Origin of the sequence: Streptomyces sp. NBC_00207 (genome assembly GCF_045160965.1) — a bacterium.
Taxonomy (GTDB): domain Bacteria; phylum Actinomycetota; class Actinomycetes; order Streptomycetales; family Streptomycetaceae; genus Streptomyces.
The window spans coordinates 3846342-3901623 of the sequence record NZ_CP130715.1; the positions used below are offsets into that span (position 1 = coordinate 3846342).

The 55282-nt window shown below is 70.7% G+C and carries 57 protein-coding genes, 2 tRNA genes and 1 riboswitch (1 of these 60 running past the window's edge); of the genes, 20 read left to right on the plus strand and 39 right to left on the minus strand.

Features of this window, described 5'->3' with window-relative positions; genetic code table 11:
- Both OG472_RS18355 and OG472_RS18360 read left to right on the plus strand, forming a co-directional pair.
- Positions 1–2797, plus strand: partial view of a DUF3427 domain-containing protein gene (locus tag OG472_RS18355; protein ID WP_405941754.1) — the 3' portion only. Its footprint begins 344 nt before the window's first position; the window shows 2797 of its 3141 coding nt (coding positions 345–3141); its start codon lies beyond the left edge, outside the window; the stop codon is at positions 2795–2797.
- 279 nt (positions 2798–3076) lie between these two features.
- A complete protein-coding gene (locus tag OG472_RS18360; protein WP_405941755.1) occupies positions 3077–3484 on the plus strand; it encodes an SRPBCC domain-containing protein in 408 nt (135 codons plus the stop codon).
- A 65-nt stretch (positions 3485–3549) separates the two neighbouring features.
- Here the strand turns inward: OG472_RS18360 and OG472_RS18365 are convergent, their stop codons facing one another.
- Entirely contained in the window at positions 3550–3846 is a 297-nt protein-coding gene (locus tag OG472_RS18365; protein WP_383568007.1) for a hypothetical protein, read from the minus strand.
- A gap of 39 nt (positions 3847–3885) precedes the next feature.
- Entirely contained in the window at positions 3886–4077 is a 192-nt protein-coding gene (locus OG472_RS18370) for a hypothetical protein (protein WP_401602292.1), read from the minus strand.
- Between the two features lie 310 nt (positions 4078–4387).
- Between OG472_RS18370 and OG472_RS18375 the strand changes: the two genes are divergently transcribed.
- Both OG472_RS18375 and OG472_RS18380 read left to right on the plus strand, forming a co-directional pair.
- On the plus strand, positions 4388–4924 hold the full coding sequence (locus tag OG472_RS18375; RefSeq protein ID WP_405830312.1) for a GNAT family N-acetyltransferase: 537 nt from the start codon (positions 4388–4390) through the stop codon (positions 4922–4924).
- 34 nt (positions 4925–4958) lie between these two features.
- A complete protein-coding gene (locus OG472_RS18380; protein ID WP_405941756.1) occupies positions 4959–5951 on the plus strand; it encodes a hypothetical protein in 993 nt (330 codons plus the stop codon).
- A gap of 76 nt (positions 5952–6027) precedes the next feature.
- Here the strand turns inward: OG472_RS18380 and OG472_RS18385 are convergent, their stop codons facing one another.
- The 5 genes from OG472_RS18385 to OG472_RS18405 form a co-directional block, all read right to left on the minus strand.
- Complete coding sequence (locus OG472_RS18385) at positions 6028–7242, minus strand: DUF445 domain-containing protein (protein WP_401602508.1); 1215 nt, start codon at positions 7240–7242, stop codon at positions 6028–6030.
- Positions 7243–8282: 1040 nt separating this feature from the next.
- The gene (locus OG472_RS18390) at positions 8283–8942 is read right to left on the minus strand and encodes a DUF1707 domain-containing protein (protein WP_405941757.1); all 660 of its coding nucleotides are present in this window, start codon (positions 8940–8942) and stop codon (positions 8283–8285) included.
- Positions 8943–9040: 98 nt separating this feature from the next.
- Positions 9041–10024, minus strand: a complete 984-nt coding sequence (locus tag OG472_RS18395) for an ATP-binding cassette domain-containing protein (protein ID WP_405830316.1) — start codon at positions 10022–10024, stop codon at positions 9041–9043.
- Between the two features lie 2 nt (positions 10025–10026).
- Positions 10027–10791, minus strand: coding sequence for an ABC transporter permease (locus tag OG472_RS18400; RefSeq protein ID WP_401602510.1), 765 nt, complete (start codon positions 10789–10791; stop codon positions 10027–10029).
- Between the two features lie 157 nt (positions 10792–10948).
- Positions 10949–11752: an ABC transporter permease gene (locus OG472_RS18405; RefSeq protein ID WP_401602299.1), complete on the minus strand. Its 804-nt coding sequence runs from the start codon at positions 11750–11752 to the stop codon at positions 10949–10951.
- A 186-nt stretch (positions 11753–11938) separates the two neighbouring features.
- Between OG472_RS18405 and OG472_RS18410 the strand changes: the two genes are divergently transcribed.
- Entirely contained in the window at positions 11939–14407 is a 2469-nt protein-coding gene (locus OG472_RS18410) for a transglycosylase domain-containing protein (protein WP_405830318.1), read from the plus strand.
- Between the two features lie 16 nt (positions 14408–14423).
- Here the strand turns inward: OG472_RS18410 and OG472_RS18415 are convergent, their stop codons facing one another.
- From OG472_RS18415 to OG472_RS18425, 3 genes are all read right to left on the minus strand, one after another.
- Positions 14424–14744 (minus strand): DMT family transporter, encoded by a 321-nt coding sequence (locus OG472_RS18415; RefSeq protein WP_405830320.1) that lies wholly within the window; start codon positions 14742–14744, stop codon positions 14424–14426.
- Between the two features lie 31 nt (positions 14745–14775).
- A riboswitch (guanidine-III (ykkC-III) riboswitch) is annotated at positions 14776–14842 on the minus strand.
- 66 nt (positions 14843–14908) lie between these two features.
- Entirely contained in the window at positions 14909–15250 is a 342-nt protein-coding gene (locus OG472_RS18420; protein ID WP_030009035.1) for a co-chaperone GroES, read from the minus strand.
- 43 nt (positions 15251–15293) lie between these two features.
- Positions 15294–15614 carry a DUF3618 domain-containing protein gene (locus OG472_RS18425; RefSeq protein ID WP_405830322.1) on the minus strand — a complete coding sequence of 107 codons (321 nt, stop codon included), beginning with the start codon at positions 15612–15614 and terminating at the stop codon, positions 15294–15296.
- A gap of 104 nt (positions 15615–15718) precedes the next feature.
- On the opposite strand from OG472_RS18425, the gene bcp reads away from it, so the two are divergent.
- Together bcp and OG472_RS18435 are read left to right on the plus strand one after the other, a co-directional pair.
- Positions 15719–16186, plus strand: a complete 468-nt coding sequence (gene bcp, locus OG472_RS18430; protein ID WP_401602306.1) for a thioredoxin-dependent thiol peroxidase — start codon at positions 15719–15721, stop codon at positions 16184–16186.
- 191 nt (positions 16187–16377) lie between these two features.
- A tRNA-Leu gene (locus OG472_RS18435) sits at positions 16378–16461 on the plus strand.
- A 56-nt stretch (positions 16462–16517) separates the two neighbouring features.
- On the opposite strand, the gene rdgB is transcribed toward OG472_RS18435, so the two are convergent.
- The 4 genes from rdgB to OG472_RS18455 all read right to left on the minus strand — a co-directional run bounded on the left by rdgB (position 16518) and on the right by OG472_RS18455 (position 18743).
- Complete coding sequence (rdgB, locus tag OG472_RS18440; protein WP_401602308.1) at positions 16518–17132, minus strand: RdgB/HAM1 family non-canonical purine NTP pyrophosphatase; 615 nt, start codon at positions 17130–17132, stop codon at positions 16518–16520.
- A gap of 7 nt (positions 17133–17139) precedes the next feature.
- Positions 17140–17520 carry a hypothetical protein gene (locus tag OG472_RS18445; RefSeq protein ID WP_401602310.1) on the minus strand — a complete coding sequence of 127 codons (381 nt, stop codon included), beginning with the start codon at positions 17518–17520 and terminating at the stop codon, positions 17140–17142.
- Between the two features lie 105 nt (positions 17521–17625).
- Positions 17626–18351, minus strand: coding sequence for a ribonuclease PH (rph, locus tag OG472_RS18450; RefSeq protein WP_030717976.1), 726 nt, complete (start codon positions 18349–18351; stop codon positions 17626–17628).
- Between the two features lie 107 nt (positions 18352–18458).
- The gene (locus OG472_RS18455) at positions 18459–18743 is read right to left on the minus strand and encodes a glucose PTS transporter subunit EIIB (RefSeq protein WP_078893174.1); all 285 of its coding nucleotides are present in this window, start codon (positions 18741–18743) and stop codon (positions 18459–18461) included.
- 179 nt (positions 18744–18922) lie between these two features.
- On the opposite strand from OG472_RS18455, the gene OG472_RS18460 reads away from it, so the two are divergent.
- Together OG472_RS18460 and OG472_RS18465 are read left to right on the plus strand one after the other, a co-directional pair.
- Positions 18923–20218: a PTS transporter subunit EIIC gene (locus tag OG472_RS18460; RefSeq protein ID WP_401602313.1), complete on the plus strand. Its 1296-nt coding sequence runs from the start codon at positions 18923–18925 to the stop codon at positions 20216–20218.
- A gap of 312 nt (positions 20219–20530) precedes the next feature.
- Entirely contained in the window at positions 20531–21757 is a 1227-nt protein-coding gene (locus OG472_RS18465) for a PTS transporter subunit EIIC (RefSeq protein WP_401602512.1), read from the plus strand.
- A gap of 76 nt (positions 21758–21833) precedes the next feature.
- On the opposite strand, the gene OG472_RS18470 is transcribed toward OG472_RS18465, so the two are convergent.
- Entirely contained in the window at positions 21834–22586 is a 753-nt protein-coding gene (locus tag OG472_RS18470) for an MBL fold metallo-hydrolase (RefSeq protein ID WP_383567828.1), read from the minus strand.
- A gap of 239 nt (positions 22587–22825) precedes the next feature.
- Between OG472_RS18470 and OG472_RS18475 the strand changes: the two genes are divergently transcribed.
- Together OG472_RS18475 and OG472_RS18480 are read left to right on the plus strand one after the other, a co-directional pair.
- Positions 22826–23245 carry a hypothetical protein gene (locus tag OG472_RS18475; protein ID WP_401602315.1) on the plus strand — a complete coding sequence of 140 codons (420 nt, stop codon included), beginning with the start codon at positions 22826–22828 and terminating at the stop codon, positions 23243–23245.
- A gap of 5 nt (positions 23246–23250) precedes the next feature.
- The gene (locus tag OG472_RS18480; protein WP_401602514.1) at positions 23251–23598 is read left to right on the plus strand and encodes a DUF488 domain-containing protein; all 348 of its coding nucleotides are present in this window, start codon (positions 23251–23253) and stop codon (positions 23596–23598) included.
- Between the two features lie 118 nt (positions 23599–23716).
- On the opposite strand, the gene OG472_RS18485 is transcribed toward OG472_RS18480, so the two are convergent.
- The 7 genes from OG472_RS18485 to clpS all read right to left on the minus strand — a co-directional run bounded on the left by OG472_RS18485 (position 23717) and on the right by clpS (position 28521).
- Positions 23717–24667, minus strand: coding sequence for a cysteine synthase (locus tag OG472_RS18485; protein ID WP_361770606.1), 951 nt, complete (start codon positions 24665–24667; stop codon positions 23717–23719).
- The gene (locus OG472_RS18490; protein ID WP_319728248.1) at positions 24667–24954 is read right to left on the minus strand and encodes a MoaD/ThiS family protein; all 288 of its coding nucleotides are present in this window, start codon (positions 24952–24954) and stop codon (positions 24667–24669) included. Before OG472_RS18490 ends, OG472_RS18485 begins: the two co-directional genes overlap by 1 nt.
- A gap of 89 nt (positions 24955–25043) precedes the next feature.
- Positions 25044–25151 carry a putative leader peptide gene (locus tag OG472_RS18495; RefSeq protein ID WP_312847437.1) on the minus strand — a complete coding sequence of 36 codons (108 nt, stop codon included), beginning with the start codon at positions 25149–25151 and terminating at the stop codon, positions 25044–25046.
- Between the two features lie 77 nt (positions 25152–25228).
- On the minus strand, positions 25229–25651 hold the full coding sequence (locus tag OG472_RS18500; RefSeq protein WP_405830325.1) for a Mov34/MPN/PAD-1 family protein: 423 nt from the start codon (positions 25649–25651) through the stop codon (positions 25229–25231).
- A gap of 144 nt (positions 25652–25795) precedes the next feature.
- On the minus strand, positions 25796–27235 hold the full coding sequence (locus OG472_RS18505; protein WP_401602318.1) for an amino acid permease: 1440 nt from the start codon (positions 27233–27235) through the stop codon (positions 25796–25798).
- A gap of 369 nt (positions 27236–27604) precedes the next feature.
- A complete protein-coding gene (locus OG472_RS18510) occupies positions 27605–28207 on the minus strand; it encodes a DUF2017 domain-containing protein (protein ID WP_327414240.1) in 603 nt (200 codons plus the stop codon).
- Entirely contained in the window at positions 28207–28521 is a 315-nt protein-coding gene (clpS, locus tag OG472_RS18515; RefSeq protein WP_030717942.1) for an ATP-dependent Clp protease adapter ClpS, read from the minus strand. The genes OG472_RS18510 and clpS overlap by 1 nt, the downstream gene beginning before the upstream one ends.
- Positions 28522–28601: 80 nt before the next feature.
- Between clpS and OG472_RS18520 the strand changes: the two genes are divergently transcribed.
- Both OG472_RS18520 and OG472_RS18525 read left to right on the plus strand, forming a co-directional pair.
- Positions 28602–29930, plus strand: coding sequence for a nicotinate phosphoribosyltransferase (locus tag OG472_RS18520; RefSeq protein ID WP_401602320.1), 1329 nt, complete (start codon positions 28602–28604; stop codon positions 29928–29930).
- A 270-nt stretch (positions 29931–30200) separates the two neighbouring features.
- Positions 30201–30857 carry an isochorismatase family protein gene (locus OG472_RS18525; protein WP_405830327.1) on the plus strand — a complete coding sequence of 219 codons (657 nt, stop codon included), beginning with the start codon at positions 30201–30203 and terminating at the stop codon, positions 30855–30857.
- Here OG472_RS18525 and OG472_RS18530 read toward each other — a convergent pair.
- Both OG472_RS18530 and OG472_RS18535 read right to left on the minus strand, forming a co-directional pair.
- The gene (locus OG472_RS18530; protein ID WP_383567848.1) at positions 30854–31156 is read right to left on the minus strand and encodes a hypothetical protein; all 303 of its coding nucleotides are present in this window, start codon (positions 31154–31156) and stop codon (positions 30854–30856) included. The genes OG472_RS18525 and OG472_RS18530 overlap by 4 nt on opposite strands.
- Before the next feature lie 112 nt (positions 31157–31268).
- The gene (locus OG472_RS18535; RefSeq protein WP_401602324.1) at positions 31269–33629 is read right to left on the minus strand and encodes an immune inhibitor A domain-containing protein; all 2361 of its coding nucleotides are present in this window, start codon (positions 33627–33629) and stop codon (positions 31269–31271) included.
- A 472-nt stretch (positions 33630–34101) separates the two neighbouring features.
- Here OG472_RS18535 and OG472_RS18540 point away from each other — a divergent pair, with 472 nt between their 5' ends.
- Positions 34102–34416 carry a hypothetical protein gene (locus tag OG472_RS18540; RefSeq protein WP_383567854.1) on the plus strand — a complete coding sequence of 105 codons (315 nt, stop codon included), beginning with the start codon at positions 34102–34104 and terminating at the stop codon, positions 34414–34416.
- A gap of 112 nt (positions 34417–34528) precedes the next feature.
- Here the strand turns inward: OG472_RS18540 and OG472_RS18545 are convergent, their stop codons facing one another.
- Both OG472_RS18545 and OG472_RS18550 read right to left on the minus strand, forming a co-directional pair.
- On the minus strand, positions 34529–35251 hold the full coding sequence (locus OG472_RS18545; protein WP_401602326.1) for an RDD family protein: 723 nt from the start codon (positions 35249–35251) through the stop codon (positions 34529–34531).
- A 162-nt stretch (positions 35252–35413) separates the two neighbouring features.
- On the minus strand, positions 35414–36895 hold the full coding sequence (locus tag OG472_RS18550) for an RDD family protein (protein ID WP_405830329.1): 1482 nt from the start codon (positions 36893–36895) through the stop codon (positions 35414–35416).
- A 255-nt stretch (positions 36896–37150) separates the two neighbouring features.
- Between OG472_RS18550 and OG472_RS18555 the strand changes: the two genes are divergently transcribed.
- Positions 37151–37630: an SsgA family sporulation/cell division regulator gene (locus tag OG472_RS18555; RefSeq protein ID WP_319733793.1), complete on the plus strand. Its 480-nt coding sequence runs from the start codon at positions 37151–37153 to the stop codon at positions 37628–37630.
- A gap of 50 nt (positions 37631–37680) precedes the next feature.
- Here OG472_RS18555 and OG472_RS18560 read toward each other — a convergent pair whose 3' ends face one another.
- Positions 37681–39063: an FAD-binding oxidoreductase gene (locus OG472_RS18560; protein WP_401602330.1), complete on the minus strand. Its 1383-nt coding sequence runs from the start codon at positions 39061–39063 to the stop codon at positions 37681–37683.
- Positions 39064–39209: 146 nt separating this feature from the next.
- On the opposite strand from OG472_RS18560, the gene OG472_RS18565 reads away from it, so the two are divergent.
- Positions 39210–40736 (plus strand): tetratricopeptide repeat protein, encoded by a 1527-nt coding sequence (locus OG472_RS18565; protein WP_405941758.1) that lies wholly within the window; start codon positions 39210–39212, stop codon positions 40734–40736.
- Between the two features lie 107 nt (positions 40737–40843).
- Here OG472_RS18565 and hppD read toward each other — a convergent pair whose 3' ends face one another.
- A complete protein-coding gene (hppD, locus tag OG472_RS18570) occupies positions 40844–41989 on the minus strand; it encodes a 4-hydroxyphenylpyruvate dioxygenase (RefSeq protein ID WP_376620537.1) in 1146 nt (381 codons plus the stop codon).
- A gap of 141 nt (positions 41990–42130) precedes the next feature.
- On the opposite strand from hppD, the gene OG472_RS18575 reads away from it, so the two are divergent.
- The 3 genes from OG472_RS18575 (at position 42131) to OG472_RS18585 (ending at position 44754) form a co-directional block, all read left to right on the plus strand.
- Positions 42131–42610: an Lrp/AsnC family transcriptional regulator gene (locus OG472_RS18575; protein ID WP_351297364.1), complete on the plus strand. Its 480-nt coding sequence runs from the start codon at positions 42131–42133 to the stop codon at positions 42608–42610.
- Between the two features lie 118 nt (positions 42611–42728).
- Complete coding sequence (locus OG472_RS18580; RefSeq protein ID WP_405941759.1) at positions 42729–43367, plus strand: ArsR/SmtB family transcription factor; 639 nt, start codon at positions 42729–42731, stop codon at positions 43365–43367.
- Between the two features lie 76 nt (positions 43368–43443).
- Complete coding sequence (locus tag OG472_RS18585; protein ID WP_405830334.1) at positions 43444–44754, plus strand: MFS transporter; 1311 nt, start codon at positions 43444–43446, stop codon at positions 44752–44754.
- On the opposite strand, the gene OG472_RS18590 is transcribed toward OG472_RS18585, so the two are convergent.
- The 6 genes from OG472_RS18590 to OG472_RS18615 form a co-directional block, all read right to left on the minus strand.
- Positions 44684–45481 carry a PDZ domain-containing protein gene (locus OG472_RS18590; RefSeq protein WP_401602338.1) on the minus strand — a complete coding sequence of 266 codons (798 nt, stop codon included), beginning with the start codon at positions 45479–45481 and terminating at the stop codon, positions 44684–44686. The two genes, OG472_RS18585 and OG472_RS18590, sit on opposite strands and share 71 nt — an antisense overlap.
- 212 nt (positions 45482–45693) lie before the next feature.
- A complete protein-coding gene (locus tag OG472_RS18595) occupies positions 45694–46335 on the minus strand; it encodes an IclR family transcriptional regulator (RefSeq protein WP_007264382.1) in 642 nt (213 codons plus the stop codon).
- A gap of 436 nt (positions 46336–46771) precedes the next feature.
- A complete protein-coding gene (locus tag OG472_RS18600; RefSeq protein ID WP_401602340.1) occupies positions 46772–48556 on the minus strand; it encodes a DEAD/DEAH box helicase in 1785 nt (594 codons plus the stop codon).
- Between the two features lie 115 nt (positions 48557–48671).
- Positions 48672–49085: a type II toxin-antitoxin system death-on-curing family toxin gene (locus OG472_RS18605; protein WP_405941760.1), complete on the minus strand. Its 414-nt coding sequence runs from the start codon at positions 49083–49085 to the stop codon at positions 48672–48674.
- Positions 49082–49282 carry a hypothetical protein gene (locus tag OG472_RS18610; protein ID WP_405830336.1) on the minus strand — a complete coding sequence of 67 codons (201 nt, stop codon included), beginning with the start codon at positions 49280–49282 and terminating at the stop codon, positions 49082–49084. Before OG472_RS18610 ends, OG472_RS18605 begins: the two co-directional genes overlap by 4 nt.
- 82 nt (positions 49283–49364) lie before the next feature.
- Positions 49365–50819 carry an MFS transporter gene (locus OG472_RS18615; RefSeq protein ID WP_405941761.1) on the minus strand — a complete coding sequence of 485 codons (1455 nt, stop codon included), beginning with the start codon at positions 50817–50819 and terminating at the stop codon, positions 49365–49367.
- Positions 50820–51000: 181 nt separating this feature from the next.
- On the opposite strand from OG472_RS18615, the gene OG472_RS18620 reads away from it, so the two are divergent.
- Positions 51001–51072 (plus strand) — tRNA-Cys (locus tag OG472_RS18620).
- A gap of 65 nt (positions 51073–51137) precedes the next feature.
- Here the strand turns inward: OG472_RS18620 and OG472_RS18625 are convergent.
- The 5 genes from OG472_RS18625 to OG472_RS18645 all read right to left on the minus strand — a co-directional run bounded on the left by OG472_RS18625 (position 51138) and on the right by OG472_RS18645 (position 55171).
- Positions 51138–51506, minus strand: coding sequence for a hypothetical protein (locus tag OG472_RS18625; RefSeq protein WP_405941762.1), 369 nt, complete (start codon positions 51504–51506; stop codon positions 51138–51140).
- A gap of 190 nt (positions 51507–51696) precedes the next feature.
- Positions 51697–51894 carry a hypothetical protein gene (locus OG472_RS18630; protein ID WP_405941763.1) on the minus strand — a complete coding sequence of 66 codons (198 nt, stop codon included), beginning with the start codon at positions 51892–51894 and terminating at the stop codon, positions 51697–51699.
- 89 nt (positions 51895–51983) lie between these two features.
- A complete protein-coding gene (mycP, locus tag OG472_RS18635; RefSeq protein WP_405941764.1) occupies positions 51984–53168 on the minus strand; it encodes a type VII secretion-associated serine protease mycosin in 1185 nt (394 codons plus the stop codon).
- 21 nt (positions 53169–53189) lie between these two features.
- A complete protein-coding gene (locus OG472_RS18640; RefSeq protein ID WP_405941765.1) occupies positions 53190–54653 on the minus strand; it encodes a WXG100 family type VII secretion target in 1464 nt (487 codons plus the stop codon).
- A complete protein-coding gene (locus OG472_RS18645) occupies positions 54650–55171 on the minus strand; it encodes a hypothetical protein (RefSeq protein ID WP_405941766.1) in 522 nt (173 codons plus the stop codon). The genes OG472_RS18640 and OG472_RS18645 overlap by 4 nt, the downstream gene beginning before the upstream one ends.
- Between the last annotated feature and the right edge of the window lie 111 nt (positions 55172–55282).

A 55282-nucleotide genomic window follows, 5' to 3' on the forward strand; every position in this document is an offset into this window, starting at 1 on the left:
CGGGGTTCGCCCTGCGACCCCTCTCACCGAGACCGCTCTGATCACCAACTCGCCGGAGGATCCCAGCCTCGGATTCGAACTGCGCGCGGAGATCGCCACTGCAGATCGTATCGATCTACTCTGCGCGTTTGTGAAGTGGCACGGGCTGCGGGTACTCGAGCAGTCCTTGAAGGCCGCCCACGATCGCGGTGTCCGGATACGGGTCATCACGACGACGTACATCGGCGCCACTGAGCGTCGCGCCCTCGATCGACTGGTCCGCGACTTCAACGCCGAGGTAAAGGTCAACTACGAGCTCCGATCAACGCGACTGCACGCAAAGGCATGGTTGTTCCGCCGGAACAGTCGATACGACACCGCGTACGTGGGCAGCTCCAACCTCTCGAAGGCCGCACTCCTTGACGGTCTCGAGTGGAACGTCCGCTTGTCTTCTGTTGCCACCCCAGCTGTCATCGACAAGTTCGAAGCCACTTTTGACTCGTACTGGAGCGAATCGACCTTCGAGCTGTACGACCCCGATAGGGACGGTGATCGCCTCGCCGAGGCACTGAGACAAGCCAGTCGCAGTACGACCCACCCAGGTGAGCGAAAGATCAGCCTGTCTGGCTTGGAAGTGCGCCCCTATCCCCATCAGCGAGACATGCTCGAACGGCTTGAGGTCGAGCGCGAAGTACACGATCGTCACCGCAACCTTTTGGTGGCGGCGACGGGTACCGGTAAGACGGTCATGGCTGCCCTCGACTACAAACACCTGGTGCAGAAGCACGGCAGAAGGATGCGTCTTCTCTTCGTCGCCCACCGTCAGGAGATCCTTCGCCAGTCCCTGCGCACTTACCAGGAGGTGCTGGTCGACGCAAACTTCGGGCAGGAATTTCATAGCGGAGATATCCCAAACGACTGGGACCACGTGTTCGCCAGCATCCAATCGCTCAATGCTCGCGGGCTGGACCAATTCTCCCCTGACCATTTCGACGTTATCGTCATTGACGAGTTTCATCACGGCGTTTCGCCCTCGTACCGTAGGATCATCGACCACTTCGACCCCCTAGAGCTTCTCGGCCTCACGGCCACGCCAGAGCGAATGGACGGCCGCAACGTCCAAGACGAGTTCTTTGACGGTCGCATCGCCGCAGAGATGCGATTGTGGGAGGCTCTTGAGAACGACCTCCTGAGCCCCTTTCACTACTTCGGCATCACTGACAGCACAGACATGAGCGCCATCAGCTGGAAGCGTGGTGCTTATGACAGAGAGGCGCTGAGTTCCCTCTTCACCGGTAACGATGCTCGCGCCCGACTAGTCGTCAAGGCAGTCCGCGACAAGGTCATGGATGCGGGTTCCATGCGTGCGCTCGGGTTCTGCGTATCGGTCGCACACGCTCGATTCATGGCGCACTTTTTCCAGAAAGCCGGCCTCAACGCTGCCTGGCTTTCCGGCGACTCGCCCGAGAAGGAGCGGAAGGCAGCTCTCGACATGCTGCGATCCGGAAACCTCCAGGCAATCTTCTCGGTTGACCTGTTCAATGAGGGCCTCGACATCCCCGATGTCGACACCCTGCTCCTCCTGCGCCCCACATCCAGTGCCACCGTTTTCTTGCAGCAACTGGGACGTGGACTTCGACGCACTGAGGGCAAGGCCGTGCTGACGGTCCTCGATTTCATCGGTCAGCATCGTAAGGAGTTCCGCTTCGAGGAACAGTTCCGGGCACTGACCAACCTGACACGCAACCGCCTTCTCGCCAACATCGAGCACGATTTTCCCCAGCTGCCATCCGGATGTCAGATCATCCTTGAGCCCAAGGCCAAGAACTTGATCATCGACAACATTCGCAGTCAGCTCGGGGTCAACGTCACCCAACTCGCTCGAGAGGTTGCTGCCTACGCGCAGCCACGACTCTCCGACTACCTCGCTGAGAGCGGACGTGAGATCAAGGAGCTCTACCGCGGCACCGGTAACTCGTGGACGGGCTTGCTCCGTCGAGCAAAACTGCTCGAGTCAGTCACTCCCCCTGGCGAAGAGGCGCTCCTGAAGAGAGTCTCCGCCTTCCTGCACGTCGATGACCCCATCCGCGTAGCTGCATACACAGATCTCCTCAAGGACGACGCTCCAGCGTACGGCGACCTCGATGGCCAACGTCAGGCATACGCCCGGATGCTGTACTTCTCCCTCTGGCCGCTCGGAGGTTTCGACAGCTACCAAGCTGGCTTCGACACCCTCCGGCCCCAGCAGGCCTTCCGGGGCGAACTCCGGCAGGCCCTTGCACACGTACTCGAGCACGCGGATCACATTCCCGTGCCGATGCTCGGGGAGCACGCCGGCCTACCTTTGACGATCCACTCCTCGTACAGCCGTGAAGAAATCCTCCCCGCGCTGGGACAATCATCTGTCGGCGGCTTCATGCCCGGCCACTTCCGTGAGGGTGTGAAGTGGTGCGAGAACATCCAGACCGATGCCCTGTTGATCACACTCGAGAAGGACGAGAAAGACTTCTCTCCGCAGACTCGGTACAAGGACTACGCCATGAGCGAGTCCATGTTCCACTGGGAGTCCCAAAATCAGACTTCGGATAGCTCCCCGACAGGAGTCCGATATCAGACCCATGTGGAGAAGGGCTCCCATGTCCTCCTCTTCGTCCGTCGATACAAGAAGACCGACATCGGCGGCCCTCAGCCTTGGATGCTCCTTGGCCCCGCCGAATACGTCGAGCACAAGGGCAGCAAGCCGATGGGCATTGTCTGGAAGCTCCACCATGAGATCTCGGCAGATGTCTGGACGTACTCGGCGATTGCCGCGGGGTGACCTGCCCCGCATGGGCCTTCGGTGGCTGCCGCACTTGCATGGCCTCGAACTGCATTTGTGCGGAGCACCTCATCGGGACCGTTCGTTCGTCCGCGCAGCATGCTTGTCCAAGACACCCCCTAGGCCCACCTGTGAACCCAGGGTCAGCTACGAGCAGTGCTGCGTCGTCCCTGCGACAGGGTGGGTCCGGGCTTTTACCATGGAGGGGTCCGCTGTTGCCGCCGCATGTCTGGGGGCGTGATGACTCAGGATGGTGCGCTCAGGCTCCGTATGGTGCGGATGTTCCCGGCAGCGCCCGGGGTGGTGTTCCAGGCCCTGACCGATCCCGTGGAGCTGGCGAAGTGGTGGGGGCCGGACGGGTTCTGCATTCCCCGGGTGGAAAGCGATCTGCGGCCCGGTGGGGTCTATCGGATCGAGATGCAGCCGCCCGAAGGGGATTCCTTCTTCCTCACCGGCGAATTCCTGGAAGTGGAGCCGCCCGCCCTGCTGTCGTACACCTTCTGCTGGGAAGACCCCGACCCCGAGGACCGGGAGACGATCGTGATCCTGGAGCTGCACGACGACGGCACGGGCTCGACCCGCCTCGTCTTCGTGCAGGGCGGCTTCGCCACCGAGGGGCGGCTCGCCCTGCACGACGAAGGCTGGTCCCAGGGGTTCGACAAGCTTGAGGGGCTGTTGAGGGCCTGAGGGGCTTGGGCGGGCTGAGCAACCTGAGCGGCTAGGCGGGCCCGGCGGGATCCGAAAGCGGCGCCCTACCGGTCCGCCGCCGCGTAGGCGGCTGCGGCCATCGTGGTGGCCGCCGTGAAGACCGCGGGCCAGGGGCCGATCTTCTTGGCCAGGGGGTGGGAGCCCGCGAATGCGGCGAGGTAGGCCGCGCCGAGGAGGGCCGTCGTCGTCGGGGACGTGCGGCGGTGCCATTCGCGGGCGGCGACGGTGCCGGCGGCCGCGAGGACCACGCCGCCGAGGGGGCGCTTGCCGGTCCAGCGGGCGGCGGCGTAGCCGCCGACGAGGCCGCCTGCGGCCACGAGTGAGGTGGGGATCTGCGCCATGGTGGGGGCCTCCGGCCGTTCGGACGTCACCGGTCGAGGCTAACGCGGCCGGCGGGTGAAGCGGCGGGCGGCCGCCACGCCCAGCACCACGACGGCTCCGCCGAGCACACCGGGCGGGACGGTGTCCTGAACCGCGCGGGGAAGGACGGCGATCACCCCCAGGATGATGAAGAACGCCACGGCGCAGCCCCCGAGAGCGACCAGGACGCGGGTGATGAGGGTGTTGGGCACGCTGGGCTCCGGGTTGTCGTGCGGTTCGTGCGGTTACTGCGGTTCGTGTGATTCCTGCGCTGAATGCGATTCCTACGGTCCCGCGGTCCTGCGGTTCGCGCCATGGGTTCGGCCTCGCGCTCTGCCGAGTTCAACGCCCGCCCCCGCGCCGCCGATACGGGCGGTTCGCGGCACCGTACGGAAGTCGGATTTGTCGCACACCCTCCGGATCCGCGCACCTGCCCTCCAGGGAACCTTCCCGGCGTAGATTCACTCTCTGAGAGGGGCGATACGACCTAAGCCGCCCAAGCCGGCCCAAGGAGCTGCAAACGTGATCTGTTATGGACCGGCCGTACTGGACCTGTCGGACGAACTGGCCGACGCCTACAGCGAGGTCTTCTCCGCGCCACCGTGGAACGAAGACGAAGAAACCATTCGCCACTTCTCCGCCCGGCTCCAGGCCGACAGCCGCCGCACAGGGTTCCGTACCGCCTTCGCCCAGTCGGCCTTCGGCATCGACGGATTCGCCACCGCCTGGCTGACCCCGAAGACCTTCCCCACCGACCGGGCCTACGGGCAGGTCACCGCGCAGCTCGGCCGGCAGCGCGTACGGGAACTCCTCATCGGCGCCCTGGAGATCGACGAGCTCGCCGTACGCCCCCACGCGCGCGGCCACGGCACCGGCCGCGCCCTCCTCGCCGAGATCACCGCCGACGCCCCGGACGCCCGCGCCTGGCTCCTCACCGCACGCGTGGCCACCGACACCGTCGCCACCTACCGCCGGCTCGGCTGGCACGAGGTCACCCCGCTACCCGGAACGGAGAACGGCGTCGTCGTGTTCCTCGCCCCGAACCACCCCTCGGCCTGAGCATCGCCCGCACCCCACCGGGCATACCCCGGGCGTGATCACGCGTATCGCCGTCGCACGGCGCCAGCTGAACCTGGCCACCCGCCACCAGCTCAGGCAGGCCGGGATCCCGGCCGCCACCATCAGCGGCCGCAGCCGCCACGGAGGGCCCTGGCAACGGCTCCTGCCACGGGTGTACCTCCTGCAGACCGGCCCGCCGGACCCCAGGCAACAAGCGCTGTCCGCCGTCCTGTACGCCGCCGAGCCGGCCGCCGATCCGCTGTCCGGGGCGACCGCCGCACTCACCGGCGGGGCCGCACTCGCGCTCCTCGGCATCCGCGGCGCCCCGCCCGACCCGCTGCACGTCCTCGTCCGCTCCCCGCGCACGGTGGCGGCCGCCGGCCGCGTCCGCCCCGGCCCGACCTCCCGCTGGCCCGCGACCATCCACATCCACGGCGTCCCCAGCAGCCGCCCGGTCCGGGCCGCCGCGGACTTCGCGGCCCGCACCGAGGACCCGGACCTGGTGCGCTCCGTACTCGCGAACGTCGTCCAGGGCGGCTGGTGCCACCCGCACGACCTGCACGCCGAACTGCGCGCCGGGCGCATCCGGCACCGCCCCGCCGTCCGCGAGGCCGCCACGGAACTGCTCGCCGGAGTCCGCTCGATCGCCGAAGGCCGCGCCCGCGACGCCCTGGCCGCCACGGACCTCCCCGCCCCGCTGTGGAACGCCCGCCTCTACGGCCCGGACGGCGCCTTCCTCGCCAGCCCGGACGCGTACTGGCCCGAGGAGGGCGTGGCGCTGGAGGTCGATTCCGCGGAGTACCACTACACGCGCGACGCCTGGCAGGCCACCCTGCACCGCCGGCTGCGCCTGGAGTCCCGCGGAGTCCTGGTCGCCAGCACGACCCCGGCGATCCTGCGGGACCGCCCGGCCGACGTGATCGCCGCGCTGCGCGCACTCCTCGCCCTGGGCGCGGCCCGCCCCGCGCCGCCGGACGTCACCGCCCGCGGGCACGCCCAGCTGGAGCTGCCGCTTCCGGGTCCGTAGCCCACCCCTGCCCACGCCCCGAACCCACGCGCCGGACCTACGCCCCGAACCGATGCGCCCGACCTACGCGCCCGACCTACGCCCCGAAGGCGCGGGACACCGAGTAGATCAGCAGGCCCGCCAGGGCGCCGACCACCGTGCCGTTGATCCGGATGAACTGCAGGTCACGGCCGATGTGGGCCTCGATCTTGCGGGAGGTGTGCTCGGCGTCCCAGCCCGCCACCGTGTCCGTGATCAGCGAGGTGATCTCGGTCCGGTAGGTGGTGACCACGTAGACCACCGCGCCCTCGATCCAGCCCTCCAGCTTCGCCTGCAGCCGCCCGTCGGTGGCCAGCCGCGCACCCAGGGAGATCAGCGAGGCGCGGACCCGCAGGCGCAGCTCGCTCTGCTCGTCCTCCGCCGCCGAGATGATCATCGACCGGATTGCCGACCATGCGGAGGCGATGACGTCCTGGACCTCGTCGCGCGCCAGGATCTCGGACTTGAGGCGCTCCACCCTCGCGCGCGTCTCCGTGTCCGACTGGAGGTCGGCCGCGAAGTCCCGCAGGAAACGGTCCACCGCCCCGCGCGCCGGGTGCTCGGGCATGTCCCGCATCTCCGTGATGAAACGGAGCAGCTCCTTGTAGACGCGCTCGCCCACCTTTCGGTCCACGAACCGCGGGGTCCAGCCGGGGGCGCCGCCCTGGACCGCGTCCGTGATCGAGTCCCCGTGCGTGACGAGCCAGTCGTGGGCCTTGGCACAGATGAGGTCGACGGCCCGGCGGTGGCCGCCGTCCGCGACGACGCGCTCCAGGGTCTTGCCGATGCCCGGCGCGATCTCGGCGGTCTCGGCGCGCCGGGTGATCGCCTCGCCGACCACGGCCTGGACGTCGGAGTCGCGCAGTACGGTCAGGGCCCCGCGCAGGGCGGCCGCCAGCTCGGCTGTGACCCGGTCGGCGTGGGCGGGCTCGGCCAGCCAGGCCCCGAGGCGGCCGCCGATGCCGAGGGCGTGGAGGCGGGCCCGGACCACGTCGGAGGAGAGGAAGTTCTCGCCGACGAACTCGCCTAGGGTGACGCCGAGCTGGTCCTTCTTCGTGGGGATGATCGCCGTGTGCGGAATGGGCAGGCCGAGCGGCCGCTTGAAGAGCGCCGTGACGGCGAACCAGTCCGCGAGCGCGCCGACCATGCCGGCCTCGGCCGCGGCGGCCACGTACGCGGCCCAGCCGCCCGCGCCCCAGGCGTGCTGGGCGTACTTCGCCAGTACGTAGACCAGCGCGACCAGGACCAGCAGACCGGTCGCGATGGTCTTCATCCGCCGGACCCCGCGCCGACGCTCCTCGTCGGCGGCGTTGAACACGAACGCACCGCGGGCGGGGGGCGGTACGGGTGGCGGCGCCGGTGATGGTGGCGGGGCTGTGCCTCCGGCTGTGCTGCGGTTCTCCACGTGCTCCTGCCTTCCCCCGGGGGCGCCGGTTTTGTCTGCATAGCATCCGACTCCCGGGAGGCCCGAGGAGTTCCCGCCACGCCCTTTCGCTCCCGCGGGGGCTGCGGTACGGGGCTGCCCCGCGCCCCGCCCGTCCGCTCCCGCGGGGGCTGCGGTACGGGGCTGCCCCGCGCCCCGCCCGTCCGCTCCCGCGGGCGCTGCGGTACGGGAGGCCCGCGCCCCCCGTGCCGTTCCTGCGACGGGCCGTACGGGAGGCCCCGCACCCCGCCGTACCGCTCCTCCCGCGGGGCTGCGGTACGGAAGGCTCCGCACCCCGCCGTGCCACTCATGTGCGGGGCCTTACAGGCCCCGCGCCCGCCCGTGCCACTCCCGGGACGGGCCGTACGGGAGACCCGCGCCCGCCTTTTGCCGCTCCCTCGACGGGCCGTACGGGAGGCTCCGCGCCCCGCCGTGCCGCTCCCGTAACGAGCCGTACGGGCTGCCCCGCGCCCCGCCCTTCCGCTCCCGCGGGGCTGCGGTACGGGAGGCTCCGCGCCCCACCGTGCCGTTCCCGCGAGGAGCCGTACAGGAGGCCCGCACCCGCCCGTGCCGCTCCCGCGGCGGGTCCGGCCCGGCGGGCGGCCCGGCGGGCTCCGCAGGGCGGCCGGATCGTACGGGGAGACCCCGCACCCGCCCTGTGCCGCTCCCTCGACGAGCCGTACGGGAGGCCTCGCGCCCCGCCGTGCCGCTCCCGCGGCGGGTCCGGCTCGGGCGGCCGGCCCGGCGGGTTCCGCCGGGTCGGCCGCCCGGGGCCGGCAGGGCGGCTCGCCCGCGCCGACCGGCGGAGGCCCTGTGGCGGGCAAGGGCTTCGGGTCGGGATCCGGTCCCGGGCCCCAAGCCCCGCAAGGCGGCCCGCGCGGGCCGTGGCGCTACAGCTCTTTGCGGAGGGAGGGGCCGCTCAGCGGGGGTTTCGGGTTCTTGACCTTGATTTCCACGCCGCCCCAGAAGGCGAAGCCCGTGACGACCACCCGCGGGGCGCCCGGCCGGGACGGGCCCGGGCTGTGGCGCTGGTCGAAGGCGCCCATGAAGCCGAAGCCCCGTACGTCGAGTTCCACCCCCGGCGGCACCGTGATCTCGATGCCCCCCATGATCGCGACGCAGTTGATCACCACCTCGCGCTCTGCGAAGTCCGCCTCGCGCAGGTCCAGCTCGCCGCCGCCCCAGAACGCCACCGCGTCGAAGCGGGCGGGCACCGTCCACCGGCCCTTGCGCTGGAACCCCGACATGACCGCGACGGCCAGCGTGGAGGTGCCCGCCCCGCCGATCCGCCCGGCCCACGGCGCCGCCGCCGACTCGGCGACCGGTACCGGCTGCGCGGCCGGCCCCTCCGCCGCCGGAAGGTCCCGCGTCAGCGGTTCCAGTTCCGCGTACGTCCGGGACTTGTACGCCGCCTCCAGCCGCTCCTCGAATTCCTCCATGTCGAGCCGGCCCTCGGCGACGGCGTCCCGCAGACGCTCCGCCACCCGGTCCCGGTCGGCATCCGACGCCCTCAGCTCCGGCAACGGCTTCTCCGGCCGATCGTCACTCATGCGCACCAGACTATGCAGGGTTTCCCGGGAGTTGTACGGGCAGGCCCTGGGCACGTCCCTGAGAACGACCCCGGTTTTCCCCTGACCGAGCCGAAGGATCAGCCGCGGCCCGCGTACATGCGCGCGATCACGTCCTCGATGTCCGGCTCCCGCACCGACAGGTCCACCAGCGGGTAGTCCGCCGCCACCGCCGCCACCAGCGGGGCCGCCGACGTCCCCGCCGGGAACGCCAGCCACTGCCGCGGACCCTCCACCTTCACCACCCGCGCACCCGCCACCTCGATCGGCGCGAGTTCCCGCTCCAGGTCCACCACCAGGGTCCGCTCGCTCTCCCCCGCCGAACCCGCCGAGCCCGCCGCGTGCAGACCCTCCAGCGCCCCGTCGTACATCAGCCGCCCGTGGTCGATCACCATCACCCGCTCGCACAGCTGCTCGATGTCCTGGAGGTCGTGCGTGGTCAGCAGCACCGTCGTCCCGAGCTCCTCGTTCAACTGCCGCAGGAATCCCCGTACCTTCGCCTTGCTCACCACGTCGAGCCCGATCGTCGGCTCGTCCAGGTACAGCACCTCCGGATCGTGCAGCAGCGCCGCCGCGATGTCCCCGCGCATCCGCTGCCCGAGCGACAGCTGCCGCACCGGCACGTCGAGCAGCTCCGCCAGGTCCAGCCGGTCCACGCAGCGCTCCAGGTTCTCCGCGAACCGCGCCGCCGGGATCCGGTACATCCGCCGCATCAGCCCGTACGAGTCCTTCAGCGGCAGGTCCCACCACAGCGTGGTGCGCTGCCCGAAGACCACCCCGATCCGGTGCGCGAGGCGCATCCGCTCCCGCGACGGGTCGATGCCCGCGACCCGCAGCCGGCCGCCGCTCGGGGTCAGGATGCCGGTCAGCATCTTGATCGTGGTCGACTTGCCGGCGCCGTTGGGCCCGATGTAGCCGACCATCTCGCCCCGGGCGACCTCGAAGCTGATCCCGTCCACCGCCCTCACCCGGCGTTTCTCCCGGCGCATCAGGCTCACCCGGCGCCGTACGTCGAAGACCTTCTCGACCCCGTCCAGCGAGATCAGCGCATCCGTGTCAGCCACAGCTAGCTCCCCGTGCTTCGGTACGAACGGACTCCCGCGCGCCACGCCAGCGACGCGGGCAGGAACACCACGAAGGCCACCAGCGGGCTCAGGTACGCGACCCACCCGGGCAGTCCCAGCGGATCGGGCCGCCCCAGCACGTGCAGCGCGGGCAGCCAGTTGACGAAGGCGAGCGGCACGATGAAGGTGACCCCGCGCAGCAGGTCCTTCCCGAAGACCGTCGGCGGGTACTGCAGCATCGTGCAGCCGCCGTAGGTGAAGGAGTTCTGCACCTCCGCCGCGTCCCCGGCGACGAACTGGAAGGCCGCCCCGGTCACCATCACCGCCGCGAAGATCGCCGCCCCGGCCACGATCATCACGGGCACCATCAGCACCTTCCCGGCCGTCCAGTCCACGTCCAGGGTCCAGAGCGCCCAGCCCAGCACCCCGAGCCCCTGCACGACCCGCCCCAGCCGGCGCAGCGCGAACCGGTCCGCCGCCACCTGCGCGAGCACCGGGACCGGACGCACCAGCATCGTGTCCAGCGAGCCGTCCCGGATCCGGGCGCCGATCCGGTCGGTGTTCCCCATCAACAGGTCCGCCAGGCCCAGGGAGGCCGAGCAGGACCCGTACAGGAGGGCGATCTCGGGCAGCGTGAAGCCCCCGAGGACGTCCACGTGGGAGAACATGATGAAGATCGCGACGAAATCGAGGAGGGTGATCGCCGCGTTCCCGAAGGCCGACAGCGCGAAGGACGTCCGGTACGTCATCGTCGACCGGATCCACATCGCCACGATCAGCCCGTAGCCGCGCAGCCCCTCCCGGGCCTCCCGCACCCGATCGCGCCCGCCACGCGGCCGGGCTCCCAGGGCCGCCAACTCCCGCCCCGGCAGCACCTCGACGGCCCCGGCCGCCACCGCCCCCGCCGCCTCCACGGCCTCCACCTCAGCCACCCTGGACCACCACCTTCCGCGTCGCCGCCGACTGCAGCAGCCGCCCGGCGCCCAGCAGTACGAGCGCCCACCCGGCCTGGAACCCCAGCGCCCCGGCCGCGCCCCCGGCCCCCGCGTGCTTGCCCAGCAGGACGTCCATCGGAACCTGCAGCATCGCCGCCCACGGCAGGACGCGCACGAACTCGCCGAAGCCGCCCGGGAAGACGGTCAGCGGCAGCAGCATCCCGGAGAAGAAGATCGAGACGACGGTGGCCATCATGTTGATCCCGGACCCGTCCATCAGCCAGAAGGCGAGCAGCCCCAGCAGGTAGCGCACCGCGAAACTCACCACCAGTCCGAGCGCGACGGAGAGCAGGAACAGCAGCCAGCGCAGCGGATCGGCCGGCAGCGCCAGCCGGAACGCCAGCGCACCCACCACCAGCGGGACCAGCCCGCGCCCCAGCAGCTGGAATCCCGCCCGGCCCATGTCGGCCGCGAGCCACCACATCTGGAGGTCCGCCGGCCGGTACAGGTCGACGGCGATGTCGCCCGTGCGCACCCGCTCCTGGATCTCCTCCTGGAAGCCGCCCCCGATCAACGCCCCCGCGGCGAGAAGCGACTGGCTCACCCACACGAAGGTCAGGGCCTGCGCCTGGTCGTAGCCGCCGAGCCCCGGACGCTCGTCCCACAGCGCGATGTACGTGTACGCGACGATGAAACCGAACGTGGTGTTGGTGAAGACCCCGGCCGCGGTCGCCGTCCCGTAGGTGGCGTACCGCCTGAACCCCCCTGCCGCGACCGCCAGGTAGAGACGCACTCTCCGGCGCACCGTATCCCTCCGTTTTCCACGTCGTTCCTACGTCGGCCAAAGCGCGCGAGCTTAGTGCGGAGGGGCGATCCACGCGACCGATTTACGCCCGTCCGGAGCGGAATCACCGGCCATCGGGTAGACACCATGAGGTACAGAAGTGGATATTTCGAACGGCGTCGAGGAGTCCTGGAGATGAGCGACCAGTCACCACCCCCGGGCTGGACCCCTCGCGACCCGGACACCCCGCCCGAAGCACGGCGACCACCGGCGAACCAGCGGCCCCGGCAGCAGCCGCAAGCCGAGCCGCAACCCCGCCCGCCCGCACCGGGGAAGAAGCCCCGCCCGAAGCGGACCGGCTGGCGCCGCCTCATCCCCACCTGGCGCATGGTCCTGGGCGCCGTCCTGCTCCTGGCCCTGCTCATCGGCGGCGCCCTCGTGGCCGGCTACCTGCTGGTCGACATCCCGCCGGCCAACGCCGCCGCCACCGCCCAGTCCAACGTCTACCTCTACTCCGACGGCTCCCAGATCGCCCGCGACGGCGAGGTCAACCGCGTCAACGTGCCGCTCTCCCAGATCCCGCGGACCGTACAGGAAGCCGTACTGGCCGCCGAGGACCGGGACTTCTACTCCGAACGGGCCGTGGACCCCAAGGCGATGCTCCGCGCCGCCTGGAACACCGCGACCGGCAAGGGCACCCAGTCCGGCTCCACCATCACCCAGCAGTACGTCAAGAACTACTACCTGGGCCAGGAACAGACGATCAAACGGAAGGTCAAAGAGTTCTTCATCGCGATCAAACTCGGCCGCGAGAAGTCGAAGAACTACATCCTCGAGGGCTACCTGAACACCAGCTACTTCGGCCGCAACGCCTACGGCATCCAGGCCGCCGCCCAGGCCTACTACGGCAAGGACGTCAGCAACCTCACCACCGCCGAGGGCGCCTACCTCGCCACCCTCCTCAACTCCCCCAGCGCCTTCGACGTGGTCGCCCACCCCCAGAGCCGCCCCCGCGCCCTCGCCCGCTGGAACTACGTACTCGACGGCATGGTCAAGAAGGGCTGGCTGTCCGAGACCGAGCGCGCCGCGACGCAGTTCCCCGAGCCCGGCAAGGTCCGCGCGGCCGCCGGACTCTCCGGCCAGCGCGGCTACCTCGTCGAGGCCATCAAGGACTACATCGTCGAGAACAAGATCCTCGACGACAAGACCCTCGCCGAGGGCGGCTACCGCATCACCTCCACCATCGACAAGCGCCGCCAGAACGCCTTCGTCGCCGCCGTCGACGAGCAGATGATCGGCAAACTCGACCCCGAAACGCGCAAGGCGGACCGGCTCGTGCGGGCCGGCGGGGTCTCCATCGACCCGGCCACCGGCAAGGTCGTCGCCATGTACGGCGGCATCGACTACACCAAGCAGTACGTCAACAACGCGACCCGGCACGACTACCAGGTCGCCTCCACCTTCAAGCCGTTCGTCTTCGCGTCCGCGGTCGAGAACGACTCCCGTACCCAGGACGGCCGCCGGATCACCCCGAACACCGTCTACAACGGCGACAACAGGCGCCCGGTCGTCGGCGGCCGGATCCGCTTCAACCCCGAGAACGAGGGCCAGGTCTCGTACGGGAACATCACCGTCAACACCGCCACCGACCTCTCCGTCAACGCCGTATACGCGCAGATGGCGGTCGACGTCGGCACCGGCAAGGTCAAGCGGACCGCCATCGACCTCGGCATCCCCGAGGACACCCCGAACTTCGTTCCGGGCCCCGCCATGGCGCTCGGCACGATGCAGGCCAGCGTCCTGGACATGACCCAGGCCTACGCGACCCTCGCCGACCACGGCCGCCGCACCCCGTACACCTTCCTGGAGAAGATCACCAAGGGCGGCGACACGATCGGCCTGCCCGAGCGCACCCCCACGCAGACCATCAGCCGCGAAGCCGCCGACACCACCACCTCCATGCTGGTCAGCGTCGTGGACAACGGCACCGGTACGGCCGCCCTCGCCGCCGGCCACCCGGCCGCCGGCAAGACCGGCACCGGCGAACTGGACCGCTCGGCCTGGTTCGCGGCCTACACCCCGAACCTCGTCACGGTCGTCTCGATGATGGGCCAGGACCCGGACACCGGAACCCTGCAGTCGCTCTACGGCGCCCTCGGCGAAGCCCGTATCGGCGGTGGCGGCTACCCGGCCCGTATCTGGGCCGCGTACACGAAGACCGCCCTGGAGGGCACCGACCCCGTCGACTTCGACCTGGAACTCCAGCCGGGCGCGGCGCAGCCCCCGCCACCCTCACCGGAATCAAACCCTCCGCAGGAGACGCCGGACGACGAGTTCACGCCCGCGCCCCCGGTACGTCCGAGCCCGCCGACGGGCGGACAGACCCAGGGCGGCCGCGACAACGGCGGCCAGAACCAAGGGGGTCAGAACAACGGCGGCCAGAACCAGGGAGGACAGGACAACGGCGGCCAGAACAACGGAGGACAGACCCAGGGCGGTCAGAACAACGGGGGCCAGGACAACGGCGGGCAGACGCAGGGCGGTCAGGACAACGGCGGCACCACCCAGGGCACCCAGGGCACCCAGGGAACGACGGGCACCCAGGGCGCCGACGGCGGGCCGGCCGCAGGCCTGCGCCCTCCGCCGTCGGCGTTCCTCGAATGACCGCCGGCGCCGGCGGTCAGTGACCGGAGGTGACCTTCAGCCCCACCACGGCGACCAGCAGCAGACAGATGAAGAAGATCCGGGAGGCGGTGACGGGCTCGCCCAGCACCGCCATACCGAGCACGGCCGCGCCGGCGGCGCCGATGCCCACCCACACTCCGTACGCGGTACCGATGGGCAGGGTCTTCGCGGCGTAGGACAGCAGCACCATGCTGGTGACGATCCCGGCGCCCGTGAACACAGTGGGCCAGAGCCGGGTGAAGCCCTCGGTGAATTTCATGCCGATCGACCAGCCGACTTCGATCACACCGGCGACAACAAGAAGAACCCAGGCCATGACGGCACCTCCGAGACATCGAGCGATACGGGGTGCGTCGTCTTGTCGTACCCGGTACGGCGCGTCTCGTCGGGTTCTCCTCCACCGTAGCAAAACGCAGCGAAAAGGGCCGGTGACCAAGGCCACCAGCCCTTCTGCGGATCAGCTCGGGAACGCGCGCACGCTCACAGGTACAGGCCGGTGGAGTCCTCCGACCCCTCCAGCCGCTCCGCGGCCACGGCGTGCAGGTCCCGCTCGCGCATCAGCACGTACGTCGCGCCCCGCACCTCGACCTCGGCACGGTCCTCGGGGTCGTACAGGACCCGGTCCCCGGGCTCGACCGTCCGTACGTTCTGCCCGACCGCGACCACCTCGGCCCAGGCCAGCCGCTTGCCCACCGCGGCCGTCGCCGGAATCAGGATGCCGCCGCCCGAGCGGCGCTCGCCCTCCGGCAGGTCGGACTTCACGAGCACGCGGTCGTGCAGCATGCGGATGGGCAGCTTGTCGTGGGTGGTGTTCTCGCTCACGACCCGAACCTACCTGCCCGCGCCCGCCCCGTCCCGCTCAGGGTCACGCGCGCCTGCGTCGTGCCGACAGGACAACCACACCGACGAGACCCACCGCGAGCAGGGCGACCGGCACGATCCGCTCGGGGCGCGGCGTCCCGTCGTCGTTGCGCAGGCCGTCCCGCAGATCCGTCACGATGCGGTTCACCGCGGCGAAGGCCCGCCCGGCCGTGTGGTCGACGGTCGAGGCGACCCGGGCCCGCGCATCCCCGATGATCGTCTTCGGGTGCACACGCACGCCGATCTCGTCGAGCGTCTCGGCGAGCTGCTCGCGGCGGCGGACGATGTCCGCCTCGATCTGTGCGGGAGTCCTGGCTTCGGGCACCGCGCTGCCTCCGTCGTCGTGGTCCGGTGGGGGGTAGTCCCCGGTGAACAGTCTGTCAGCTTAGTCTCGAGACGTACCGATCCCCTCTTGAGGAGACTGTCCAGATGAGCGAGCGACTCCAGCCGGGCGACACCGCCCCCGCCTTCACCCTGCCCGACGCGGACGGCAACGAGGTCTCGCTCGCCGACCACAAGGGCCGCAAGGTGATCGTCTACTTCTACCCGGCCGCCCTGACCCCGGGCTGCACGAAGCAGGCCTGCGACTTCACGGACAATCTGGACGTCCTGGCCACGGCCGGCTACGACGTCATCGGCGTCTCCCCGGACAAGCCGGAGAAGCTGGCGAAGTTCCGCGAGAAGGAGAACCTGAAGGTCACCCTGGTCGGTGACCCGGAGAAGGAGACCCTGACGGCGTACGGCGCGTTCGGCGAGAAGAAGCTGTACGGCAAGACGGTCACCGGAGTCATCCGCTCCACGGTGGTCGTCGACGAGGCGGGCAAGGTCGAGCACGCCTTCTACAACGTCAAGGCCACGGGCCACGTAGCCAAGATCATCAAGGACCTGGGCATCTGACCCACCCACGCCCGACGCAGCGGCCCGCACCCCACCCGGTGCGGGCCGCTCTGCTTCCGGATGAAACCTGCGCCCCAACTGCCACTCGTTGACGGACACGTGGTGCCGAAACCCTCATGCCAAGGCTCCCACCCTCCCCGTAGACTGAGCGCAGCCCGATCGGACTCGATGTCCGAATTGGGCGACATGTTGCGGTTGTGGTGGAATTGGCAGTCACGCTGGGTTTAGGTCCCAGTGGGGTAAAACCCGTGGGGGTTCGAGTCCCCCCAACCGCACGTCAACACCGAAGGCCCCGTACCGGTTGCGTACGGGGCCTTCGGCGTGTCGGGCGTCAGGTCAGGAGGGCGCGGACGAACGGGACGAGGGCGCGGAAGGCCTGGCCTCGGTGGGAGATGGCGTTCTTTTCCGCCGGGGTGAGTTCCGCGCAGGTACGGGATTCGCCCAGGGGCTGGAGGATCGGGTCGTAGCCGAAGCCGCCCGTGCCGGACGGGGTGTGGCGGAGGGTGCCCAGGAGGCGGCCCTCGACGACTCGTTCCGTGCCGTCGGGGAGGGCGAGGGCGGCCGCGCAGAAGAAGTGCGCGCCGCGGTGCTCGTCGGCGATGTCCCCGAGCTGGGCCAGCAGGAGGTCGAGGTTCGCCTTGTCGTCTCCGTGCGTGCCGGCCCAGCGGGCCGAGAAGATGCCGGGGGCGCCGTTCAGGACGTCCACGCAGAGGCCGGAGTCGTCGGCGACCGCCGGGAGGCCGGTGGCCTGCGCGAGGGCGTGCGCCTTGAGGAGGGCGTTCTCGGCGAAGGTGACCCCGGTCTCCTTGACGTCCGGGATCTCCGGGTACACGTCCGCGCCGACCAGCTCGTGAGGCAGGCCGGCTTCGGACAGGATGGCGTGGAGTTCGGAGACTTTGCCCGCGTTGCGGGTGGCCAGGATCAGGCGGCTGGGCGTCGAGGTCATGCGCCCATTATCCCGGGGTGCAGACCTTGGAGATCTCGCTGGCCGCGTCCGCGACGGGCTGGATGTCCGGGACGCTATTGCCGCTCTCGATGGAGGTGCGGACGTTCTTCACGGCCGTGTTCATCGAGTCGATGGCCTTGCCAAGGTCGGCGTTGTCCGTCTGGTCGCCGATCTTCTTGAGGTTCGTCTCGATCTGGTCGAGCGCGTTCTGGGCGTCCTGCGGGCTGTTGCCCGCCTGGGAGACCGCCTGCTGGAGGTCGTTCGCGCCGTCGGTGATGGCCACCGCCGTGTTCGCGCAGTCCATCGCCGTGGAGATCGCGTCGCAGGCGGACAGGGCCGGGACGGTCAGTACGGCGGCCACGGCTATGGCCGCGATGCGGAGCTTCATGCGGTTCTCCCCGGGAGCAGGATTGGGATGCGTGGACGGGCGCACGGCTGTGACACCGTGCGCCCGTGTCTTCCTAGACGCCGGGCCGGGCCCGGCGGTTGCCGCCTAAAGTTCGAGTGCGCCCAGCTGGATGGCTTCCAGGTCCGCGCAGCCGCCGGCGGCGAGGTCGAGGAGGGCGTTCAGTTCCTTGCGGTCGAAGGGCTCGCCCTCGGCGGTGCCCTGGACCTCGACGAAGCGGCCGTCGCCGGTGCAGACCACGTTCATGTCCGTCTCGGCGCGCACGTCCTCCTCGTAGCAGAGGTCGAGGAGCGGGACGCCGTCGACGATGCCGACGCTGACGGCGGCGACGGTGCCGGTGAGCGGCTTGCGGCCGGCCTTGATGAGCTTCTTCTGCTGGCCCCAGGCGACGGCGTCGGCGAGCGCCACGTAGGCGCCGGTGATGGCGGCGGTGCGGGTGCCGCCGTCGGCCTGGAGGACGTCGCAGTCCAGGACGATGGTGTTCTCGCCGAGGGCCTTGTAGTCGATGACGGCGCGCAGCGAGCGGCCGATGAGGCGGGAGATCTCGTGGGTGCGGCCGCCGATCTTGCCGCGTACGGATTCGCGGTCGCCGCGGGTGTTGGTGGAGCGCGGCAGCATCGAGTACTCGGAGGTGACCCAGCCTTCGCCGCTGCCCTTGCGCCAGCGCGGGACGCCTTCGGTGAAGGAGGCGGTGCAGAAGACCTTGGTGTCTCCGAAGGAGATGAGGACGGAGCCCTCGGCGTGCTTGCTCCATCCGCGTTCGATGGTGACCGGGCGGAGCTGTTCGGGCGTACGGCCGTCGATGCGAGACATGGCTCCGAGCCTAGTCCCTGCGGTGGAACGCGAAGACCCCGTCCGGGTGGTTCCGGGACGGGGTCCGCTGTGGTGTGGGGCGTGGGGCCCGGGCTAAGGGATCCGGCTCACATCATGTCTTCGATGTCGGCGGCGATCGGGTCGGCGTCGGTGCCGATGACGACCTGGATCGCGGTGCCCATCTTGACGACGCCGTGGGCGCCGGCGGCCTTGAGCGCGGCTTCGTCGACGAGGTCGGGGTTGACGACCTCGGTGCGCAGGCGGGTGATGCAGCCCTCGACCTCTTCGATGTTGTCGATGCCGCCGAGCCCGGCGACGATCTTCTCAGCCTTGGTGGCCATGTGTTTCTCCCTGAGTGTTTCGAAGAACGAGTCTCGGCGCGGCCGGTACATGGAGAGCCACCTGTGCGGTCCGCTTTGTCACGGTAACGCACGGTTGGCGCATCTATGCGAGCGCATGACCGGTCTCTGCCGAATGATGACGATCAGCAGCAACCTGCCCACAACTGGTCTACACCAGTGTGCCGTAAGTGTTGCGGCAGCCAAAAACGGGCCGGTCAGGGAGGACGCCGATGAGCGCGAGCAGCGCCGCCACAGTGCCACGGCCGAAGAGGCGGAACACCCTGTACCAGGGGCTGCAGAAGATGGGGCGGAGCCTGCAACTGCCGATCGCCGTCCTCCCCGCGGCGGGCATCCTCAACCGGCTCGGCCTGATCAACGCCGAGGGGGACGGCGTCTGGCCGCAGATCGCCAAGGTCATGGCCGCCGCGGGCGGCGCCCTGCTCAACGCCGACCTGGGCCTGCCGCTCCTCTTCTGCGTCGGCGTCGCGATCGGCATGGCCAAGAAGGCCGACGGCTCGACGGCACTGGCGGCGGTGGTCGGCTTCCTCGTCTACCGCAGCGTCCTGCGCGCGTTCCCCACGGCCTGCCCCGTGGGGACCAAGGACATCGGGGGCGGCTGCCTGGGGCCGGACGACAGCTTCGCCGAGTACACCTTCCAGAATCCGGGGGTCTTCGGCGGCATCATCATGGGCCTGCTCGCCGCCTGGTGCTGGCAGCGCTACCACCGGGTCAAGCTGGTGGACTGGCTCGGCTTCTTCAACGGCCGCCGGCTGGTCCCGATCATCATGACCTTCGTCGCGATCGCCTTCGCCGCACTCTGCCTGTGGATCTGGCCGCCGATCGGCGCCGGGCTGGAGAGCTTCTCCGACTGGCTGGTGGGCCTGGGCTCCTGGGGCGCCGGCATCTTCGGCGTCGCGAACCGTGCGCTGCTGGTGATCGGCCTGCACCAGTTCCTGAACGTGCCGGTGTGGTTCCAGTTCGGCACTTACACCAAGCCGGACGGCCAGGTCGTGCACGGCGACATCCCGATGTTCCTGGCGGGCGACCCGAACGCCGGGCAGTTCCTCTCCGGCTTCTTCCCGATCATGATGTTCGCCCTTCCCGCGGCGGCGCTGGCGATCACGCACTGCGCGAAGCCGAAGCGGCGCAAGGAGGTCGGCGGTCTGATGCTGTCGGTGGCGCTGACCTCGTTCGTCACGGGCATCACCGAGCCGCTGGAGTACTCCTTCCTCTTCGTGGCGCCCGCGCTGTACGTCATCCACGCGCTGCTGACGGGTGCCTCCATGGCGGTGACGTGGGCACTGGGTGTCCACGACGGCTTCAGTTTCTCGGCCGGTCTGATCGACTACTTCATCAACTGGAGCCTGGCGACGAAGCCCTGGTTGATCATTCCGATCGGCCTGGCCTTCGCCGTCGTCTACTACGCGGTCTTCCGCTTCGCGATCACGAAGTTCGACATCCCGACCCCGGGCCGGGAGTCGGACGAGGAGATCGAGGCGATGCAGGAGGAGACCACCAAGGCCTGAACCCGCCGCCCGACAGGGCTGGAACGCGGTCCGTCAAGGGCCCTCGGATCACGATCCGGGGGCCCTTCGGCATACCCCGGGACATGTGATCCAGGCCACAGGAAATCGAAGGTTCCTTATCTATCCCTCACCGTGTTACAACTGGTCTACACCACAATTGGTGTAGACCACGAGGCGCGTTCGAGCCCCCGTGTATCCCCCCTTTCTAAGACGTCGCCGTCCCCGTTTCCTCTGGCGGCGCCTTGCCCACTGGAGGACCTTGTGACCACGGCTGCCGCCCCCGCGGCCGAGAAGAAGAAGGGCGCTGGCGTGATGGCCGTCATGCAGCGCATCGGCCGGAGCCTCATGCTCCCCGTGGCCGTCCTGCCTGCCGGCGCTCTCCTGCTCCGCCTGGGCGCGGGTGACATGCTCGGCGACGCCGACGTCTTCCCCACGTTCGTGACCAAGATCGCCGGCTACATGGCCGCCGGTGGCGGCGCCATCCTCGAGAACATGGCGCTGCTGTTCGCCGTGGGCATCGCGATCGGCTTCGCCAAGAAGTCGGACGGCTCCACCGCGCTGGCCGCCGTGACCGGGTACCTGGTGTTCAAGAAGGTCCTCGCCACCTTCACCGACAGCAACCTGCCGCAGGTCGAGAAGGTCATCGACCACAAGGTCGCCCTGGTGGACGCCACGGTCGACGCCGGTGTCCTCGGCGGTGTCGTGATGGGCATCATCACGGCCCTGCTCTACCAGAAGTTCTACCGGACCAAGCTGCCGGACTGGGCGGGCTTCTTCGGCGGCCGCCGCCTCGTCCCGATCCTCTCCGCCCTCGCGGGCCTGCTCGCCGGCATCGTCTTCGGTCTCATCTGGCCGGTCCTCGGCACGGGTCTGCACAACTTCGGCGAGTGGCTCGTCGGTTCCGGCTCGGTCGGCGCGGGCATCTTCGGTGTCGCCAACCGTGCGCTCATCCCGATCGGCATGCACCACCTGCTGAACTCCTTCCCGTGGTTCCAGGCCGGTTCGTTCGACACCCCGACCGGCGCCGTCCACGGTGACATCGGCCGCTTCCTCGCCGGTGACCCGAGCGCCGGACAGTTCATGACCGGCTTCTTCCCGATCATGATGTTCGCCCTCCCGGCGGCCTGCCTCGCGATCGTGCACTGCGCCCGCCCCGAGCGCCGCAAGGTCGTCGGCGGCATGATGCTCTCCCTCGCGCTCACCTCCTTCGTCACCGGTGTCACCGAGCCGATCGAGTTCACCTTCATGTTCATCGCCCCGGTGCTGTACGCGATCCACGCGGTGCTGACCGGTATCTCGATGGCCCTGACCTGGGCCCTGGGCATGCGCGACGGCTTCGGCTTCTCGGCCGGCCTCGTCGACTTCCTGCTGAACCTGGGCATCGCGGAGAAGCCGTGGATGCTTGCGGGCGTCGGCCTCTGCTTCGCGGTGGTCTACTACGTCGTCTTCCGCTTCGCGATCGTCAGGTTCAACCTCCCGACGCCGGGCCGCGAGTCCGACGAGGAGCTCGCCGAGCTGCTGAAGGCCGAGGCCAAGTAGGCGACGCCGTACGCACGAAGGAGCCCCCGCTCTCCCGGAAGGGAGAGCGGGGGCTCCTCGTTGTCGTGGTGGGCCGTCAGACCTCGTAGACCGCGCCCGCGTACGCCAGGTCGACCCGGCCGCCGTAGACCGCGCGGGCGTCGGCGAGGTTCTGCGCCGCGTCCGTCCACGGCGGGATGTGCGTGAGGACGAGCCGGCCGACGTCGCCGCCGCGCGCGTACTCGCCGGCCTCGCGGCCGTTCAGGTGGAGGTCCGGGATGTCCTCCTTGCCGTGCGTGAAGGAGGCCTCGCAGAGGAAGAGGTCGGTGCCGTCGGCGAGCAGCCCCAGCTCGGGGCAGGCGCCGGTGTCCCCGGAGTACGTGAGCGAGCGGCCGCCGTGCTCGATGCGGATGCCGTACGACTCGACGGGGTGGGCGACCCGCTCGGTGCGGATCTGGAACGGCCCGATCTCGAAGTTCCCGGACTTCAGGGTGCGGAAGTCGAAGACCTCGCTCATCGAGCGCTCGTCGGGGACGTCGTCGTAGGCGGTGGTCAGGCGCCGCTCGGTGCCCTCGGGCCCGTAGACGGGGATGGTGCCGCAGCGGCCGCCCTCGTGCCGGTAGAAGCGGGCGACGAAGTACGCGCACATGTCGATGCAGTGATCGGCGTGCAGGTGGCTCAGGAAGATCGCGTCGAGGTCGTAGAGACCGCAGTGGCGCTGGAGATCGCCGAGTGCGCCGTTGCCCATGTCGAGGAGCAGCCTGAAGCCGTCGGCCTCGACGAGGTAGCTCGAACAGGCCGATTCCGCGGACGGGAACGACCCCGAACAGCCGACGACGGTGAGCTTCATGGAGCGTGAACCTCCGTGGACGGTCCGTGGACGGAATGCGGGCCGTGCGTGCGTCGAGCGTAAGGCGCGAAACGTCCGGTCGCTCCTCCGCGGCGGGCCGTTGTGGGGGAAGTCACCGCCTGCACCACTCATACCCAGTAATGGCAAGCGGTCAGGTGTACGGCCCTAGAGCAGACTGCCCATGCCGCCGTACGGGCGCGCCGGGTGCCGGGCGCCGGTGGCGCGGCTACGGTCGAGACATGGACACGTCCTGGTGGCCCGCGGTGGCTGCGGTCGTGGCAGTGGCGCTGGTGGTGCTGGTCGCCGGGGGACGGCTGGGGCTGCCCCGCCGGGCCCCGTCGGCGCACGGGTCCGGTCCGCCGCCGCATCCGCGCGCCGGAGAGCTGTGGTCCTTGGCGGACGGCCGGACGTGCCTGGTCCTGGCGGTCGAGTCGGTACGGGGCCACCGCGCGCGGGTCGCGTGGATCACCGGGAAGTACGACGACCGGCGGGCCGGGGTGATCCCGCTGCCGCCGGGGACGGTGGGGGCGCAGGGCCGGGCGGCCTTCCTGGAGGCGGACCGGCCGGCGGAGGTGTCGCTGTGGGAGTTCCGGACGCGGCGAGGGGTGCTGGACCCGGCGGTGTGGGACGAGATCAAGGGACTGGGAGGCGAGCGGTGAAACCGGTGATCCGCTTGCGGCGCGTGTACGACGCGCCGGAGCCGGGTGCGGACGGGGTACGGGTCCTCGTGGACCGGCTCTGGCCGCGGGGCCTGGCGAAGGAGGCGGCGGCGGTGGACGAGTGGCCGAAGGCGGTCACGCCGTCGAACGAGCTGCGCAAGTGGTTCCACGGGGGTGGCTCCGCCGGGGAGTTCCGGGAGCGGTACGAGGCGGAGCTGGCCGGGCCGGAGGCGGTGGCCGAGCTGGCGCGGCTCCGTTCGCTGGCCGGGGCGGGCCCGCTCACCCTCCTGACCGCGGTCAAGGACCCGGCCTCCAGCCATGCGGCCGTGCTCGCGGAGCTGCTGTCCGGCTGACCGGGCTCGACCCGGCCCCGGCCCCAACACGGACTCGGACCCGGCCCTGGTCACGACACGGCGCTCCGCGCCCGCGCCTCAAACGCCGGCGGGGCTGGAAATTCCGGCCCCGCCGGGGCTACGCCCAGAGTTGGCCCTGGAGGACCTCGATGGCCTCTTCGGTGGTCGCGGCCGTGTAGACGCCGGTCGAGAGGTACTTCCAGCCGCCGTCGGCCACGACGAAGACGATGTCCGCCGTCTCGCCCGCGGCCACCGCCTTGCGCCCGACGCCGATCGCCGCGTGCAGGGCGGCTCCCGTGGAGACGCCCGCGAAGATCCCCTCCTGCTGCAGCAGCTCCCGCGTGCGGGTCACCGCGTCCGCCGAGCCCACCGAGAAGCGGGTCGTCAGGACCGAGGCGTCGTACAGCTCGGGGACGAAGCCCTCGTCGAGGTTGCGCAGCCCGTACACCAGGTCGTCGTACCTCGGCTCCGCCGCGACGATCTTCACTCCGGGCACGTTCTCGCGCAGGTAGCGGCCGACGCCCATCAGGGTGCCAGTCGTGCCGAGGCCCGCCACGAAGTGGGTGATCGACGGGAGGTCGGCGAGGATCTCCGGGCCCGTGGTGGCGTAGTGCGCGCCCGCGTTGTCCGGGTTGCCGTACTGGTAGAGCATCACCCAGTCCGGGTGCTCCGCGGCCAGTTCCTTGGCCACCCGGACCGCGGTGTTCGAGCCGCCGGCGGCCGGCGACGAGATGATCTCGGCTCCCCACATGGCCAGCAGGTCGCGCCGCTCCTGGCTGGTGTTCTCCGGCATCACGCACACGATGCGGTAGCCCTTGAGCTTGGCCGCCATCGCCAGCGAGATGCCGGTGTTGCCCGAGGTCGGCTCCAGGATGGTGCAGCCGGGGTACAGCCGGCCGTCCTTCTCGGCCTGCTCGACCATGTGGAGCGCGGGGCGGTCCTTGATCGAGCCGGTCGGGTTGCGGTCCTCCAGCTTGGCCCAGATGCGGACGTCGTCCGAGGGCGACAGCCGGGGCAGCCGGACCAGCGGCGTGTTGCCGACCGCGGCCAGCGGGGAGTCGTAGCGCATTACTTCGATCCGCCGGCCACGGCCGGGAGGATGGTGACGCTGTCGCCGTCCTTGAGCGCGGTGGAGATGCCGTCGAGGAAGCGGACGTCCTCGTCGTTGAGGTAGACGTTCACGAAGCGGCGCAGTTCGCCGCCCTTGGCGTCGTCGACGATGCGCTCCTGGATGCCCTTGTGGCGGGTCTCCAGGTCGGCGAAGAGGTCGGCGAGGGTCGCGCCCTCACCGGAGACGGCCTTCTCGCCTTCGGTGTAGGTGCGGAGGATGGTGGGGATGCGGACCTCGATGGCCATGGCTGTCTCCAGTCGTCAGGGCGTAGGCAGGGGCGTGAGAACGTGCGGCGCGCGGTTCGTCGGCCCCCCGCGCAGAGGGGCTCTGGTGCTCAGACGGCAGGACAGATGGCGCTGGCGAGGCGGCACAGGTCGACGTGCAGCCGCGCCACGAGCAGCAGCCTGCCGGGCGTCTCGATGCTCACGTCGTGGGAAACCATGCGGTCATGTTAACGATTCCCGGTCCCGGGTTTGGAGTGTGATCCCGCATCGTGGACGCGGACCGCTCACATGATGGTCAGTAGGCCTCGACGACCTGCACTTCTTCCTCGGTGATCACGCCGTCGACGATCCGGTACGAGCGGAACTGGAACTCTCCGAGGCCGTCCTCGTCCGCCGTCGAGACGAGGACGTAGTGCGCGCCGGGCTCGTTCGCGTACGTGACGTCGGTGCGCGAGGGGTAGGCCTCGGTGGCGGTGTGCGAGTGGTAGACGATCACCGGCTCCTCGTCCCGGTCGTCCAGATCGCGGTAGAGCTTGAGCAGATCCTTCGAGTCGAACTCGTAGAACGTGGGCGAGCGGGCCGCGTTGAGCATCGGGATGAACCGCTCGGGGCGGCCGGTGCCGGCCGGGCCCGCCACGACGCCGCACGCCTCGTCGGGGTGGTCCTGGCGGGCGTGCTTGACGATCTGGTCGTACAGGGCCTGGGTGAGGGTCAGCATGAGCGACAGGATAAGCAGACGGGCCCTTCCGTACCGAGGAGTGGTACGGAAGGGCCCGCATGATGGACAGACCGGCCCGGGGCAACGCCCCGGGAGCACGGTTCCCGGCCGCGGCAGGCGGCCGGGAACCGCGGTCTCCGGGTGCTAGGAGGCCTTGGTGAAGGCCGCGCCGCGCGGGTCGCGGGACTTCATGACCAGGTAGGAGACGCCGAGGATCAGACCCCACAGCGGGGCGCAGTACAGCGAGACGCGGGAGTCCTTGTCGGCGCCCATCATCACGATGACCATGCCGATGAAGAGCAGCGCGAACCAGCTCGTGTACGGGGCGCCGGGGGCGCGGAACGCGGACTGCGGCAGCTCGCCGCGGTCGGCCTTGGCCCGGTAGCGGATCTGGCAGACCAGGATCATGATCCAGGCCCACATGCCGGAGATGGTGGCGAAGGAGACGACGTAGTCGAAGGCCTTGCCCGGGGCGACGTAGTTGATCCAGACGCCCACCAGCATCAGCGCGGCGGAGAAGGTGGTGCCGACCAGCGGGGTGCCGCTCTTGGTGAGCTTGGTGAAGACCTTCGGGCCCTGGCCGTTGATCGCGAGGTCGCGGAGCATGCGGCCGGTGGAGTACATGCCCGAGTTGCAGGAGGACAGCGCGGCGGTCAGCACGACGAAGTTGACGATCGCGGCGCCGATGCCGAGGCCCATGCGCTCGAAGGCGGCGACGAAGGGCGAGACGCCCGGCTGGAAGTGCGTCCACGGGACGACCGACAGGATCATGATCAGTGCGCCGACGTAGAAGACGGCGATGCGCCACGGCACGGTGTTGATGGCCTTGGGCAGGGTCTTCTCGGGGTCCTTGGACTCGCCGGCGGTGACGCCGACCAGCTCGACCGCGAGGAAGGCGAACATGACGATCTGCAGGGTCATCAGCGTGCCGCCGATGCCCTTGGGGAAGAAGCCGCCGTCGTTCCACAGGTTGGTGACGGTGGCGGTGTCGGCCGCGTCGGAGAAGCCGATGGTGAGGATGCCGGCGCAGATCAGGATCATGCCGACGATGGCGGTGACCTTGACCATGGAGAACCAGAACTCCAGCTCACCGAAGAGCTTCACGGAGATCAGGTTGGCGGCGTAGAGGATGACGGTGAAGATCAGCGCGTAGGCCCACTGCGGGAAGCTGTCGTGGGTCCAGTACGACATGTACTGCGCGGCGGCCGTGACCTCGGTGATGCCGGTGACCACCCAGAACAGCCAGTACGTCCAGCCGGTGACGTATCCCCAGAACGGGCCCAGGAACTCGCGGGCGTAGTCCGAGAAGGAGCCGGAGACGGGGCGGTACATGAGCAGCTCGCCCAGGGCCCGCATGATGAAGAAGATGACCAGGCCCGCGATCGCGTAGGCCAGGATCAGGCTGGGGCCGGCCTTGGAGATCGCCTTGCCGGCGCCCAGGAACAGGCCGGTGCCGATGGCTCCGCCGATCGCGATCATCTGGATCTGCCGGGCGCCGAGCGTGCGGTGGTAGCCCTCGCCGCCCTCGCCCTGTGTGCCCTCGCCGGGCGTCTTGCCGTGCTGCTCGACCTGCACAGAGGTCATGTCTGGTGCGCCTTTCTCCACGCCGACCCGCGCCTTCATTGGCTGCGGATCGGGTCCTCGATCCCCCCGGATACGGATGGAGTTGCACGCCGGCGGTCCGCCGGTCCAAGCGAGCCGGGGGACATGGGTGGCGTCCCTTCGGCAGTCGTGAAGATTTATCACGTGCTTACGGCTGCCCGAGGGGGAGAAATGTGGCGCAGGGCACCAAAAATTCAGGACAAAGATGATCGAACAGATCAGATCACCGCATGGCGGTGATCTGATCGTTATCCGGATTTGAGCGTCCGCTGAGCGAACGCCGTACCCGCTTGAGGATCTTCAGAGGATCTTGGACGGCCCGCAGCGGGCCGCACGGTCACAGCGCTCGGGTCACAGGGTCTCGATGAGCGTCTCCTGCAGGCCGCCCAGCCAGAGGTACGCCATCACCATCGGCTTGCGCGGGTCGTCGTCCGGCAGCCGGAACAGCGCCGCGCTCTCGTCGTCCTCGGTGATGTCGAGGCGGGCCGCGAGGGTCAGGCGCAGGTCGTTGAGGGCGCCGAGCCAGCGCAGCGGCAGCTCGCCGGTCAGCTCCAGCACCGCCGCCCCGTCGCCGGCCGGGGTGAGCCCGTCCAGGCTGCGTACGACGGCCAGCGCGTCCTCCCGCTTGCGGGTGCGCAGGTCGTTCTCGGTGAAGCGGCGGAACTCCGCGGAGTGCGCGCGCAGCTCCTCCGGGTCCTCCTTGGGCCCCGGCCCGTCCGGGCCTCCGTAGGCGTCGGGGAAGAGCCGGGCCAGCGCCGGGTCGGTCGGAGGCTCGGAGGGTCCCTCGGCGAACAGCGCGGCGAGCGGGTCGGCGTCCTCGGCGGGCTCCGGCTCGCCGGGGCCGATCAGTTCGAGCATCTGGACGGCCAGGGAGCGCAGGATGGAGATCTCGATCTCGTCGAGCGCGATGGCGGCGCCGCCGCCGCCCTTCAGGGGCTGGAACGTGCCGCCCATCAGTTGCGGTCCTGGGAGAGGGTCGCCCACAGGCCGTAGCCGTGCATGGCCTGCACGTCGCGCTCCATTTCCTCGCGGGTGCCGCTGGACACGACCGCCCGCCCCTTGTGGTGGACATCGAGCATCAGCTTGTGCGCCACGTCCTTCGAATAGCCGAAGTACGCCTGGAACACGTACGCCACGTAGCTCATGAGGTTGACCGGGTCGTTGTGCACCAGGGTCACCCAGGGGACGTCGGGTTCGGGGACCGCGAAGGTCTCTTCGGCGGATTCGGTGCGTTCGATCTCTACAGGAGCAACACTCACTTGTCCCATGCTGCCACCGTGACGGGCCCGTCGCACAAACGGGTCCTAGATCTCGTCACTTTGACGAGATGTGCGCTAGCATCCGTGACATGAACCCTGCGGACCTGGGCCTGCCGGTGGACGTGCCGTCGACAGCGCTCTTCACGGACCATTACGAGCTCACGATGCTGCAGGCCGCCCTGGCCAACGGCACCGCCGACCGCCGCTCGGTCTTCGAGGTCTTCACCCGGCGGCTGCCCGAGGGGCGCCGTTACGGGGTCGTCGCGGGAACCGGGCGGGTGCTCGACGCGGTGGAGAACTTCCGCTTCGACAGTGCGGTGCTGGAGTTCCTGCGCGAGCGGGCCGTCGTCGACATGCGGACCCTGGACTGGCTGTCCTCGTACCGCTTCTCCGGCGACATCTGGGGCTACCCGGAGGGGGAGGTCTACTTCCCCGGATCGCCGATCCTGCGGGTCGAGGGCAGCTTCGCCGAGTGCGTGCTGCTGGAGACCGTGATCCTGTCGATCCTCAACCACGACTCGGCGATCGCCGCGGCCGCCTCCCGGATGTCCTCGGCGGCGGGCGAACGCCCGCTGATCGAGATGGGCGCGCGGCGCACGCACGAACTGGCGGCGGTGGCCGCGTCGCGGGCCGCGTACGTGGGCGGCTTCGCCTCGACCTCGGACCTGGCGGCCGGCTTCCGGTACGGGATCCCGACGGTCGGCACGAGCGCGCACGCCTTCACGCTGGTGCACGACAGCGAGCGGGACGCCTTCACCGCGCAGGTGGCCTCGCTGGGGCGGGGCACCACCCTCCTGGTGGACACCTACGACGTGGCCGAGGCCGTCCGCACCGCCGTCGAGGTGGCCGGCACCGACCTCGGCGCGGTCCGGATCGACTCCGGCGACCTGCTGCTGGTCGCCCACCGGGTGCGGCAGCAGCTGGACGAGCTGGGGGCGACGGCGACGAAGATCGTGGTCACCTCGGACCTGGACGAGTACGCCATCGCCTCGCTGGCGGCGGCGCCCGTGGACGCGTACGGCGTGGGCACCCAGCTGGTGACGGGCAGCGGGCACCCGACGTGCTCGATGGTCTACAAGCTGGTGGCGCGGGCCGTCTCCGCGGACCCCAAGGCGGCGCTGGCTCCGGTGGCGAAGAAGTCCTCGGGCGGCAAGACCTCCATCGGCGGCCGCAAGTGGGCGGCGCGGCGGGTGGACGCGGAGGGCGTCGCCGAGGCGGAGGTCGTCGGGACCGGGCCGGTCCCGTCGGCCCTGGCCGACCACCAGCTCCTGACCCAGCTGGTCAAGGCCGGCGAGGTGGTCGCCCGCGAGCCGCTGGAGGCCGCGCGCGAACGCCACCGCGCCGCCCTCGCGCGGCTGCCGCTCTCCGCGACGCAGCTCTCGCGCGGCGAGGCCGTGCTCCCGACGGAGTACGCCTAGCCGGGGCTCCGCCCCGGACCCCCCACGGCGCTCCGCGCCCGCGCCTCAAACGCCGGCGGGGCTGGATCTGGCCGGGGCCGCCTGCCGGGCGCGGCTGGAGCTGCCCGCAGGGCAATCTCAGCCCCGCCGGCGTTTGAGGCGCGGGGGTCTGGGGGCAGAGCCCCCACGCGGCGCAGCCGCCATGCAGCACAGCGGGAAGGGGCGGGGTGGGGGAAGAGCCCCCGCAGGGCCCCGCCGCCGCACAGAGACATCGAGCCGAAGGACAACGTCATGCACCGCGCACTGATCGTCGTCGACGTACAGAACGACTTCTGCGAAGGCGGCAGCCTCGCGGTCACCGGCGGAGCCGACGTCGCCGCCGCCGTCACCGAGTACATCGGCCAGGCCACGCCCGCGTACCGGCACGTCGTCGCCACCCGGGACCACCACATCGATCCCGGTGCCCACTTCGCGCACCCCCCGGCGGAGCCGGACTTCGAGACCTCCTGGCCCGTCCACTGCGTCGCCGGGACCGAGGGCGTGGGCTTCCACCCGAACTTCGCCCCCGCCGTGGCCTCGGGCGCCGTCGCCGCCGTCTTCGACAAAGGCGCGTACGAGGCCGCGTACAGCGGCTTCGAAGGCGCCGACGAGAACGGGGCGACGCTCGGCCAGTGGCTGCGGGACCGGCAGGTCACCGAGGTGGACGTGGTCGGGATCGCCACCGATCACTGCGTCCGGGCCACCGCCCTCGACGCCGCCCGCGCCGGCTTCGGCACCCGCGTCCTGCTAGACCTGACGGCCGCCGTCGCCCCGCACACCACCGCACGGGCCCTGGAGGAGCTCCGTGCGGCGGGGGTGACCCTGGTGGGCCACAAGGCGGGCCGGGACGGCCACGAGGGCGCCCAGGGCGGCCAGGACGCGGCCGGGGGCGCCCAGGGGCCGTCCTAGGTCCCCAGCAGGGCCCGGATGGGGTGCCAGAGCTCCTGCGCACGGTCGGGCGCGCCGCGCCACAGCAGGCCGTCCGGATGGTGCAGGACGGCCGTGACCTCGTCCGGCGTCGGCGGGTGCGCGTTGCCCCGCAGGTACACGGCCCGCATCCCGAGGTTCCGCAGCCTGGTCAGGGCGCGGGCCCGGTTCGCGGCGTGCACCAGAACACGGACATTTCCGCCTTCTCCGCACGGCCTCGGCAGCGTGAGCGCTACGACCACGCTGCCGCCTGGCAATCTGACGAAACCTCCATCGGGCATGGCTGTCATCTCCCCCGTCAATAAGAAACTCGTACCGGGCATCTAAACGCGATCGGCCGCCGCCCGCTAGAGGGCGACGGCCGATCACGCTTTGACCTGCGGTTTTACCGAATTACTTCGAGGAGGGACCCACCTCGACGGTCATGACCTCACCGTCGTAGGTCTCCTTCAGGATCTTGATCTTGGTGTTGGTGTCAGTGACCTTCACCGATCCGGTCGGGTTCTCGTCGTAGAAGTACTTGCCCTTGTGGTCGTCGAAGACCAGGTTGGCGGGCTTCGGCTTCAGGAAGAGCGACTCGCCGTTCTTGTGCAGCGTGAACGCGTCCGTCGAGTAGGCGCTGAAGGTCGCGTCGTACGGCTGGATCTTGTTCCGCAGCAGGGTGCCGTCGGCCCACTTCATGGGCTTGGCGTTGGCGTCGATCGGGAGGATCAGACCCTGGCCCGGGTGGGCGCTGGTGTTGTTGTCCTTCTGGCTGGTGTCCCACTGCCAGATGAGCAGGCCGTCCTGGTACGGGTAGTGCTCGACCCAGTCGGGCTTGGTGTTGCCGAAGCCGAAGTTGTACGGGCCGACCTTGAGGGTCTTGTCGTACGAGACGTAACGGCGGTTCTCGGCCAGGTAGTACTGCGCGTACTCCTTGGTGAAGCTGGCGCCGATGCGGGAGAAGCCCTTGCCGGTCCAGCCGTTGTCGCCGTTCTCGGCGCCGTCGGTGAACAGCGCGGAGCCGTTCGCGGTGAGGGTCACGGCGTCGGCGGTGAAGCCCTTGCCGCCCGCGCCGCCGTCCGTCTGGTAGCGGAAGCGGAGGTCGACCTTCTTGCCCGCGTAGGCGTCGAGCGGGAAGTTCAGCGACTTCCAGGCACCCGAGACACCGGTGAGCGACGGGCTGCCGGAGGCGTCGGCCGGGATGGCCGTGCCGTCGGCGGTGCCGGCGAGGGCGGTCCAGGTGGCGCCGCCGTCCGTGGACACCTCGGTGTAGAGGTAGTCGTAGTCGGCCTCGATGTCCCACCAGCCCTTGAGGGACAGCGCGGCGGACGTCTTGCCCGTCAGGTCCACCGACCGGGTGAGGGTGTTCTTGAGGTCGTCACCCATGCCGCTCCACCACTGGGCGGAACCCTCGGCGGGCGCGACGACCTCGGTCTTGACCTGCTTCTTCGGCAGGTTGACGACCAGGCCCTGCTTGTCCTTGGTGTTGAACTCCGCCACGCCCAGCTTGTGGGTGGACTTCGTCGCGGCCTTCGCCGTGTCGTAGTTCAGCCAGCCCAGCTGGAGCTTGTCCCAGGCGGTCATGTCGCCCGGGAGGTCGCCGATGGAGTCCTTGCCCGTGCCGAGCCAGGAGCCGGCCGACATCAGGGACCAGAAGCCGACGCTGTTCTCGCCGCCACCGGAGGTGTCGTAGAGGTCGGGCAGGCCGAGGTCGTGGCCGTACTCGTGCGCGAAGACGCCGAGGCCGCCGTTCTCGGGCTGCATCGTGTAGTCGCCGACCCAGATGCCGGAGTCACCGATCTGGGTGCCGCCGGCCTTGTTGTTCTCCGGGCCGGTCTTGCCCGCCGCGGTGCCGTAGGCGTACCAGCGGTGCGCCCACAGCGCGGTCGTGCCCTGCACGCCGCCGCCGGCCGACTCGTCCTCGCCCGCGTGGACGATCTGGAAGTGGTCGATGTAGCCGTCGGGCTCGTTGAAGTTGCCGTCGCCGTCGAAGTCGTAGCGGTCCCAGAGGTCGTACTGGGCCAGCTTCGCCTTGATCTCGGCGTCGGTCTTCCCGGCCTTCTTCTGGGCCTCCACCCACGCGGTGACGCCGTCCTTGACGGTGTCCCACACGTTGGAGCAGTTGGTCTGGCCGCAGTAGTTGGAGCCGTAACGGCCCTCGTTGTACGGGACCTTGACCCAGTCGGCGACCTCGCCCTCGACCGAGTAGCGGCCCGAGGAGGTCTTCTCGTAGTAGGTCTTCAGCGAGTCCTTGCCCTGACCCGACGCGAAGTACAGGTCCTGGAAGTAATCGCGGCTGAAGTCCTTGCGCCAGGCGGTGCTGTTGTCCTTCGCACGGTCCGGCTCGGCGATCGTGTTGTGCAGCGGACCGGGGGTGCCGCCGTACTTCGGAACCGCCGGCTTCGGGCCGGGGCCGTCCGGGTCGAACATGGTCGTGTTGTCGACCTGGTCGCCGAACTCGACGAGGATCGTGAAGATCTTGTCGGTCTTCTCGCGGCCGAGCTCGACGTACTTCTTGTCGTCGAGCTTGACGACCTTGGAGGCGCCGCGCTGCTCGACGTCCTTCTTGCCCTGGAGCACCTGGTCCAGGGCGGCCTTGCGCTGCTGGGCCTGCTGCTCGCTGAACGGGCCCTTCAGGTCGTGCTCGACGACCTTGGCAGGAGCGGTCGGGTCCTGCCGGTCCGCCGCGGGAGCCGGGGCGGCCGAGGCCTTGCCCTCGGCCTGGGCCGCGGTGACGGTGAAGAAGGTGGCGCTTGTCGCACAAGCAGCCATGGTCACGGTGACGGCGGCAGCGCGTATCGCACGCCGTCTGGCGGAATTGCTGGTCACTTGATGTCGTTCCCCTCCCGCGGCCGCGACGTAGGTCGGAACTTCTCCATAGGAGCGGGGGGTTCCGCGCGGCGCGCGTCTCAAGTGACGACATTTGACCGGAGAGAAGCAAGAAAAGACAGACCTTGACTTGGCCCTTACAACTGCACTATGCGGTCAGGGAGTTCCGGTATCCGGACGTTCCGCTGCCATACGGGGCGAAGGGAGCTTCCCGACCCCGCCGAAGGTCCGCCCCGTCCCCATTTCCCCCTCTGCCGCGGCACGGAAAATGATCCCGTGCGCCCCCCGTGCTCCGGCACCGTGTGTTAGGTCACGCTTACCGGCGGTTCCTCTCGGGCATCTCCCGTCATAGAGTCACTTGACGCGCGACCTAGTTGAGCCGACTCCCCCTCCCCTCCCGAGGACGGATATCGCCATGCCGCGTCCGACTGCCGCACAGCTCGCCTACGGCTCCGCCACGGTCATCGTGTCGACGATCGCCATGCTGCTGCTCTCGCAGACGAGCACCGGGCTCGGGGTCGCGGTCATCTCCGCAGCCGCGCTCGCCCTGGGTCTGCTCGTCGCCCTCACCGTGCCCGTGCCGCGCCGCCGCGGCCGTCACGCGGCCGGTACGAGGGCCTCCGCGGCTCCCGCGCCCACCGCGGAGCCCGCCTCCCACGAGGGTGCGACGCCGGCCGCCCGGGTGCCCGATCCCCGGACCGCCGAGGCCGAACACCCCGTCCACCACTGAGCTTTCGCCCGCCGCGCGGACCGTGCGCGCGGTGCGCGGGAGCCGAGCGCGACGCAGCGCGGGCGGCCGCCCCGGAGGACGGTCGCCCGCGCTGCAGCGCGCTGCCCGCGCGCTAGGTGGTGGCCTGGACCACGACCGTTTTGGCGGCCTTGTCGTGCAGGCCCTGCTTGTAGGGCTTGTCGACGAGGATCGAGACCACCAGGGCGATCGGCCACAGGCAGAAGCAGCAGATCAGCGTCGGCAGCCAGAGCACGGCGGCGCGGCTCAGGGCCGCCTTGGAGCTCGGCACGCTGCCGTCGTTGAGCATCGCCACGCGCAGGCTCAGCGCCTTCTTGCCGACCGTCTGGCCGCTCTTCTTGGTGAACCACCAGTCGTAGCCGACGTACGCGACGATCGAGATCAGTGTCATCAGCAGGCCGCTGCCGCTGTACGACTTGGTGATGACCTCGCTGACGTCCTCGCCCCGGTCCGTCTCGACCATGTACCGGTTGGTGCCGAAGGCCAGCTGGATGAGGAACAGCGGGACGGCGACGATCAGCACGTCGATGATGCGTGCGGCGAGCCGCCTGCCGAAGTCGGCGAGCGGGGGCATCCCCGCGAGCGGATCGGGCATGGCGGGGCCGCCGCCGTAGGGGTCGCCGCCGCCGTACGGGGGTGGTGGGGGCGGGTACCCCCCGCCGCCCGGGCCTCCCGGGGGCGGCGGCGGGGGGCCGCCGCTTCCGGGGGGCGGTGAGCCGTACGGCGAACCGCCCGACGGAGGCGTCGGTTCCTGGGGCTTCTTGAGGAACGGGTCCTCCTCGGGCGGCTCGCCCGGCGGCGGCTGGTCGGTACTCATGGGCCGAGTCGAACCCGGCTCCACCACCCCCGCAACGGGACGGCGTCCGTTCGGGGGAGACGGCCGTTCGGCGGCGCCGCTCGCGCGGGGACCGGGTGGTGGTGCCGGGCCAGGTCGCCTCTTTTGGATCTTGTCGGTCAGACGAGATCCGAAAGAGACGGCCTAGCGGGCCACGTACGTCCTGGCCGCCTTGTCGTGCCAGGCCTGGCGGCGCGGGCGGTCCACGAGGCACCAGAGGCTGCCGGGGAAGCCGAGGAGGGCGTAGACGAGCCAGCGGCACAGGGCCGCGCCGAAGCCGGGCGGGCGGAGGGTGGCGGTGGCCAGCACGCGCACGCCGAGCAGCTTCTTGCCCGCGGTGCGGCCCCAGAGGGCCGTGGGCAGCGCCTCGTACAGCACCCCGAAGAGGAGGACCGCGCCGAGGACCAGGCCCAGGTGGCCGGCGATGGTCGCGTCGAACAGCCAGACGGTGGTGGTGTGTCCGCTGGCGCGGGCTGCGTCGACCTTGGCCTGCACGTGGGCGGTGGCTTCGGGGAGGAGGGGCCGGGCGACGGCCGCGGCGACGGCGGCGAGGACGAGGGAGTCCAGCGCGCGGGCCACGGCTCTGCGCATCAGCCCGGCGGGGCGCACCGCCCGTTCGGCCATGCGCTCGAACACCTCGCGGGGCGTACGGGTGCCGGCCGGGCGGGAGGCCGGGTTCCCCGGGCGGTCGTCCTCGGACCCGCTCGGCTCCCAGCCCTTGGAGCGGGGCTCCGCCGGGGCCGGCGCCCCGGCGCCCGGCACCTTCGGGCGGACCCCCGCGGGCCGGGGCGCCCACACCTCGTGCCGGGGCGCCTCGGCGGCCTGAGCCGTGCCGGGGCGGGGGGCGGCGGGGAGTTCGGCCTCCGGGCGCGGATCGGCCGGGGCCGCGGGCCGGGAGGGCGCGGGGGTGGGGGCGGGCGCCGGGGCGGGCGCGGCGGGCCGGGAGGGGGCGGCTGCCCCGGGCCAGGAGGAGGTGGCTCCGGACACTCCGGCTCCGGGGGCGTCGGGCCATTCCGGGGCAGGGGCGGCGGGGGCCGGGGCGGCCGGGGCAGGGGCGACCGGGGCAGGGGCGACAGGGGCAGGGGCCGCCTGCGCGGCCGGGGAGCGCGCCGAGAGGATTCCCATGGGGGCCTGCGCGGGAAGCCGTGCGGGCGCCGCCGCGGCGGCCGCCGTGCGGGCCAGGGAGATCCCCGCCGGCCGGGCGGCGGCCTGGCCGGCCCCGGGCTCCGGCTCGGGCTCGGGCTCGGGCGGGCTGCCCCATGAGACCCGGTGGTCGCGGGGCCCGCCGAAGCCGGCCTGGTGCAGGGGGTCGGCCTGCCACACCGCGGGTTCGGGCTCGGCGACGGCTTCCGGCCCCTGTTCCCGTTCGCGTTCCCGTTCACGTCCGCGTTCCGGTTCGCGTGCGCGTTCCGGTTCGCGTGCGCGTTCCGGTTCGGGTTCCGGCAGCGCCTCGGTCACGGAGGTCTCGTCCAGGAACACCGGCCCCGTCTCCTGGGCGGGGGCGGGGCGGCTCGTGCCCGGCACCCAGGCCGCACCGTTCCAGTACCGGATGTACCCGGGGATGGACGGATCGGGGTAGTAGCCCTCGCGGGCCGCGTGCTCGCCGTCACCAGGGGAGGCCGTCATGTCCCCAACTCCGATCGTGGCTTGAGGCTTGTGCAAGGGAGGACCATAGCCAAGAACCTCGGCCCGACAGGTCCGGTAACGGGAGAATCCAAGCCATTGAGCGAACCTCACCCCTCCGGCACTTTTCGGTCAGCCGAAAGAATTCGGCCAATCTCCGGTTCGTTTCCGGAACTCGCGTCATACCCGTGCACATGGGTGCTCTCTCGGGGTGTGGGGCGCCACCAGGCCCCGGCACCGAACCGAAGTGAGGCCGTCATGCACCACCCCGTCGTCGAGCGCGAGCTGGAACTGAAGCTGGTCCTGTCCCCCGAGCGCAGCATCCCCGTCCCGGCCCGGCTCCTCTACCTCACGGACGACCCGTACGCCGTCCACATCACCTTCCACACCGGCTCCAGCACCCCCGTCAACTGGACCTTCGCCCGCGAGCTGCTCGTCGAAGGGGTGTTCCGCCCGTGCGGCCACGGCGACGTCCGGATCTGGCCCACCAAGGTCGACAACAAGTCCGTGCTCTGCATGGCGCTCAGCTCCCCCGACGGCGACGCCCTCCTGGAGGCCCCCGCCGGCTCCGTGTCGGCCTGGCTGGAGCGCACCCTGCGCGTGGTCCCGCCCGGCACCGAGGCCGAGCGGCTCGGCCTGGACGCGGCCCTGGCCGAGCTGCTCACCCCCACCCCCGCGGACGACCTGTGGCTGCGCGACCCGTGGCCGTCGGACGAGTCGGCGGACGGGGACCTGTGAGGGCAGGCGGCCCCGGCCCCGGCCCCGTACGGCCGGCTCCGGAGCCGAATTCAGAAGAGCTTGCCCGGGTTGAGCAGCCCCAGCGGGTCGAAAGCCTGCTTGACGGCGCGCTGCATCTCCAGTCCCACCGGGCCGAGTTCGCGGGCGAGCCACTCCTTCTTCAGGACGCCGACCCCGTGCTCGCCGGTGATGGTGCCGCCCAGCTCCAGCCCCAGCGCCATGATCGCGCCGAAGGATGCGCGGGCCCGCCGCGTCTCGTCCTCGTCGGCGGGGTCGAAGCAGACGATCGGGTGGGTGTTGCCGTCTCCGGCGTGCGCGCAGACCCCGATGAGCAGGTCGTGGGCGCGGGCGATGGCGGCCGTCCCGTCCAGCATCTCGCCGAGCCGCGAGCGCGGTACGCACACGTCGTCGATCATCGTCGCGGGCCGCAGGGCCTCCAGCGCGGGGAAGGACATCCGGCGGGCCTGCAGCAGCAGTTGCGACTCCGCCTCGTCCTCGGCGGGCACGACGGCGGTGGCCCCGGCGGCGGTGCACAGCTCCCCCACGGCCGCGAGGTCCTCGGGGGCGTGCGGGGTGTCGAAGGCGGCCAGGAGGAGGGCCTCGGTGGCCTCCGGCAGGCCCATCTTGCCGAGGGCGTTGACGGCGCGGACGGTCGTGCGGTCCATCAGTTCCAGCAGCGAGGGGGTCAGGCCCGCCTCCATGACGGCGCAGACGGCCTCGCAGGCGGCCGCGACGGAGGGGAACTCGGCGGCCAGGGCGAGCTGCCGGGGCGGCGCGGGCCTGAGGGCGAGGACGGCCTGGACCACGACGCCGAGGCTGCCTTCGGAGCCGACGAAGAGCCGGGTGAGGTCGTATCCGGCGACGCCCTTGGCGGTTCGGCGGCCGGTGCGCAGCAGCCGCCCGTCGGCCAGGACCACGTCGAGGCCGAGCACGTACTCGGCGGTGACCCCGTACTTGACGCAGCACAGGCCTCCGGAGGCGGTGCCGATGTTGCCGCCGATGGTGCACTGCTCCCAGCTGGAGGGGTCGGGCGGGTAGTACAGGCCCTGTTCGGCGACGGCACGCGAGAGCACGGCGTTCACCACGCCCGGCTCGACGACGGCGATCCGGTCGACGGCGCTGATCTCCAGGATGCGGTCCATCTTCACCAGGGACAGCACGATGCAGCCGTCGGAGGCGTTGGCGCCGCCCGACAGGCCCGTACGGGCGCCCTGCGGGACGACGGGGATCCGTAGGGCGGTGGCGGTGCGCATGACGTGCCGGACCTGTTCGACGGTCCGGGGCAGTACGACGACGGCCGGGGTCCCGGCGGCGCAGAAGCTGGCCATGTCGGTGGCGTAGGAGGTGGTCACCTGGGGGTCGGTGAGCAGGGCGTCGGCCGGGAGCCCTTCGAGGAGGTTCGCTCGCAGACGTGCGGAGAGATCGTCATCCATGGGACCAGCCTGGCACCCCGGTGCTCCCTGGGGGTCCCCCCGGACGGAGTCCGGGGGGAGGTCGTCGCGGGACCATCGGTGTGAACACGCCCGCGCCCCTCTTCGGGCACCTCCGTGAACTCTTCATATTGACGCACAGTGACCTCATGGACCGTATCGACGAGGAAACGCAGACACCGGCGCCGCCCGTGACCTTCACCGGCCGCAAGACGCTCGTGGCCGCCGCGGTCGCCGTGGTCCTGATCGCCGGGGCCCTGCTGATCCGCCCTGCCCGGACCGGTGACGACGCCCGCCCGCCGGGGCCGAGCGAGCGCGCCGCGTCGGCGGTGGGCATGGGTGCGCCGGCGGCGGCCGTGGACCTGACGGCGCTGGTGGCGGACCGGGAGAAGTGGGTCGCGAAGCACGCGGACGACGACGCCTCGTGGGCGGTCCTCGGCTCCGCCTACCTCGAACAGGCGCGGCGCACCGCGGACTCGGGCTGGTTCCCGAAGGCGGAGAAGGCGCTGAAGCGCTCGTTGGAGGTCCGCCCGGCCGAGAAGGGCAACTTCGACGCGATGACGGGCATGGGTGCGCTGGCCAATGCCCGTCGGGACTTCGGGAACGCCAAGAAGTGGGGCGAGCTGGTGCGGGCGCAGGCGCCGAAGCGGTGGACTGCGTACCCGGTGCTCGTGGACGCGTACACCGGGCTCGGCGACTACAAGGGCGCCCAGAAGGCGATGGAGCTGCTGATGGAGCTGCGGCCGGGCCTGGCGGCGCACGTCAGGGCCTCGCAGGTCTACCGGGACCGCGGCTGGCGCGAGGACGCGGTGATGTCGATGGAGCAGGCGGCGGGCGCGGCGAAGGCCCCCGCGGAGAAGGCGTACGCGCTGTTCCGGCTCGGGGAGCTGTGCTGGGAGCGGGGCGACGCGGCGGAGGCGCTGCGGCACTACGAGGGCGCGCTGCGGACGGATCCGGCGCAGGCGGAGGCGCTGGGCGGCCGGGCCCGTGCGCTGGCCGCGCTGGGGCGGCCGGGGGAGGCGGTGCGGGACTACCGGCTGGCGCTGGGGCGGACCCCGGTGCCGCAGCTGGCGCGGGAGCTGGGCGAGCTGCTGGAGTCGCTGGGCCGGGCCGAGGAGGCGCGCGTGCCGTACGACATGCTCGGTTCGATGACGGCGCGGGACGGGCAGAACGGCGTCGACGAGGACGTGGTCCTCGGCCTGTACGAGGCGGACCACGGCGATCCGGCGGCGGCGGTGCGGCGCCTGTCGGAGGAGTGGTCGCGGCACAAGAGCGTGCAGGTCGCGGACGCGCTGGGGTGGGCCCTGCATCAGGCGGGCGAGGATTCGGCGGCGCTGGAGTACGCGAAGAAGGCCACGGAGCAGGGCTTGCGCAGCGCCGACTTCTCGTACCACCGGGCGATGATCGAGCGCGGCCTCGGTGACGTGGCGGCGGCCCGCCGCCACCTCCAGGAGACCATGCGGACGAACCCGCACTTCTCGCCGCTGCGCGGGCCGCTGGCGAGGGAGGCGCTGACGGCGATCGGCCAGCCGTCGCCGGGCGGACCGGAGAACCTGCAGCCGGTCACTCCGTGGGTCGAGCCGGAACTGCCCAAGCCCCGGCCCACGCCGAAGGCGTCCGAGGAACCCAAGGCGTCGCAGGAGCCGAAGCCGGATCCCTCCCCGTCCTCCCCCTGACCGACGGAGCGGCGCGGCCCTCCCCTCGCGGGGCCGCGACGCCGTCGGCCGGGACACGGGCGGGCCCCCCGGCGTCGGCCGGGGGGCCCGGAAGCCGCGCGGGCGGCCTAGAGGTTGCCGCGCTTCTCCTGCTCCCGCTCGATCGCCTCGAACAGCGCCTTGAAGTTGCCCTTGCCGAAGCCCATCGAGCCGTGGCGCTCGATGATCTCGAAGAAGACGGTCGGGCGGTCCTGCACCGGCTTGGTGAAGATCTGCAGCAGGTAGCCGTCCTCGTCGCGGTCGGCCAGGATCTTCAGCTCGCGCAGCTCGTCGATCGGCACCCGGGTGTCGCCGACCCACTCGCCGAGCGTGTCGTAGTAGCTGTCCGGGACGGAGAGGAACTGGACGCCGGCGGCGCGCATCGTGCGCACGGTCGCCACGATGTCGTTCGAGGCCAGCGCGATGTGCTGGACGCCGGGGCCGCCGTAGAACTCCAGGTATTCGTCGATCTGCGACTTCTTCTTCGCGATCGCCGGCTCGTTGATCGGGAACTTGACCTTCTTGGTGCCGTCCGCGACCACCTTGGACATCAGCGCCGAGTACTCGGTCGCGATGTCGTCGCCCACGAACTCCTTCATGTTCGTGAAGCCCATGACCTTGTTGTAGAACGCGACCCACTCGTTCATCCGGCCGAGTTCCACGTTGCCGACGCAGTGGTCGATGGCCTGGAAGGTGCGCTTGGCCGGGGGCGCGACCATCGGCTCGACGGCCACGTAGCCCGGCAGGTACGGGCCGGTGTAGTCGCCGCGCTCGACCAGCGTGTGGCGGGTCTGGCCGTACGTCGCGATCGCGGCCAGCACGACGGTGCCGTGCTCGTCCTTGACCTCGTACGGCTCGTCCAGGCCGCGGGCGCCCTGCTCGACGGCGTACGCGTACGCCGCGCGGACGTCCGGGACCTCGATGGCGAGGTCGATGACGCCGTCGCCGTGCTCGGCGACGTGCTCGGCCAGGAAGCGGCCGTGGTCGGTCGCCGGCTTGATGACCGAGGTCAGCACGAAGCGCGCGGACCCGTTGGTCAGGACGTAGCTGGCCGTCTCGCGGCTGCCGTTCTCCGGTCCGGAGTAGGCCACGAGCTTCATGCCGAAGGCGGTCGAGTAGTAGTGCGCGGCCTGCTTGGCGTTGCCGACGGCGAAGACGACCGCGTCCATGCCCTTCACCGGGAAGGGGTCGGCCTCACGCGCGGTGTGCGGGGTGGTGTCGAGGGTCTCAGTCATGAGCGCAGAGTCCCGCCGATCCACAAGCTGCGCAATAGTTCTCTGTTTGACTGTACAAACTGCCCAGGCTGACCGCAGGCTGTGTGAAACATCTGTGCACTATGACCACCCACGGGCACGCGTGGGCACCCGGAGGCTTCCATGGGCATCGACGAACTCGACGGCCGGCTCATCGTCCTGCTCGCCCGTGAGCCCCGGATCGGGGTCCTGGAGGCCTCGCGCCGCCTCGGCGTGGCCCGCGGGACGGTGCAGGCCCGCCTCGACCGGCTCCAGTCGAACGGGGTCATCCGCGGCTTCGGCCCGCAGGTCGATCCGACGGCCCTCGGGTATCCGGTGACCGCCTTCGCCACGCTGGAGATCAAGCAGGGACAGGGGGCCGACGTACGGGCCCACCTGGACGGAGTGCCGGAGGTGCTGGAGCTGCACACCACCACCGGGCACGGGGACATGCTGTGCCGGCTCGTGGCCCGGTCCAACGCCGACCTGCAGCGGGTGATCGACCGCGTCGTCGGGTTCGAGGGGATCGTCAGGGCGTCGACGGCGATCGTGATGGAGAACCCGGTGCCCCTGCGGATCATCCCGCTGGTCGAGCAGGCGGCCGAGGACGACACCCGGCCCTGACGGCGGGCGGGCCTGACGGCGCCCGGGAGCCGACGGCCCGGCGGCCGGGCCGGACATCCAAAGAAGGCGTTGCAAAGAAACCCTTGCAGAGAAATCTTTGCAACTCTATCGTCGAGCCATGCCCGAGAAGCCCGTAGACGCCGTGGACCACCCCGTGGACCCCGTGGCCCCCGCAGGGACTGCCGGGCCCGCAGAGCCCAGCGTCCGCACGCTCGACGCCCGTACACTGCGCGGCCTGGCCCACCCCCTGCGCATCCGCCTGCTGGGCGCCCTGCGGCACGACGGCCCCGCGACCGCCTCCCAACTGGCCGACCGGCTCGGGGAGTCGAGCGGCGCCACCAGCTACCACCTGCGCCAGCTCGCGGCGCACGGGTTCGTCGAGGACGCACCCGAGCACGGCAAGGGCCGTGAACGCTGGTGGCGGGCCGTGCACGAGGGCACCAGCTTCGACGGGGCACTGCTGCGCGACGCCGACCCCGCCACGAGCGGTGCGGCGGAGGTCTTCCTCCAGACGGTGGCCGCCACCCACGCGCAGGAGGTCGCCACCTGGGTGGCCGGGGCGCACAGCCGGCTGGAGCGGTGGCAACAAGGCTCCGGCCTCAGCGACTTCACCCTGCGGCTGGCTCCCGCACAGAGCGAGGAACTGATCCGCGGACTGCACGACCTGATCAACTCCTACCGCGACCTGCCCGAGGCCGAGGACACGCAGACGGTCCGCGTCCACACGCACGTCCTCCCGCGCTTCACGTCCGAGTAGCCCCCCCCCCGCACGCAGCACACACCCACGCACAGCCCACACCGCACACCGCACACCGCACCGAAGGAGTCCCGCCATGCGCGCCTTAGGTCACAGCCGGCGCCCGCTGGCCGCCGTACTGGCCGCCAACACCATTTCCATAGCCGGAAGTTCACTCACCCTCATCGGCGTCCCGTGGTTCGTGCTGCAGACCACCGGCAGCGCCGGCCGGGCCGGGGTCGTCGCCTTCTGCGCCACCCTCCCCGTCGTCGTGGCCGCCCTGATCGGCGGACCGGTCATCGACCGGATCGGCCGCCGCCGGATCTCCATGGCCTCCGACCTGATCAGCGGCCTGTCCGTCGGCGCGATCCCGCTGCTGCACCGGGCGGGCGTGCTCGAGTTCTGGATGCTGTGTGCGCTGATGGCCATCGGCGGCCTCGTGCACACCCCGGGCCTGACCGCCCGCCACGTGCTCCTGCCGAACCTCGCCCAGCACGCCGGCACCACCATCACCCGGGCGGCCAGCCTCTACGACGCGGTCTCCCGCGGAGCCCGGATGATCGGTGCCGCACTGGCCGGCGTACTGATCGCGGCGTTCGGCGCCGAGACCGTACTGCTGCTGGACGCGGCGACCTTCGGGGCGTCGGCGCTGCTGGTCGCCGCGTTCCTGCGCGGGGTCCCCTCCGCCGAGCCGCAGCCGGCCGCCGGGAAGGCGTCCTTCGCGGCGTACCGCACCGAACTGGCCGAGGGCTGGGCCTTCCTGACCCGCTCCCGGCTGCTGATGGGCATCACCGTGATGGTCATGATGACCAACGGCCTGGACCAGGGCTGGTCCTCGGTGCTGCTGCCCGTGCACGGGCAGGACAACCTGGGCGGCGCCACCACGCTCGGCCTGATGATCTCCCTCTTCGGCGGCTTCGCACTGCTCGGCGCCCTGCTCTACGGGGTGTGGGGCGAGCGGTTCCCGCGCCGGGCGGTGTTCGCGGGGGCCTTCCTGCTCTCCGGGGCGACCCGGTACGTGGTGGCCGCCTTCACCGACACGCCGCTGCCGCTCGCGGTGACGATGGCCCTGGCCGGCCTGGGCGCGGGCGTGCTCAACCCGATCCTGACCACGGTCATGTACGAGCAGGTGCCGGAGGAGCTGCGCAGCCGCGTCGCGGGGGTGACCACGGCGGGCTGTGAGCTGACCATGCCGCTGGGCGGGCTGGCGGCGGGCCTGCTGGTCGACGGGTTCGGGGTCGGCCGGGCGCTGCTGCTGTTCGGCGGCACCTACCTGCTGACGACGCTCGCCCCGCTGGTCTTCCCGGCCTGGCGCGGCATGGACCGCAAGCCCGCCGTCAGCAGGACGGAACGTCCTCTCCCCGCTTCAGCGCCCGCAGAGAGTTCACCGCATCCGTCAGCGAGGTGACGGGGACCAGCCGCAGCCCCTCGGGGAGTTCCGACCGGGCGTCCGCGCACTCGGCCTTCGGCACGAGGAACACGCTCGCCCCGTCGCGCCGCGCGGCCTGGGTCTTCAGGGCCACCCCGCCGACGGCGCCGACCGTGCCGTCGGCGGTGATGGTTCCCGTACCGGCGATGCTGCGCCCGCCGGTGAGATCGCCGCCGCTGCCGTCGCCGTCGAGCTTGTTGACGACACCGAGTGAGAAGAGGAGCCCGGCACTCGGACCGCCGACGTCGGCGAGGTTGAGATCGACCTTCACGTCCTTGGGGTCCTTGTGGAGATAGCCGAGCGCGGCTTCGGCGGCGGCCGACTGCGACTTGGCCATCTCCTCCAGGTTGTGCTTCTCGATCTCCTCGTCGCTTCCGCCCGAGGAGTAGACGGCCTCCTTGGGCATGACCGCCTGATCGGTCTTGAACCAGTGGTCGACGAGCTCGTGCAGCCGCATGGTCGAGGACGGGCCGGTGGCCCGGATGGTCGTCATCCGCAGCTGGCCCTCGGTCTCCCGGACGGGCGCCCCGGTGACGGTGATGACCGGCTTGCCCTTGTCGGACCCCAGCACGTCGGCCGTGGGGCCGGGAACGGCGACCACGTAGGGCAGCGGCGCGAAGGCCGCGGCGACGAACAACCCGACCACGGGCACGGCACAGACGGCCAGGGCAACGGGACGCGACAGACGTGAGAGGGCTGAGAGCACCCGCCCAATCTATCCGGCCAAGCTCACCCCCGGCCCCGCCGGCCACTCCAGCCCGCCGCGCCAATCCAGCCCCGCCGACGTTTGGGGCGCTCTGTCAGCCCCGCCGGCGCTTGAGGCGCGGGGTCTGGGGCGGAGCCCCAGAAACGGCGCCGCACCCGCACCCCGCACCCCGCACCGCACCCGGCGAAACCAGTCGGGCTCAGCGCAAAGCGTCAGCGCAGCGCATCGGCCACTTCGCGCGCCGCGTCCACCACCCTCGGCCCCACCCGCTCCGGCACCGCATCGGCCAGCATCACGACCCCGACGCTGCCCTCCAGCCCGGTGATCCCCACGAGCGGCGCGGCCGCGCCACTCGCGCCCGCTTCGAGCTCGCCGTGCGTCAGCGTGTACCCGGGTTCGATCAGGGAGCCCTGACGGGCGGCCAGGATGGCCCGGCCGGCGGCCCCGCGGTCCAGCGGGTGGCGGAAGCCGGCCCGGTAGGCCACGTGGTAGTCCGTCCAGGTCGGCTCCACGACGGCGACGGCGAGCGCCTCGGTGCCGTCGACGAGGGTCAGGTGCGCGGTGGCGCCTATGTCCTCGGCGAGCGAGCGCAGCGCGGGCAGGGCGGCCTCGCGTACGAGGGGATGCACCTGCCGGCCCAGCCGGAGCACGCCGAGCCCGACGCGGGCCCGGCCGCCGAGGTCGCGGCGGACCAGGGCGTGCTGTTCGAGCGTGGCGAGGAGCCGGTAGACCACGGTGCGGTTCACACCGAGGCGGTTGGAGAGCTCGGTGACGGTCAGACCGTGGTCGGTGTCGGCGAGCAGTTTGAGGACTCTGAGCCCTCTGTCGAGAGTCTGGGAGGTTTCCGCGGTCACGACGCCTCTCCCTCTTTCGGTGGGCGGCGGTGACTCTCGGGGTGGAACGCCGCCGGTCCCGCGGCGGCGCACGGAGAGGCCGCCGGTAGCGGCCATGGCACCGGCTGCGCTCCCGCGGCGGCGCTGCCACGGTGCGTTCGATGCGGGGACAGTAGCGAGCAGGTCCGCTCAGCGGAAGGGCTCGTCCAGAATCCGGGCGCGTGCTACCTGTTTATGCCGATTCCTGATCGCCACCGGTGTCGATTCGTAACCTCATTTTGCACAGGAGACCTTTACCGCCCCACGACCGCCAAGGGCGGCACCCCGGACCGCGTCCCGTACGGGTCCGGGGCGGTCACAGGGGACGGGGTCCGTGCGATGCTCCGCACGGACCCCGTCCCCTGTTCTGTGTGAACTCACCTGTTCTGTGTGCACTCACCGCGAGGCCACCACGAGGTCACCGCATGCGGGTGGCCCACTCCTGCACCTTCTTGATCCGCTCGCGCAGCTGCCCCGCCGTCGCCTCCGCGCTCGGCGGCCCGCCGCACACCCGGCGCAGCTCCGTGTGGATCACCCCGTGCGGCTTGCCGCTCTGGTGGACGTACGCGCCGACCATCGTGTTCAGCGACTTCCGCAGCTCCAGCAGCTCCTTGTGCGAGACCACCGGCCGCCGCTCCGCCGGCAGCTCCAGCAGGTCCGCCTCGGAGTCCGGCTTGCGGCGGCTGTGCGCGATCTGGCGCGACTGCCGCTTCTGCAGCAGCATCTGCACCTGGTCCGGCTCCAGGAGTCCGGGGATGCCGAGGTAGTCCTGCTCCTCCTCGCTGCCCGGGTGCGCCTGCATGCCGAACTCGGCGCCGTCGTAGAGGACCCGGTCGAAGACCGCGTCGGACTCCAGCGCCTCGAAGGACATCTGCTCTTCCTCGCCGGTGTCCTCGTCCTCCTGCTTGTTCGCCTCGTCCATCTCCTTCTCGGACTCGGCGTACGGGTCGTCCTCGCCCTGCTTCTTCGGCTTGTCGAGGACGTGGTCGCGCTCGACCTCCATCTCGTTGGCGAAGCCGAGGAGGTAGGGAATGGTCGGCAGGAACACGGACGCGGTCTCGCCGCGCCTGCGCGAGCGCACGAAGCGCCCGACGGCCTGGGCGAAGAACAGCGGGGTCGAGATCGTCGTCGCGTACACGCCCACCGCGAGGCGCGGTACGTCGACGCCCTCGGACACCATCCGGACCGCGACCATCCAGCGGCTGCCGTCCTCACTGAACTCGTCGATCCGCTTCGACGCACCTGTGTCGTCGGAGAGCACCACCGTCGCCTTGCTGCCGGTGATCTCCCGCAGCAGCTTGGCGTAGGCGCGCGCCGAGTCCTGGTCGGAGGCGATCACGAGGCCGCCCGCGTCGGGGATGCCCTTCCTGACCTCCGTCAGCCGCTGGTCGGCGGCGCGCAGCACGTTCGGCATCCAGTCGCCGCGCGGGTCCAGCGCGGTGCGCCAGGCCTGCGAGATGGCGTCCTTCGTCATCGGCTCGCCGAGCTTGGCGGCGATCTCGTCGCCCGCCTTGGTGCGCCAGCGCATGTTGCCGCTGTAGGAGAGGAAGATGACGGGCCGGACGACGCCGTCGCCGAGCGCGTTCCCGTAGCCGTAGGTGTAGTCGGCGGACGACCGGCGGATCCCGTCGTTCCCCTCCTCGTACGCGACGAAGGGGATGGGGTTCGTGTCGGACCGGAAGGGCGTACCGGTCAGGGCCAGACGCCGGGTCGCCGGGTCGAAGGCCTCCAGGCAGGCCTCGCCCCAGGACTTCGAGTCACCGGCGTGGTGGATCTCGTCGAGGATGACGAGGGTCTTGCGCTGCTCGCACCGGTTGCGGTGCAGCATCGGGCGCACGCCGACGCCCGCGTAGGTGACGGCGACCCCGTGGTAGTCCTTGCTGAGCGGCCCGGCGGAGTACTCGGGATCCAGCCGGATGCCTATCCGCGCCGCGGCCTCCGCCCACTGCTTCTTCAGGTGCTCGGTCGGCGCGACCACGGTCACCTGCTGGACCACGTGGTGGTGCAGCAGCCAGGAGGCGAGGGTCAGCGCGAAGGTGGTCTTGCCTGCGCCGGGGGTCGCGACCGCGAGGAAGTCCCGCGGCTGCTTCTCGATGTAGCGGTCCAGCGCTCCCTGCTGCCAGGCGCGCAGTTTGCCCGCCGTACCCCAAGGGGCACGGCCGGGGAAGGCGGGTGAGAGGTGGTGGGAGGCGGTAGTAGTCACGGTCTCCGGTTCGTCGCTCTCGGCAGTCGTACGTAGGACAACCGGGCCACCCTACCGGGACGGGCCCGCCCCTCGCGGAGGGACAGGCCCGTGACCTCGCGCGGTGCGGCGAGCGTCACATCGGCGGGAGGAGCAGTGCCCTCAGCCGGCCGGCGATCCGCGTGACGTCCGTCTCGTGCCCGGCGGCCACGTCGATGACCAGCGCGTAGGCGGCCTCTTGGTCCACGTCGCCCGGGTCGGCCCCGTTCACGGCGAGGAAGGTGGCCGCGGCGAGCCAGGCGGTGCGCTTGTTCCCGTCGACCAGGGGGTGGTTCGTCGCGATGCCGTGGAGCAGCGCGGCGGCCTGCTCGTACGGGTCCTCGTACGCCGGAATCCCGAACATGCGTGCCCTGGGCCGGTGCACCGCCGACTCCAGCAGCCCGGGGGCCCGCAGTTCGACCGGCTGGTCCTGGGCGAGGCAGGCGTGCCGGGCCAGGTCGAGGACCTCGGCGAGCGTGAGGTGGCGCACCGGGACGGCGGCGGCGCTCATTCGCCGAGCCGCTTCAGCAGGGGCGCGTGCCGCCGCGCGAGCCGCAGCGCCTCGGCTCCGACCCGGTCCCGCTCGGCCCGCAGCCGCGCCCGTACGGCGTCGAGCGCGAGCTCCTCGGGCGACTGGCCGGTGGCGTCGGCAAGGTCGGCGCATTCCGCGCGCTCGGTGTCGGACAGCCGGATGATCAGCTCGTTCATGGCCGGAACGGTAGTGCGGCGGCCGGTCGTGACGCAGCCGAATTCCCCGCGGCCGGCCCGGGCCGGGCCACGGCCTCGGCGCTCAGTCCTCGGCGGGCTCCAGCCGGGTCGCGACCCACGCCCCCACCAGTGCCACACAGGCCATCGGCAGGAACACCACCGTGAAGGCCGCGGGGTGCGAGGCCGACGCCGCGTCCGTCAGGGCGTGGGAGGCGCCGACCGCCCCGCCCCCCAGCGCGGCGAACGCGGCGCCGCCGCCCGCCAGCAGGACCACGTTCGCCAGCGCGTCCGAGATCTGCAGCGCGGCGGAGTTGGCCCCCGCCTCCTCCGGTGCCGACAGCTTCAGCAGCAGCACGCTCGTGGAGCCGATCACCAGCCCCATGCCCAGGCAGCCGACCGCCCAGGCCAGCGCCAGCGTCCACACCGGCACGGACTCGATCAGCACGGCGGGCGCGGCGGCGATGGCCAGGGCCACCATCACCATCCCGGCCACCATCAGCCGTTCCCGGTACGGGGCCATCCGCCCCTTCGACTGCACCCACGAGCCGCCCGCCCAGGTCACTCCGCCGAGCGCGAGCGAGAAGCCGGCCAGCGTCGGGCTCAGGCCCCGCTGGGTGACCAGCATCAGCGGTACGAAGCTCTCCGCCGCGATGAACGAGCCCGCGGCCACCCCGCGCAGCAGCACCACGGACGGCAGTCCGCGCCGCGCCAGGTACGTTCCGCGCGGCAGCAGCCCCAGCACGGCGGGCACCAGCAGGGCCGCGCCGGCGATGCCCGGCACCAGCGACAGCCACCGCAGGTCCTGGGCGGCGTACTGGAGCAGGCCCGCGCCCAGCGAGATCCCGAGGGCCAGCCGGATCCGCCGCCGGTCGAAGGCCACGGGCGGCGCATCGGGGTCGACGGGCCCGGACGCGGTCCGCCGTATCGCGGGCAGGGCCACCATCAGCGGCACGACGACGAGGGCCGGGATCCCGAGGAACACCCACCGCCACCCGAGGTGCTCGGTGACCGTCCCCGAGGCCAGCGGCCCGACGATCGAGGGCACCACCCAGCTCGCGGCGAAGGCGGCCATGATGGCGGGCCGCAGCCGCTCCACGTAGGCCCGGCTGACCACCACGTACAGGGCGACGATGACCAGCCCGCCGCCGAAGCCCTGCACGGCCCGGCCGAGCACGAACACCCACATCGCCCCGGCGGTCCCGGAGACCACGAGCCCGGAGGCGAACGCGGCGATGCCGACGGCCAGCGGCCGCAGCGGCCCCTGCCGGTCGGCCCACTGCCCGGACAGGACCATGCCGAAGAGGCTGGTCGTGAAGTAGGCGGAGAAGGCGAAGGCGTAGAGCCCGATCCCCTCCAGCTCGCGCGCGGCGACGGGCATGGCCGTCCCCACGGCGGTGGCCTCGAAGGCGATCAGGAAGACGACGGAGATGATCCCGATGCTGAGCGTCCGGTACGCGGGCCCGAGGATCCCGCCCTGCTGCAGGGGCGGGATCGGCTTCTCGGTTCTCTGGGGCACGCGGGGCTCAAGGGCACTCATCGCCCCAGAGTAAGGTGCGTAGCCGCAGATCGACCCTGTCTATTCGACGGATCCCGCCCTCCTCCCGGAGACCTAGGTCTCCGGTCACTGTGAACGCGGCATGGCAGTCGTGTTGCACCCGCCGCGCAACCCTTCCCGCTCCCCCGCGGCCCCCGTACGGTCGTGCACATCACCACCTCACAGCCGTGTGCCCGAGTGGTTGAGGGACTCGCCTGCAAAGCGAGTTACGCCGGTTCGATTCCGGTCACGGCTTCGCGGCGAGCCGCTCGGGGGAAGGCGCACCCCCGAGCGGCTTTCGCCTTGCCCGGCCGCGCCGCCTCAGACGCCGCACCCGGTCTGCTCCTTGGCGAAGTCCAGGTACTTCTTCATGAGCTCGGTGAGCAGGGGCCGTCGCGCGTCCTGCTGGATCTTCTCCACCGAGCCGTCGATCCACAGCCTGAGCTCGAAGGCGTCCGTGGGCCCGCTGCACGTGAGAATGACAGCGGCGCCCCCGTCCCAGAGCTTGCTGTTCTGCGCGAAGGGAAGCGCCTCCGGCTTCTGCTCGTCGACCGACGGAGCCCAGACGAAGTGCTGCCCCTGCGGCAAGCGGTCCGCCGCCGCGAAGAAGCGGGTCTTCCCGTCCACGTAGATGTTGCAGATCGCGCCCTTCCTGCTGGCGCTCAGACGGACATCGGCAGGCGAATCCACCCGCACCTCCTTGCCCGTACCCATGAAGGGTGCGAGTTCCGCCGGCGTGAAGGCCCCGAAGCACGTCGACTCGGGAAGTTCGGGCGCAGCCGACTCCTTGCCGTCGGAGCAGCCGACCAGCAGTGCCGTCCCGACGACGACGGCGGCTACAGCCCTGCGGATACGAGGACGGGGTATCAGGACCCGCCGTTCATCGTGGCTTGTCCTCCTCGGTGAGGGCCCCGGCGGCCTCGGTGGTGGTGGCGCTGGCGGTGTGCTTGCCGTCCGCCTGGAGGCGGGTGTGCAGCTTGTACGCGTCGGAGCCGATGGCACCGATGTGGTCCTGATCGAGTTCGAGGTCACCGCCACCGCCGCCGCCTGGATCGGCGGGCGCCTGGTTGAGCCGCATGGACACATTGATCGCATGAACTCCCGAGTCAGTGCGGGTAGATCAGGGTCGGGTCAGGTGAAGCGAGCTCAAGCCGGGTCGAACCGAGCTCAGCGATTGCGGCGTACGACGACCACGGTCACGGCGCCACCGATGAGCACGCAGGCTCCCAGACCGAGCCCGATCCACGGGAGCGAGCTGCCGCTCTTCTTCTCCTCAGCCTTCGCCGCCGGCTTGGACGGGGCGGCGTCGGGGGCCTTGCCGTCTGTGGAGGGCGAGGGGGACTTGCCCGCGTTCGCGGCAGCCGCCAGGTCGGGCAGCGGGTACACGTCGGCCGGACCGGGGTCGCCTGGATTCTTCAGCGCGACACTGGGCCTCGCGATGCCGTAGCCGATGTAGTCGTTGCGCGCAGACCCGTCGACGGGCTTGCCTGCGGTGTTCAACAGGACCCGCAGGACCTGGTTGTTGGTCCAGTCAGGGTGGGCGGACCAGAGGAGGGCGGCGGAGGCGGAGGCGAGTGCTGATGAGTCACTGGTGCCGTGGGTTTTGCACAGCCCCGTTTTACCCTTGCATGCGGTGACAATATCGACGCCAGGTGCGGCCATATCCACCTGGAGGCCGTGCTGAGACTCCTTGGTCGGCTCGCCGTTGCTATCGACAGCTCCGACGCCCACGACTCCGGGGGTCCCGGCTGGGTAGGCGAGCTCGTTGGTCGAATCACCGTAATTTCCAACGGCAGCAAAGATCAGCTTGCCCTTCGAGAGCGCATACTTTACAGCCGCGGCCCGCTCCGCATCTTCCTCAGGCTTGCTGGACAGGCCCATGGAAATATTAATTACCTTGGCCTCTGAGTCTGCCGCGTACCGAATGCCCTGGGCGATCAAGGGCGTGTTCGCCCCTTCCAGCATGTCCGGCACACGGATCGGGAGAATCTTGACTCCGGGTGCAAGCCCGAATGCACCGTCACCACTCGGGTGCTTTCCGGTTGCAGCGATCATCGCGGAAATGCCGGTGCCGTGACCGTAGTAGTCGTTGTCCTTGTCGCCCGGGGCGTCGCCAGCAGGGAAGACCGCGCCGGGGAGAACCTGCCCTTCCAGTTCCGGGATCCGATTAACGCCGGTATCGATCACCGCAACGGTGATTCCCTTCCCGGTGGTGATCTTCCAAATCTCGTTGGCCTTCATGGCGTCGAGATGCCATTGCTGCGATCGAATGGATTCCGCGTGGGCCGGGGTCGCGGCGACCCCGGCCAGCAGGAGGCCCACCAGGGCCGAGGTCGCCTTACGCATGCGCATCCCGTGCAACGTCCGTTCTGCTCAGTCGATCACAGGCGGAACAACACGACGGCTGCCCTGCCAGGTCTCTTCGTCCTCGACCAGGTAGTCGGCGCGTTCGCCCTGCTGGTCGTCCCGCCGCTTACCCGGAGTCTGCGTACGTGCACCCGCGTGCCCCACGGCACCCGTCCCCACGCCACGCGCGCCGTTGCGCACGAGGCCCGAGCCTCCCTGGGTGAACGGCTGGCCGCCCGCGATCGGGCGAGCGCCCATACCGGGCTTCCCTCCGATGCCGCCCGGCTCCGAAGCGAGTCGACGACCTCCCGCGAAGCCGTTCTGCCCGCCATGGCCACCGCCGACGCCGGTACCCATACCGCCACCCATGCCACGGCCGGCGTGAGTGCCTTCACCGATGACGTTGCCACGCGGGATGCCCGAGCTGGGGCCGGTGGACGTCACAGGCCGGCCGCCCGTGATGCCGCTGTCACGCGGGGGCATTCCCGGCGTGCCGAGGGCCCTGCCGCCGGGGGGAGGAGTCCCTGGACCGCCCAATGTCGGGTACGGGCCGATACCCGGGCCGGTGAGGCTGGGCGGCTTCATACCGCCGACGGGCGGGAAGCCCATGGGCGGGAGGAGGGGTCCGGGGGTGGGGCTGACGGGACCCGTGGGCAGCGGGCCGGGCAGGGTCGTCACCGGAGGCGCGGTCCGGTCCGGAAGCACCGCGACGCTGTCGATGTCCACGTCCACCTCGCGGTCCGGAACCGACGGCACGGAGACCGACGGAACCGTGTTGTCCGGCTGCGGCGGACGCCCGGTCACCGTTCCGGGATCACTCGAGGGCGTACTGTGCGACGACCCCGTCGTCGTGTACGAGGAGCCTGTCGAACCGCCCCCTCCGCCAGACTCGCCTCCAGGCCTCGCCATGTCCTGATCGCCATAGCTCACCTTAGGCACCAGCACATCCGGCGGCGGCGGGAACGTCGGGGGCTTCACAGCGTCTATGTGCTGGGCAGACTTCTCGTACGAGCCGGCCAGCTTGGTCATCGCGTCCACGGCCGCGCCATGGTTGTCGTTCAGCTTCGACCAGGCCTCCTGGCCGAGCTTCACCGCGGCCGTATTGCCAGGGTTGTCGCGGGCGGCCATCAGGTTCTGCGTGAGCTTCGACTGCGCTGCCGCGTCGTACATGGGCATGTTGCCCGCGCCGTACGTGGTCGGCGCGACCTCGCGCATGATCTGCGCCGTCTCCGCCATGTACTTGCCGCCGTTGGCGCTGTACTTGGCCAGCTCCAGCGTGGCGCTTCCCGTCTGGTTCACCCAGTTCTGGAAGGCGTCGGCCGCTTGGCCCTCCCAGCCCTTGACCCTGTGGTCCTTGAGCTTGTTCCCGATCTCCTCGATCGTCGTGGCGGCATTGGTGAGCAGCGCCGAGCAGTCGTAGACCTTGTCCGGGTTGATCGCAGCGACCATGGCGTACAACTGTGCGTGCGAAAGGCCCTCAAACTCGCTCATCCGAGGACACCGCCCTTCTGCGTCTCGTTCGGCTGTCCGCCGTCGACCTTCTTGGCTGCGTACGGGTCGCGATCCTTGACGTACTGGTCATGGGCCTGCTTGGCGAGGAGGGCCATGCGCCGCTTCGTCTCCTCGTCCACCTCGCTGTAGCCGCCGCCCGCGGACTGGATCGCGATGCCGAGGGCCTCGATCTGCACCGCAAGCCCCTTCGACAGGTTCTGCAGCTCCGTGTGGACGGTGGTGTACGCGTTGTAGAGCTTCTCCGCCTGGGCGAAGCCCTTGCCGAGGGCTGACGTCGGCAGCGTGCCGTCGGCCAGCTTCCCGTGGTGGGCCGACGACTCCTGAAGCTTCGTCAGAAGCCCGTCCACCAGACCCTGATAGCTCTTCAAGTCGTCGTACTGGACTCGCAGCGCCGCAGCGGTGGCCCCGTAAGCCGCCCCCGCGATCGCGCCCATCGGACCCGCCAGTCCCAGCGCGAGGGCCGCTTGGACCGCACCTACCCCGTTGTCGTCTGCCACGTTGGCCTCCCCGTCTCCCCGTGGTCGCGGCGTTTCCGCCGCTCCCCGTCCCCGTTCGCACCCGTGTGCACGCGCACGTGCACACGCGTACCGATCACTCTAGCGACAGGC

Coding starts and splice junctions, on each gene's coding strand:
- OG472_RS18535 (WP_401602324.1), bottom strand. CDS start 33,629: ATGGCTGCTTGTGCGACAAGCGCCACCTTCTTCACCGTCACCGCGGCC.
- bcp (WP_401602306.1), top strand. CDS start 15,719: ATGAGCGAGCGACTCCAGCCGGGCGACACCGCCCCCGCCTTCACCCTG.
- clpS (WP_030717942.1), bottom strand. CDS start 28,521: ATGGGACAAGTGAGTGTTGCTCCTGTAGAGATCGAACGCACCGAATCC.
- OG472_RS18360 (WP_405941755.1), top strand. CDS start 3,077: ATGTTCCCGGCAGCGCCCGGGGTGGTGTTCCAGGCCCTGACCGATCCC.
- OG472_RS18470 (WP_383567828.1), bottom strand. CDS start 22,586: ATGAAGCTCACCGTCGTCGGCTGTTCGGGGTCGTTCCCGTCCGCGGAA.
- OG472_RS18525 (WP_405830327.1), top strand. CDS start 30,201: ATGCACCGCGCACTGATCGTCGTCGACGTACAGAACGACTTCTGCGAA.
- OG472_RS18495 (WP_312847437.1), bottom strand. CDS start 25,151: ATGGTTTCCCACGACGTGAGCATCGAGACGCCCGGCAGGCTGCTGCTC.
- OG472_RS18510 (WP_327414240.1), bottom strand. CDS start 28,207: ATGGGCGGCACGTTCCAGCCCCTGAAGGGCGGCGGCGGCGCCGCCATC.
- hppD (WP_376620537.1), bottom strand. CDS start 41,989: ATGACTGAGACCCTCGACACCACCCCGCACACCGCGCGTGAGGCCGAC.
- OG472_RS18475 (WP_401602315.1), top strand. CDS start 22,826: ATGGACACGTCCTGGTGGCCCGCGGTGGCTGCGGTCGTGGCAGTGGCG.
- OG472_RS18560 (WP_401602330.1), bottom strand. CDS start 39,063: ATGGATGACGATCTCTCCGCACGTCTGCGAGCGAACCTCCTCGAAGGG.
- OG472_RS18490 (WP_319728248.1), bottom strand. CDS start 24,954: ATGGCCATCGAGGTCCGCATCCCCACCATCCTCCGCACCTACACCGAA.
- OG472_RS18410 (WP_405830318.1), top strand. CDS start 11,939: ATGAGCGACCAGTCACCACCCCCGGGCTGGACCCCTCGCGACCCGGAC.
- rph (WP_030717976.1), bottom strand. CDS start 18,351: ATGTCTCGCATCGACGGCCGTACGCCCGAACAGCTCCGCCCGGTCACC.
- OG472_RS18605 (WP_405941760.1), bottom strand. CDS start 49,085: ATGAGCGCCGCCGCCGTCCCGGTGCGCCACCTCACGCTCGCCGAGGTC.
- OG472_RS18460 (WP_401602313.1), top strand. CDS start 18,923: ATGAGCGCGAGCAGCGCCGCCACAGTGCCACGGCCGAAGAGGCGGAAC.
- OG472_RS18545 (WP_401602326.1), bottom strand. CDS start 35,251: ATGAGTACCGACCAGCCGCCGCCGGGCGAGCCGCCCGAGGAGGACCCG.
- OG472_RS18575 (WP_351297364.1), top strand. CDS start 42,131: ATGGGCATCGACGAACTCGACGGCCGGCTCATCGTCCTGCTCGCCCGT.
- OG472_RS18400 (WP_401602510.1), bottom strand. CDS start 10,791: ATGTGGATCCGGTCGACGATGACGTACCGGACGTCCTTCGCGCTGTCG.
- OG472_RS18445 (WP_401602310.1), bottom strand. CDS start 17,520: ATGAAGCTCCGCATCGCGGCCATAGCCGTGGCCGCCGTACTGACCGTC.
- OG472_RS18520 (WP_401602320.1), top strand. CDS start 28,602: ATGAACCCTGCGGACCTGGGCCTGCCGGTGGACGTGCCGTCGACAGCG.
- OG472_RS18500 (WP_405830325.1), bottom strand. CDS start 25,651: ATGCTGACCCTCACCCAGGCCCTGTACGACCAGATCGTCAAGCACGCC.
- OG472_RS18455 (WP_078893174.1), bottom strand. CDS start 18,743: ATGTACCGGCCGCGCCGAGACTCGTTCTTCGAAACACTCAGGGAGAAA.
- OG472_RS18485 (WP_361770606.1), bottom strand. CDS start 24,667: ATGCGCTACGACTCCCCGCTGGCCGCGGTCGGCAACACGCCGCTGGTC.
- OG472_RS18390 (WP_405941757.1), bottom strand. CDS start 8,942: ATGAGTGACGATCGGCCGGAGAAGCCGTTGCCGGAGCTGAGGGCGTCG.
- OG472_RS18550 (WP_405830329.1), bottom strand. CDS start 36,895: ATGACGGCCTCCCCTGGTGACGGCGAGCACGCGGCCCGCGAGGGCTAC.
- OG472_RS18615 (WP_405941761.1), bottom strand. CDS start 50,819: ATGAGTGCCCTTGAGCCCCGCGTGCCCCAGAGAACCGAGAAGCCGATC.
- OG472_RS18565 (WP_405941758.1), top strand. CDS start 39,210: ATGGACCGTATCGACGAGGAAACGCAGACACCGGCGCCGCCCGTGACC.
- OG472_RS18530 (WP_383567848.1), bottom strand. CDS start 31,156: ATGCCCGATGGAGGTTTCGTCAGATTGCCAGGCGGCAGCGTGGTCGTA.
- OG472_RS18630 (WP_405941763.1), bottom strand. CDS start 51,894: ATGCGGCTCAACCAGGCGCCCGCCGATCCAGGCGGCGGCGGTGGCGGT.
- OG472_RS18385 (WP_401602508.1), bottom strand. CDS start 7,242: ATGAAGACCATCGCGACCGGTCTGCTGGTCCTGGTCGCGCTGGTCTAC.
- OG472_RS18580 (WP_405941759.1), top strand. CDS start 42,729: ATGCCCGAGAAGCCCGTAGACGCCGTGGACCACCCCGTGGACCCCGTG.
- OG472_RS18610 (WP_405830336.1), bottom strand. CDS start 49,282: ATGAACGAGCTGATCATCCGGCTGTCCGACACCGAGCGCGCGGAATGC.
- OG472_RS18555 (WP_319733793.1), top strand. CDS start 37,151: ATGCACCACCCCGTCGTCGAGCGCGAGCTGGAACTGAAGCTGGTCCTG.
- OG472_RS18640 (WP_405941765.1), bottom strand. CDS start 54,653: ATGAGCGAGTTTGAGGGCCTTTCGCACGCACAGTTGTACGCCATGGTC.
- mycP (WP_405941764.1), bottom strand. CDS start 53,168: ATGCGCATGCGTAAGGCGACCTCGGCCCTGGTGGGCCTCCTGCTGGCC.
- OG472_RS18465 (WP_401602512.1), top strand. CDS start 20,531: ATGGCCGTCATGCAGCGCATCGGCCGGAGCCTCATGCTCCCCGTGGCC.
- OG472_RS18365 (WP_383568007.1), bottom strand. CDS start 3,846: ATGGCGCAGATCCCCACCTCACTCGTGGCCGCAGGCGGCCTCGTCGGC.
- OG472_RS18505 (WP_401602318.1), bottom strand. CDS start 27,235: ATGACCTCTGTGCAGGTCGAGCAGCACGGCAAGACGCCCGGCGAGGGC.
- OG472_RS18415 (WP_405830320.1), bottom strand. CDS start 14,744: ATGGCCTGGGTTCTTCTTGTTGTCGCCGGTGTGATCGAAGTCGGCTGG.
- rdgB (WP_401602308.1), bottom strand. CDS start 17,132: ATGACCTCGACGCCCAGCCGCCTGATCCTGGCCACCCGCAACGCGGGC.
- OG472_RS18540 (WP_383567854.1), top strand. CDS start 34,102: ATGCCGCGTCCGACTGCCGCACAGCTCGCCTACGGCTCCGCCACGGTC.
- OG472_RS18585 (WP_405830334.1), top strand. CDS start 43,444: ATGCGCGCCTTAGGTCACAGCCGGCGCCCGCTGGCCGCCGTACTGGCC.